The organism is Leptospira idonii (genome assembly GCF_004770995.1).
Lineage (GTDB): Bacteria > Spirochaetota > Leptospiria > Leptospirales > Leptospiraceae > Leptospira_A > Leptospira_A idonii.
In genome coordinates this window covers 518,687-576,357 of sequence record NZ_RQHW01000047.1, presented here as the reverse complement: position 1 = coordinate 576,357, position 57,671 = coordinate 518,687, and the positions used below count along the sequence as shown (strand labels likewise).

General features: G+C 41.0%; 49 protein-coding genes (2 of these 49 running past the window's edge). 30 read left to right on the top strand and 19 right to left on the bottom strand.

The genetic code is table 11. The features are described 5' to 3' along the window. Together EHS15_RS14720 and EHS15_RS14715 are read right to left on the bottom strand one after the other, a co-directional pair. Positions 1-1,722, bottom strand: the 5' portion of a protein-coding gene (locus EHS15_RS14720) for an alpha/beta hydrolase family protein (protein WP_135761308.1). The gene continues 90 nt to the left of window position 1, outside the view; only the first 1,722 of its 1,812 coding nucleotides appear in the window; it begins with the start codon at positions 1,720-1,722; its stop codon lies beyond the left edge, outside the window. 8 nt (positions 1,723-1,730) lie between these two features. Continuing rightward, positions 1,731-3,452: a GMC oxidoreductase gene (locus EHS15_RS14715; RefSeq protein ID WP_135761307.1), complete on the bottom strand. Its 1,722-nt coding sequence runs from the start codon at positions 3,450-3,452 to the stop codon at positions 1,731-1,733. A 112-nt stretch (positions 3,453-3,564) separates the two neighbouring features. Between EHS15_RS14715 and EHS15_RS14710 the strand changes: the two genes are divergently transcribed. After that, a complete protein-coding gene (locus EHS15_RS14710; RefSeq protein ID WP_135761306.1) occupies positions 3,565-5,001 on the top strand; it encodes a metallophosphoesterase in 1,437 nt (478 codons plus the stop codon). A 53-nt stretch (positions 5,002-5,054) separates the two neighbouring features. On the opposite strand, the gene EHS15_RS14705 is transcribed toward EHS15_RS14710, so the two are convergent. Further along, positions 5,055-6,500 (bottom strand): AsmA family protein, encoded by a 1,446-nt coding sequence (locus EHS15_RS14705; protein WP_135761305.1) that lies wholly within the window; start codon positions 6,498-6,500, stop codon positions 5,055-5,057. Between the two features lie 73 nt (positions 6,501-6,573). Continuing rightward, positions 6,574-7,050, bottom strand: a complete 477-nt coding sequence (locus EHS15_RS14700) for a hypothetical protein (protein WP_425460648.1) — start codon at positions 7,048-7,050, stop codon at positions 6,574-6,576. Positions 7,051-7,059: 9 nt separating this feature from the next. Here EHS15_RS14700 and EHS15_RS14695 point away from each other — a divergent pair, with 9 nt between their 5' ends. The 4 genes from EHS15_RS14695 (at position 7,060) to EHS15_RS14680 (ending at position 12,238) form a co-directional block, all read left to right on the top strand. Beyond that, complete coding sequence (locus EHS15_RS14695; protein WP_135761304.1) at positions 7,060-8,127, top strand: hypothetical protein; 1,068 nt, start codon at positions 7,060-7,062, stop codon at positions 8,125-8,127. A 146-nt stretch (positions 8,128-8,273) separates the two neighbouring features. Then, positions 8,274-10,094, top strand: coding sequence for a GAF domain-containing SpoIIE family protein phosphatase (locus EHS15_RS14690; protein WP_135761303.1), 1,821 nt, complete (start codon positions 8,274-8,276; stop codon positions 10,092-10,094). A gap of 17 nt (positions 10,095-10,111) precedes the next feature. Next, positions 10,112-11,554, top strand: coding sequence for an ammonium transporter (locus EHS15_RS14685; protein WP_135761302.1), 1,443 nt, complete (start codon positions 10,112-10,114; stop codon positions 11,552-11,554). 39 nt (positions 11,555-11,593) lie between these two features. Then, a complete protein-coding gene (locus EHS15_RS14680) occupies positions 11,594-12,238 on the top strand; it encodes an LIC11874 family lipoprotein (RefSeq protein ID WP_135761301.1) in 645 nt (214 codons plus the stop codon). Positions 12,239-12,256: 18 nt separating this feature from the next. On the opposite strand, the gene EHS15_RS14675 is transcribed toward EHS15_RS14680, so the two are convergent. Beyond that, positions 12,257-13,006 carry a menaquinone biosynthetic enzyme MqnA/MqnD family protein gene (locus EHS15_RS14675; protein ID WP_135761300.1) on the bottom strand — a complete coding sequence of 250 codons (750 nt, stop codon included), beginning with the start codon at positions 13,004-13,006 and terminating at the stop codon, positions 12,257-12,259. A 69-nt stretch (positions 13,007-13,075) separates the two neighbouring features. Between EHS15_RS14675 and EHS15_RS14670 the strand changes: the two genes are divergently transcribed. After that, positions 13,076-13,933 carry a CheR family methyltransferase gene (locus EHS15_RS14670; RefSeq protein ID WP_135761299.1) on the top strand — a complete coding sequence of 286 codons (858 nt, stop codon included), beginning with the start codon at positions 13,076-13,078 and terminating at the stop codon, positions 13,931-13,933. Between the two features lie 22 nt (positions 13,934-13,955). On the opposite strand, the gene EHS15_RS14665 is transcribed toward EHS15_RS14670, so the two are convergent. Then, entirely contained in the window at positions 13,956-14,468 is a 513-nt protein-coding gene (locus tag EHS15_RS14665; RefSeq protein ID WP_135761298.1) for an HIT family protein, read from the bottom strand. Positions 14,469-14,541: 73 nt separating this feature from the next. Here EHS15_RS14665 and rsmH point away from each other — a divergent pair, with 73 nt between their 5' ends. The 7 genes from rsmH to murC are packed head-to-tail and all read left to right on the top strand — an operon-like array spanning position 14,542 to position 22,164. Beyond that, a complete protein-coding gene (gene rsmH, locus EHS15_RS14660; protein ID WP_135761297.1) occupies positions 14,542-15,456 on the top strand; it encodes a 16S rRNA (cytosine(1402)-N(4))-methyltransferase RsmH in 915 nt (304 codons plus the stop codon). A 16-nt stretch (positions 15,457-15,472) separates the two neighbouring features. After that, positions 15,473-15,832, top strand: coding sequence for a hypothetical protein (locus EHS15_RS14655; protein ID WP_135761296.1), 360 nt, complete (start codon positions 15,473-15,475; stop codon positions 15,830-15,832). Then, positions 15,829-17,355: a UDP-N-acetylmuramoyl-L-alanyl-D-glutamate--2,6-diaminopimelate ligase gene (locus EHS15_RS14650; RefSeq protein ID WP_135761295.1), complete on the top strand. Its 1,527-nt coding sequence runs from the start codon at positions 15,829-15,831 to the stop codon at positions 17,353-17,355. The genes EHS15_RS14655 and EHS15_RS14650 overlap by 4 nt, the downstream gene beginning before the upstream one ends. 12 nt (positions 17,356-17,367) lie before the next feature. Next, the gene (gene mraY / locus EHS15_RS14645; protein WP_135761294.1) at positions 17,368-18,480 is read left to right on the top strand and encodes a phospho-N-acetylmuramoyl-pentapeptide-transferase; all 1,113 of its coding nucleotides are present in this window, start codon (positions 17,368-17,370) and stop codon (positions 18,478-18,480) included. A gap of 4 nt (positions 18,481-18,484) precedes the next feature. Then, on the top strand, positions 18,485-19,627 hold the full coding sequence (locus EHS15_RS14640; protein WP_135761293.1) for an FtsW/RodA/SpoVE family cell cycle protein: 1,143 nt from the start codon (positions 18,485-18,487) through the stop codon (positions 19,625-19,627). Then, complete coding sequence (locus EHS15_RS14635; RefSeq protein ID WP_135761292.1) at positions 19,624-20,709, top strand: UDP-N-acetylglucosamine--N-acetylmuramyl-(pentapeptide) pyrophosphoryl-undecaprenol N-acetylglucosamine transferase; 1,086 nt, start codon at positions 19,624-19,626, stop codon at positions 20,707-20,709. Before EHS15_RS14640 ends, EHS15_RS14635 begins: the two co-directional genes overlap by 4 nt. Before the next feature lie 6 nt (positions 20,710-20,715). Next, on the top strand, positions 20,716-22,164 hold the full coding sequence (gene murC, locus EHS15_RS14630) for a UDP-N-acetylmuramate--L-alanine ligase (RefSeq protein WP_135761291.1): 1,449 nt from the start codon (positions 20,716-20,718) through the stop codon (positions 22,162-22,164). Here murC and EHS15_RS14625 read toward each other — a convergent pair. Genes EHS15_RS14625 through EHS15_RS14615 form a run of 3 tightly spaced genes read right to left on the bottom strand, consistent with a single transcriptional unit; the run spans position 22,161 to position 25,207 of the window. Beyond that, positions 22,161-23,276 carry a 5-(carboxyamino)imidazole ribonucleotide synthase gene (locus EHS15_RS14625; RefSeq protein ID WP_246052174.1) on the bottom strand — a complete coding sequence of 372 codons (1,116 nt, stop codon included), beginning with the start codon at positions 23,274-23,276 and terminating at the stop codon, positions 22,161-22,163. The genes murC and EHS15_RS14625 overlap by 4 nt on opposite strands. Before the next feature lie 14 nt (positions 23,277-23,290). Further along, positions 23,291-23,791 (bottom strand): 5-(carboxyamino)imidazole ribonucleotide mutase, encoded by a 501-nt coding sequence (gene purE, locus EHS15_RS14620; protein WP_425460647.1) that lies wholly within the window; start codon positions 23,789-23,791, stop codon positions 23,291-23,293. Positions 23,792-23,821: 30 nt separating this feature from the next. After that, the gene (locus EHS15_RS14615) at positions 23,822-25,207 is read right to left on the bottom strand and encodes a UDP-N-acetylmuramoyl-tripeptide--D-alanyl-D-alanine ligase (RefSeq protein ID WP_135761290.1); all 1,386 of its coding nucleotides are present in this window, start codon (positions 25,205-25,207) and stop codon (positions 23,822-23,824) included. 52 nt (positions 25,208-25,259) lie between these two features. Between EHS15_RS14615 and EHS15_RS14610 the strand changes: the two genes are divergently transcribed. The 3 genes from EHS15_RS14610 to EHS15_RS14600 are packed head-to-tail and all read left to right on the top strand — an operon-like array spanning position 25,260 to position 28,562. Continuing rightward, the gene (locus EHS15_RS14610; RefSeq protein WP_135761289.1) at positions 25,260-26,330 is read left to right on the top strand and encodes a Gfo/Idh/MocA family protein; all 1,071 of its coding nucleotides are present in this window, start codon (positions 25,260-25,262) and stop codon (positions 26,328-26,330) included. Continuing rightward, the gene (locus EHS15_RS14605) at positions 26,330-27,982 is read left to right on the top strand and encodes an ABC1 kinase family protein (protein ID WP_135761288.1); all 1,653 of its coding nucleotides are present in this window, start codon (positions 26,330-26,332) and stop codon (positions 27,980-27,982) included. The genes EHS15_RS14610 and EHS15_RS14605 overlap by 1 nt, the downstream gene beginning before the upstream one ends. 19 nt (positions 27,983-28,001) lie before the next feature. Next, positions 28,002-28,562 carry a lipoprotein signal peptidase gene (locus EHS15_RS14600; protein WP_135761499.1) on the top strand — a complete coding sequence of 187 codons (561 nt, stop codon included), beginning with the start codon at positions 28,002-28,004 and terminating at the stop codon, positions 28,560-28,562. Between the two features lie 17 nt (positions 28,563-28,579). Here EHS15_RS14600 and EHS15_RS14595 read toward each other — a convergent pair whose 3' ends face one another. Further along, positions 28,580-29,281: a carbon-nitrogen hydrolase family protein gene (locus tag EHS15_RS14595; protein WP_135761287.1), complete on the bottom strand. Its 702-nt coding sequence runs from the start codon at positions 29,279-29,281 to the stop codon at positions 28,580-28,582. Next, the gene (locus tag EHS15_RS14590) at positions 29,281-31,209 is read right to left on the bottom strand and encodes a hypothetical protein (protein WP_135761286.1); all 1,929 of its coding nucleotides are present in this window, start codon (positions 31,207-31,209) and stop codon (positions 29,281-29,283) included. The genes EHS15_RS14595 and EHS15_RS14590 overlap by 1 nt, the downstream gene beginning before the upstream one ends. A gap of 139 nt (positions 31,210-31,348) precedes the next feature. On the opposite strand from EHS15_RS14590, the gene EHS15_RS14585 reads away from it, so the two are divergent. The 3 genes from EHS15_RS14585 (at position 31,349) to EHS15_RS14575 (ending at position 34,795) form a co-directional block, all read left to right on the top strand. Next, on the top strand, positions 31,349-32,137 hold the full coding sequence (locus EHS15_RS14585) for an AAA family ATPase (RefSeq protein WP_135761498.1): 789 nt from the start codon (positions 31,349-31,351) through the stop codon (positions 32,135-32,137). 3 nt (positions 32,138-32,140) lie between these two features. Next, on the top strand, positions 32,141-33,346 hold the full coding sequence (locus EHS15_RS14580) for a VWA domain-containing protein (protein WP_135761285.1): 1,206 nt from the start codon (positions 32,141-32,143) through the stop codon (positions 33,344-33,346). Between the two features lie 102 nt (positions 33,347-33,448). Continuing rightward, positions 33,449-34,795 (top strand): PrsW family glutamic-type intramembrane protease, encoded by a 1,347-nt coding sequence (locus EHS15_RS14575; protein ID WP_135761284.1) that lies wholly within the window; start codon positions 33,449-33,451, stop codon positions 34,793-34,795. Here EHS15_RS14575 and EHS15_RS14570 read toward each other — a convergent pair. After that, complete coding sequence (locus tag EHS15_RS14570) at positions 34,792-35,865, bottom strand: LB_137 family protein (protein WP_246052171.1); 1,074 nt, start codon at positions 35,863-35,865, stop codon at positions 34,792-34,794. The genes EHS15_RS14575 and EHS15_RS14570 overlap by 4 nt on opposite strands. 65 nt (positions 35,866-35,930) lie before the next feature. Between EHS15_RS14570 and EHS15_RS14565 the strand changes: the two genes are divergently transcribed. Then, the gene (locus tag EHS15_RS14565) at positions 35,931-37,457 is read left to right on the top strand and encodes a PP2C family protein-serine/threonine phosphatase (protein WP_135761283.1); all 1,527 of its coding nucleotides are present in this window, start codon (positions 35,931-35,933) and stop codon (positions 37,455-37,457) included. Further along, positions 37,454-39,046, top strand: a complete 1,593-nt coding sequence (locus EHS15_RS14560; RefSeq protein WP_135761282.1) for a tetratricopeptide repeat protein — start codon at positions 37,454-37,456, stop codon at positions 39,044-39,046. The genes EHS15_RS14565 and EHS15_RS14560 overlap by 4 nt, the downstream gene beginning before the upstream one ends. A 17-nt stretch (positions 39,047-39,063) precedes the next feature. On the opposite strand, the gene EHS15_RS14555 is transcribed toward EHS15_RS14560, so the two are convergent. Both EHS15_RS14555 and EHS15_RS14550 read right to left on the bottom strand, forming a co-directional pair. Then, positions 39,064-39,387: an STAS domain-containing protein gene (locus tag EHS15_RS14555; protein WP_135761281.1), complete on the bottom strand. Its 324-nt coding sequence runs from the start codon at positions 39,385-39,387 to the stop codon at positions 39,064-39,066. Positions 39,388-39,498: 111 nt separating this feature from the next. Continuing rightward, on the bottom strand, positions 39,499-39,678 hold the full coding sequence (locus tag EHS15_RS14550; protein ID WP_135761496.1) for a hypothetical protein: 180 nt from the start codon (positions 39,676-39,678) through the stop codon (positions 39,499-39,501). 112 nt (positions 39,679-39,790) lie between these two features. On the opposite strand from EHS15_RS14550, the gene EHS15_RS14545 reads away from it, so the two are divergent. Both EHS15_RS14545 and EHS15_RS14540 read left to right on the top strand, forming a co-directional pair. Next, positions 39,791-41,896, top strand: a complete 2,106-nt coding sequence (locus tag EHS15_RS14545) for a bifunctional diguanylate cyclase/phosphodiesterase (RefSeq protein ID WP_135761280.1) — start codon at positions 39,791-39,793, stop codon at positions 41,894-41,896. A gap of 48 nt (positions 41,897-41,944) precedes the next feature. Further along, on the top strand, positions 41,945-42,727 hold the full coding sequence (locus EHS15_RS14540) for a M48 family metallopeptidase (protein WP_135761279.1): 783 nt from the start codon (positions 41,945-41,947) through the stop codon (positions 42,725-42,727). Between the two features lie 94 nt (positions 42,728-42,821). Here EHS15_RS14540 and EHS15_RS14535 read toward each other — a convergent pair whose 3' ends face one another. Further along, entirely contained in the window at positions 42,822-43,388 is a 567-nt protein-coding gene (locus EHS15_RS14535; protein WP_135761278.1) for an MORN repeat-containing protein, read from the bottom strand. Positions 43,389-43,437: 49 nt separating this feature from the next. Then, positions 43,438-45,459: an ATP-dependent helicase gene (locus EHS15_RS14530; RefSeq protein WP_246052170.1), complete on the bottom strand. Its 2,022-nt coding sequence runs from the start codon at positions 45,457-45,459 to the stop codon at positions 43,438-43,440. A gap of 82 nt (positions 45,460-45,541) precedes the next feature. On the opposite strand from EHS15_RS14530, the gene EHS15_RS14525 reads away from it, so the two are divergent. Next, positions 45,542-46,636, top strand: a complete 1,095-nt coding sequence (locus tag EHS15_RS14525) for a response regulator (RefSeq protein WP_135761277.1) — start codon at positions 45,542-45,544, stop codon at positions 46,634-46,636. Here EHS15_RS14525 and EHS15_RS14520 read toward each other — a convergent pair. Next, positions 46,633-47,019 carry an LIC_14007 family protein gene (locus EHS15_RS14520; RefSeq protein WP_135761276.1) on the bottom strand — a complete coding sequence of 129 codons (387 nt, stop codon included), beginning with the start codon at positions 47,017-47,019 and terminating at the stop codon, positions 46,633-46,635. The genes EHS15_RS14525 and EHS15_RS14520 overlap by 4 nt on opposite strands. 218 nt (positions 47,020-47,237) lie before the next feature. Here EHS15_RS14520 and EHS15_RS14515 point away from each other — a divergent pair, with 218 nt between their 5' ends. From EHS15_RS14515 to EHS15_RS14490, 6 genes are read left to right on the top strand one after another with little or no spacing between them, the layout of a single operon-like run. Next, positions 47,238-50,195 (top strand): LPS-assembly protein LptD, encoded by a 2,958-nt coding sequence (locus tag EHS15_RS14515; protein WP_425460649.1) that lies wholly within the window; start codon positions 47,238-47,240, stop codon positions 50,193-50,195. Positions 50,196-50,201: 6 nt separating this feature from the next. After that, complete coding sequence (locus tag EHS15_RS14510; RefSeq protein WP_135761274.1) at positions 50,202-51,611, top strand: undecaprenyl-phosphate glucose phosphotransferase; 1,410 nt, start codon at positions 50,202-50,204, stop codon at positions 51,609-51,611. Positions 51,612-51,623: 12 nt separating this feature from the next. After that, a complete protein-coding gene (gene gatC, locus EHS15_RS14505) occupies positions 51,624-51,908 on the top strand; it encodes an Asp-tRNA(Asn)/Glu-tRNA(Gln) amidotransferase subunit GatC (protein WP_135761273.1) in 285 nt (94 codons plus the stop codon). Further along, positions 51,905-53,371, top strand: a complete 1,467-nt coding sequence (gene gatA / locus EHS15_RS14500; RefSeq protein WP_135761272.1) for an Asp-tRNA(Asn)/Glu-tRNA(Gln) amidotransferase subunit GatA — start codon at positions 51,905-51,907, stop codon at positions 53,369-53,371. The genes gatC and gatA overlap by 4 nt, the downstream gene beginning before the upstream one ends. A 10-nt stretch (positions 53,372-53,381) precedes the next feature. Further along, positions 53,382-54,149: an imidazole glycerol phosphate synthase subunit HisF gene (gene hisF, locus EHS15_RS14495; protein WP_135761271.1), complete on the top strand. Its 768-nt coding sequence runs from the start codon at positions 53,382-53,384 to the stop codon at positions 54,147-54,149. Beyond that, positions 54,146-55,894: a sodium:solute symporter family protein gene (locus tag EHS15_RS14490; protein WP_135761270.1), complete on the top strand. Its 1,749-nt coding sequence runs from the start codon at positions 54,146-54,148 to the stop codon at positions 55,892-55,894. Before hisF ends, EHS15_RS14490 begins: the two co-directional genes overlap by 4 nt. Positions 55,895-55,947: 53 nt before the next feature. Here EHS15_RS14490 and EHS15_RS14485 read toward each other — a convergent pair whose 3' ends face one another. Together EHS15_RS14485 and rlmB are read right to left on the bottom strand one after the other, a co-directional pair. Continuing rightward, positions 55,948-57,045, bottom strand: a complete 1,098-nt coding sequence (locus EHS15_RS14485) for a lipase family alpha/beta hydrolase (protein WP_135761269.1) — start codon at positions 57,043-57,045, stop codon at positions 55,948-55,950. 5 nt (positions 57,046-57,050) lie between these two features. Then, positions 57,051-57,671, bottom strand: partial view of a 23S rRNA (guanosine(2251)-2'-O)-methyltransferase RlmB gene (gene rlmB, locus EHS15_RS14480; RefSeq protein WP_135761268.1) — the 3' portion only. 153 nt of this gene lie beyond the right edge of the window; the window shows 621 of its 774 coding nt (coding positions 154-774); the start codon falls outside the window, past its right edge; its stop codon occupies positions 57,051-57,053.

Genomic DNA, 57,671 nt, shown 5'->3' with positions numbered 1-57,671 from the left:
GCCGTATCCTTTTGCGATAAAAAGTTCGTTTTTATTCCCAGGATTCAGTCGGTTCAAAGTTTCGAATGTTGTGATGTTCGAATTTCCGAAAATTTTGTTTTTATCTCCCGTTAGAAATAGGATAGGAGTTTGGATTTCCGATGCGTATTCCAAATATTGGTTCGGAAGGGAATTGTATTTTTCATCCTTCACTTCGTATTTCACCATAGATTTTTTAGAAACCGCTTTGCGAATATGCCTATAGTAATGTAAGGAAGTCGCTCCGAATAGATCTCCCAATCTTCTATGAGTGATTTCGGAAAGATTTTTATGTTCGTAACAAGCGGGCCAACCGGTTCCCCACATAAGGCTCAGCATATGACAAGCAGGGTTGTTGCATTCCGGATGGAATAAATCCACCACTTTGGAAAGTAATTTCCCTTGTGCGATTCCGGGAAGGTATTGCCAGCGAGGGTTTACATTCGGATAACGAAGCACATTTTCGATCAGAAAAGGAGCGAACCAAAGTTTGATCTTAGACCAGGTAGCTACGTTAGGTGTTAAAGAAACACTGTTGGATACTACGCTCGTAATGCCTGTGATCTTTTTGGCAAACAAACTCATAAAAAAGCTGATGGAGCCTACGCAATGTACTACGAAGTGGATTCTTTTGTCTTTTCCTACAACCTTTCTGACTTCCTCCAATGCCTTGGGAACATCGTAAAGAGCGATATCATCCAAGTTGTAACGATGAGGAAATAAATTATAGGGGTGTCTGAAACTTCCTCTCCAGTCGAAACTCCATACATCCGTATATCCGCTTTCATGCAGATAGGTGACCAGGTTTTTATGTTCCGGCATGATGTACATATCCGTGGAAGTGGTGAGTCCGTGCATCAAGACAACCACATCTTTTGTTTCCTTTTTCAGGAAACGGATGAGGCTGAGAGAGATTTTATCTTCCGTAACGAAAGGATAAGTAGTGATTTGGGAATGTTTTACTCCTTCCAAAGTATAAAGAGCGATGTCTCTTTCTTTCCAAAGTTCCGGTTCTGAACTTCTCAGATGTGGCCCATATACATCCCAAAGATTTCCTAAAAACAATTCTCCGAACCTGAGCATTGCATCTTTTCGTTCCGAAAAATTGCGACCGTTCGATTGGAACGTTGTCATCTGTTTGAGAAAATCTTTCTCTAGGATTCTAAGAATTCCCTTGGCAACTATGACAGCTTTTTTCTCTTCTTTTTCCTCCACAAAACCGTCGTAAATGGTTGTGTAAAGAGTGGAAGTATCCGTCCAAATTCGCAGGATCCCGTCGTTTTTTACCGCTTTGAATCCGCTCAATGTCAATTTTTTGCCGCTTGCATTTTCGATGAAAAGACGGTATTTCATGTGTTTTTGATTTTGATCCGGATCTCCGAAATCGGTGAAACAATTGAAAACACCTTTTACTACCGGGAACTTTCCACCTAATGCGTCTGATTCGACCCATCCTGCAGCTTCTCCCGTTTCCTGAGGATCGTACACAAAAAACTCAGTGTCCGGAATTTTAATCGTTAGGTGAAACATCAGATAATTGTTTTCTTCTTTGCCCAGCTCGTAAGATTCCTCAAAACTTTCTTTTTGAGAGAAATGAACATTTCCTTTCATTTCTTCCGTAAAGGATAGGGAAACGGGATGTTTTCCGAAAACGGAAGGGATCGAAGGAGTTTTCTTTTTTGCAGGAGAGAGTGTTTTTGCCATATTGAACCTTATACTAGTTTTGCGTTTGGTTTGATTCCGGTGATTGCTTCCGCCACTCTTTCGGAAAGTGCGGCGATGGTCATGGAAGGATTCGCTCCGACTGCTGTCGGCAAAAGACTTCCGTCTGCCACAAATAGATTCGTGTATCCGAAAACTTGCCCGAACGATTTGGGATCGGAAGAACAAACTCCATTGGAAGAAGCGGTTCCCAACACACAACCGCCTAATGGATGCACTGTGACATTGTTTCGAATGGGCCAAGAATAGGTAGGCATAGGGAAGTCGAATTTTGCATCCGTATATTTGGAAAATTGATCCGTAGTTTCCAGAATGGAATCGTACAGAGGTAAATTTTCTTTCTGAGGCCATTTGATTTGCAGATCGTTGTCTTTGTCCAAATACATTTTACCGTTGGAGGAATCGATTCCCATACAAAGTAGAACCGCAGATGTGTAAGAGATATCTCCTTTTAGGATTTCGCTCAATAGAAAACCGATGCTTCCGAAGATTTTTCCATCCAGAATTCTTTTAAATATCTCTTTGATTTTGGTCCAAATGTATTTGAGCCGGAAAATAAGAGGGATCGCACCTTCCACAAGATAGGAAGCAAATACAGGATAACTTGCATCTTCCAAAACATATGCTTTTTTAGGATCGAAATTTTCGAAGAGGTTGTGATCCGTATATTGAGTGATCACCGGTCCGTAATTGGGATCGGCAGGTTTGTTTCCTCTCGCAACGAAAGAAAGAAAGTCTCCGTTTCCTGAAAATTGTTCTCCCAGGCGGTCTGAAATTTTACTGAGTGTTTTGTATTCCAGTTTGGATTTTAAGAGAAGTTCCGTTGTCCCTAAAGTTCCTGCAGATACGACAACTCTTTTGGTGTCCACGAATCCGAACTGAGGGATGGGGGTAGAGAAATTTGCATACTGAACTCGATACCCGTATGTACCCGTTTCGGAAACATCTTCTTCTCCGAATTCATTCAAAGGAATGATTTTGCTTACCAAATGTTCCGTTCTCACTTGAAGTTTGTGTTTTTTTTCCGCAACGAACAGATAGTTCAGATCCAAAGTGTTTTTGGAGTGTGTGTTGCAGCCGATGTCGCATTCCGCACAATATGTACAGGAAGTTTGTACTGCACCGTATTTATTCTTTTCTTGGACGCCTATGTCCGTAGGTTTTTTTAGATTGTTTCCGAAGAAAACATTGATGTTGGCTCTTTTCGAAACTTTATGTTGAGATTTCGCAAAGGATTCATAAAGTTCCGTACGAACGACTCTTCTTCTCGGATCGTTTTCGAAGGAAGGGATGGGACGAGAACCCATCACTTCTTTTACAATTTTATAATAGGGAGTTAGGGTTTCCTTTTTGCAGGAAGTTGGCCATCTTTTGTCAAAGATATGTTCGGGAGGTTCCAAAAAGACATTGGCATAGATGAGAGAGCCCCCTCCGAAACCTGCAGAAAGCACCACATCTAGCTTAGGATAGTTGCGGATATCGAAAAGTCCTGTTCCTTTGTCTCCTTCCTTTTTAGGAAAACGAAAATGACCCTTAGGAATGGAGGCGGTCCAAAAGTTTTTGGCCATATCGTGAGGGCTTCTGGCAAAAGATCCCATCGGATAACGTTTTCCTCTTTCGAAAATAAGAACTTTATTTTTCCATTTTTTAGAAAGTCTGCATGCAGTGATGGCGCCGCCGAATCCACTGCCGATTATAACTGCTTCTAACATTAGCTCCCCTGAACTGAAACTTACCGAATCATCATTTTAATTCTTTGGTTTGCAATAATTAATTGTATGTTATATGAATTTTTTTGAAATGCGTTAGGTTGAGGAGTTTTGAATGACAAAGATACGTTACATGGTTCTATCCGACATCCATCTGGGTGCATATAACAGCTTACTTACTTATATAGAAGAAAATCAGAATCATTCTCCCCGTTATCGAGTGAATGCGGAAAAAACATCTCCCGTTTTAAAAGATCTTTTCCCTGTTCTAGAAACAATTGTACAAAAAATCAACGGAACTTCCTCTCCTAAAGTGGAATTCATCCTTCTGGGAGACGTATTTGAATTGGCTTTGGGGAGCATCAGTGACGCCTCCATGAGCTTCGAGAGATTTTTGGAATGTTGTTTTTCCAAAGGCACTCGTTTTTCAGATCACATGATTTACATTCCGGGGAACCATGACCATCATCTTTGGGAAACAGCTCGCGAAAAACAATACACCGATTACATTGCAAGTCTCAAACCCAAAGAAAAAATCCAAGATGCTTGGCACACAACCAAAATGATCTCTCCCGATTTCGTCACATCTGATCTGTTAACCGAAATCATGAGAAGAAACAAAGGACTCAAACGAGGGATCGTAAAAATCGCTTATCCGAATTTGGAAATTTCTAATTCGAAACAAACCAAAACGATCTTTCTCACTCACGGTCATTTTTTAGAGAACATTTATGAATTGATGAGCAGCTTGCAATCGATCATCTTCCCCGAGAAACAGAATAAAAAAACAATTTATGATTTAGAAAGAGAGAACTTCGCTTGGATCGATTTTTTCTGGTCCACATTGGGAAGATCCGGATCGGTCGGGGAAGGGATCGGACTCATTTATGACAAACTACAAAGTGAAAAGGCGATTCAAAAATTAGCAACGAATGTGGCAGGTTATCTCGTCGGTCTTTTGAAGATCGGACCCATCTTACGTTTTTTTCTCAAATACGGACTTGGATTTTTTCTGGGAAAATGGATCTCTAAAATCGGGCAGTCTGAAAGGGGAATGTCTGATGGAGTGTTAGGGGAAGAGATCACCACGAACTTGGATCGTTATTTTCAGGAACTGCTCCCCGGGCAATGGGAAATGGAAACGGATCGAAAGTTTCCGAACGAATTCGAATTTATCTTCGGACACACTCATAAACCTTTCAGTTCCGATGCGAAAGACTTAGGTTTGAAAACTGAGAATGTTTCCTTATTCAATACGGGGGGATGGGTTGTGGATACTGTGGAACCGACACCCGCACACGGAGGAGCTGTGATTTTGATCGATGACGATGCGAATGCAGTTTCGTTCCGAATCTACAAGGAACAAGATCAAACTCCTTTTTTCGAAGTTCCTTCCGGAAAATCGAATCCTCTTTATGAATCTTTATCTAAAAAAATAGATTTGGATGCGGCGGTATTTCTCAAATTGAAAGCAACCATTCATTCCGAAATCGAATTGAGAAGGAAGGTGATCGAAGCCCGCATTAAGGAACAGGCACCGAGCGAGAAGTGAAGGAAGAGGAGAAGATATTTCTTTTGTAAAAATATCTTCTCCTGGAAAAGAAATTAGAATCCCAATCCTTTCAGAGCATTTCCTGCTCCGGGGATATTTTTCAAAGCATCCGTTGCTTTTCCCTTGATGAGTTCTTTCACGGCTCCTCCGATCAAACTGGAGATAGAACCGATATCGACCCCCAATTGTACGCTGGGATTTCTCAAATCACCGTACGTTTTGAACGGAATATTGATTCGATCTCCTTTGATGATATTTCCTAGGAGTTTGTTGCGGAGTTCTTTCGGATCTCCTTGTCCTTTGGTGGCTTCCTTGATTTTTGCATCCACACCCGCGATTGATTTTTTGGATTCTTCTTCATCGTAAAGAAGGCCCATTTTCAATTCGTGGGAATTGTTCGTGATCACCAAATAAGAACCCTTGTTGATCTGAAGATCGTAATTTTTGGTAGGGAAGGTTGGTTCGTCCAGGAAAGTAATTTTTCCGTTGTTATACGAAACTTTGAAACTTACGTCTTTTTTCAAAACCGCTTTCTCTTTCAGTTTGTCCAGTTTCAATCCCGCTTGGTTGAGAAGAGGAAGTTCTCCCGCCAAAGCATCGAAAGCGGCAAATCCGGAAACGAATGAATCTTCAACCATTGTTACATTATATGTTACCGTTGGATTCACAAGACCGGATTCTACTACAAACGGCTGTAAATCGCCTTTGGTTTCTAAAATGAATTTTGCAGCTTCGTTTTTGCTTCTTCCTATGACGAAAACATCCGCATCTAAGTTGATTCCTATATGGTTGTGTTCTTTTAAGTCGCTTCCATCAATATCGATATCTTTCAGTTCGAAATCCAAGGCTTGGATTTTTATGACCTGCCCCGTTTTTTTCATTGTGACTTGGACATCGCCTTTTTTCACTCCGACTAACCCCATTTCAATGGCAATAGGGATGTCTTTGATGCTGAAAGGTTGGGAAGGTTCGTTTAGTGCTGCAGCACGAGCTTCTTCTTCCTCTTTTTTACGTTCTGCGATTGCCTCCGGGCTGAGTGCTGGGTTCGGTTCTCCGTTCACCGTAGCAGGAGCCTTAAAGAGAGGAGTGAGATTGTTTCCTCCCGATTCGAACATAACGAAGGATACTTTCGGTTCTTCGATCACCAATTTCTTCAGTTCGAATTTTTTCATTAAGATCCCTAGAAGAGAGAGTTTGATATCCGCTTTTCCGATGGAAATGACTGCCGATTGGATCGGTTTTCTTTCCGAAAGAGGAGTTCCCTGATTGGCTACGTTGTCGCGATAGGCCAATTGGATCCCTTCTACTTCTACGCTGGAAAGAGCGCTGAATAAATTTATATTCACTTTGTCTACGTTCGCACGAACATTGATTGCGGATTCAATTTGTTTCACAAGAAATTCGTTGGTTAAAAAACTTCCCGCAAAAACCAAAGCAAGAATCAATACGGCAATCAGTAAGCCGAAGAGGCCGCCGACTGCGTAGATGATTTTTTTCATGAGAGACTCCTAGGTGGTTGGATCAAAACCCCAATAGAATCTCTTTGAAAAAGAGGATTGTAAAGTAAAAAAATTAAATAAACCGAACGGAACTGATGATGTTGGAAAGATCTTGGAAAAGTTCGTCTTCGATTTCTTCATCCGTATTGTAAGTCGCAAGAAGCATTTTCGTTTGATTTGCGATCACATACACCATCCAGATGCGGTCTTCTTTCTGGAATTCACAGGCACGAATCGAGGAACCTTCGTTATTTTCGAAATGAGCCACTTTGTCTTCGTCATAATCGATTTCGTGAATTTTCAGATAATTCTCCAACTCTTGACTGACATCGAAGTGGTCTTGTTTGGATTCGAATGCATAAAATTGCAAAGCGCCGCCGCCTTCCGGTTGAAAGAAGGCAGGGATTTCTTCCACCACCATCTGTTCCCAAGAAGCAGGATACAAAAGAGAATACCATCCTTGCGGAGAACGAAATTGTTTAAACATGGGTCTAGTCATAAAAGAAAACTCAAGAAATCCCTTTTCTTTCCAGGAAATACTCCGTTTCATGACGGTAAAATGATTTTCCTTTTTTTAAGGAGAGGTTTCTTTTCTCTGTTTTGTCTGGGACTTGTATCTCTCTGTTTTTCCAGTCCTGTTTTTGCTCAATTTGCAGGGTATCAGCCTGCAGAATCGTCCGCTTATAATTCCGGTTTATTTTCACAAGGTGCAGGGCTTCGCCATGAAATGTCCAATCTCAGTGGAAATCATTCCTTTCTGATCAGTCATAAAACCAATTCTGTGGAAGCAGGTTTCGGACTTAGCAGTTCAGGCAAAACCACTTCCGCTATCCTCCTGAACGGAGGAGGTTTTTATAAATTCAGTGAAAATTGGGGAGTGGGAGTTCGTTTTAAGCCGGTCTACAATCGTTTTTTTCCAGGAGAGGAACGACTCATCAACTATGCGATGAACGGAATCCTCAGTTATAAGGTTTCTGAAAATATATATCTGGGGCTCGGTGTGGGTCCTGCCGTTTCAAATCGACCGGGAGGATTCAGTTCCTATTCTTGGAATGTTTCCGGATCCGTAGGAATCATATTAGGAAACTTAAACATAGGTTTGGTGGCAGAATCTCCGGGAGTCTATCGTTTTGAAAATTATTTAGGAAGCGAAAAATTAAAGGAAAGGCTTCCCGAAAAAGCAGTATTAGGTGCTCAGTATCGCATCCATCCTGCCTTTTTTCTTTATGGAGAGTTCGGCCGTGTCTTTTGGGAAAGGGCTATGTTCAGCCAGAATGGATTGGAAGAAAGACCTGGCTTTCGAGTGAGAGCATCTTACACGGGAAGCATTGGAGCCGGTTTTTCTCCATGGAACAATAATGTGCAGATCTTAGCGGGAATTGGAACTTTTGCGAACCCTACTAGTATTGGAATTTTGGATCCTGTGTATGGCGCCTCACTGGGAATCAACGGAGAAGTCCTTCCTTCCATTTTGGGAAAAGGGTATTTTGCAGGAGTGTATTTGCAGAGAACCGGAATCAACCAACCGAAGGAATATTACGAAAGGGAGACCAGGGTCGGATTTCAATTTTACTCTCGTTGGGGGGACGAGGCTTCGGAAGAAACATCCCCATTGCCCAAAAATTAAACTTCTTGCTTATTTTTTAAAATCCCCTAAAAATCATTGTTCAATAAATAGACAGTCTGTATAAAAAACTGCGATAAATTGGCTTTTTTCATCGTCTTGCTTAGTCGGTACGATTTTTGCATCGCAATATACAAAAGGTACCATCTATGGTTGATTTCAAAGTATCTAAGCGTATGCTCGTTAACTTCCGTGGCCAAAATAAGGTCGTCGGGGGATTAACCGATAAAGATAAAATCGCGATTCTACTCTATATCTCTAAAGAATTTGCAAACTTGGACAGGGAAGATCAACTTTTTTCCAAAGTCATTTTGATCTGTCAGGAGATTTTTGAATCCGATAATACAACTCTCCGTCTTTGGGACGGAGAATTTTTAGTTCCGGTTAAATTCGTCAGTGAAACAGAACCTCCTCGCAGAAACTTAAAATCGGGAGAAGGGTATTCCGGTACGGTTTTCGAATCCAGAAAACCGATCTTAGTGAACGATTTGTCCAGGTCTCCCGACTTCATCGATGAAGGCGAAAAAACAAGATCCGTTATGTGTGTTCCCATCATCCAAAAAGATGAGACATTGGGAACCTTAGCTGTGGAAAGCAATAGGGAAAACTTTTATATCCAGGATGATTTGGAAATTTTGGAAGCTTTGACATCCCAATTGGCTTTAGCTTTATCGAGCGTTAGGCTAATTGAAGGACTTGTAACCGCAAGAGCCAGAGAGGCCGCCATTCTCAATCAGTTGGAATGGGACTTGAAGATGGGAAGGAATGTACAAAGTCAAATTCTTCCTCAGGATTTAAGTGCTTGGAACGGGGTCTATTTTGCGACTCATTACGAACCGATGGCGGAAGTGAGCGGCGATTTGGTCGATATCGTAAGGCAAGGTCATTCTTTAACAGCGATTAATATCGATGTTTCCGGCCATGGGATTCCTGCCGCTCTGGTAACTATGGCGATCCATCACCAATTCCGTCGTTCCGTAATGGCCGGTTTGGGTTTGACGGAGATCATGGAAGAGTTAGGCGAGAATCTTAGGGAACAATTGCCTGAGTCCACTTATTTCACCGCATTTATGGTGAGAATCTTCAGCGATTATACTTTCGGTTATGTGAATGCCGGCCACCAAAGAATGCTTCATTACAAAGCGGCAGACGATGCGTTTCAATCTTACGATACCAAAGGAGTTCCTTTGGGAATCCTTCCTGTCCGCAAGACGGATTATGAAGAAAAACAAGGCAGATTAGAGCCCGGTGATTTTCTTCTTCTGATTTCGGATGGTTTCAGCGAACAAAGAAATGCGGAGAAGGAAGAAGTGGGAGTGGAGAGAATCCAAGCTTGGCTTCAGGACGAAAGAGAAGAGCTTCTGATCGAAGGAAAGGGAAAGTTCGAATTAAAAACTCTTTCTCAACGTTTTTTGAAACGTTTCCGGAGTTACCAAGGGGATGTTCCTAACGGAGACGACTTATCTTATCTGTTCCTTCACTGCAACGACTCTCTTCCCGAGGCATCTCATTACATGCAGATGGCAAAACAGGCAAATGCGAAACAAAAAACGGAAGATTCCTATGCGCTTGCTTCCAAGGCATTTGCGATCGATCCTTCCTTAAAAGAAACACTTATGTTTTTGGGCAAAATGTATTATAGGGACGGAAACTATGTGGAGTCGATCCGTTACTTGGAAGAGTATCTGAAAACATCAGGCGATAATACGGCAAGTTCTCATTTTATGATGGGGAGAGCCTATTACAAGGCGAACCGAATTTCAGAAGCGAAGAGGGCTCTAAAAATGGCTCTTTCTTCCGATCACTCTTTTGCGAAAGCAAGCATACTTCTTGCACAATGTTATTTAAAAGAAAATGCGAAACCAAAAGCGATCAAAGTATTGCAACAAGGCGTGAAGAACACGCCACAAAACAGTGAGTTAAAAGCCTCTTTGGTCAAACTAGAGGGTATCTCACAAAGGGCTAGTTAGGGAAAAAAAATATGAGAATGAGAAATAAACTCGTTACATTTCTGTTATGCGGTGCTGTTTGTGTTTCTACGGGAATTTTTGCGGAATCCGCTTCCAAAGAAACCAAATCAGTGAGTGTGGAAAGTTTACTGGAAAAAATAGATAGTTTGGAAGCGAAAGTCGCACAAACCCAAGCTGCTGCGGAAACCACCAAACAAGAAACCAATTGGGTTTGGACCTGTCTTGCAGCCTTCTTGGTATTTTTTATGCAGGCAGGCTTCGCTTATGTAGAAGCGGGATTCACTCGTGCCAAGAACGCTGTGAACATTTTGATGAAAAACTTCTCCGATTTAACGGTGGGTGCAATCGCATATTGGCTTATCGGTTTTTCTTTTATGTTCGGTCCTCATCTCATTGCCGGTTTGGGGATCGGAATGCCAGCGATTGCGGATTCTCTTCTGAACGATTCGGATGGAAAAATGGATCCAGGCAATTATACTTTTTTTATGTTTCAAATCGTATTTGCTGCCACAGCTGCGACGATCGTGTCGGGAGCAATGGCGGAAAGAACCAAATTCGGAGCTTACCTAATATTCTCTTTTGCCATCACAGCTTTGATTTATCCTTTTTTCGGATCTCTTGCTTGGGCAGGGCTTTTGGGTAAATCGACAGGCTTTTTGGAATCCTTAAATATAGGCGGATCAGAAGGAGTGGAAGGAGCCAACTTCTTAGATTTTGCAGGTTCTACAGTAGTACACAGTGTGGGTGCTTGGGCGGGACTTGCAGGTGCTATTTTAGTAGGCCCTAGACTGGGAAAATTCCAATCGGACGGAAGAGTATATCCAATCTTAGGTCATAATATGTCTATGGCGGCTTTGGGTGTGTTCATTCTTTGGTTCGGCTGGTTCGGATTTAACCCTGGTTCTACGACCTCCATCGAAGGAGGAGCCTTCGCTTCTATTGCGGTAGTCACTCATATGGCTGCATGTGCGGGTGCAATCAGTGCTATGGTTCTTACTTGGATTCTATTTAAAAAGCCGGAGATCGGCCTTACTCTCAACGGGGGACTGGCCGGGCTTGTTGCCATCACTGCTCCTTGCGATAACGTAAGCATTACGGGAGCCATCTGTATCGGGTTAGTCGCAGGTATTTTGGTGGTTTTGGCGGTTTTGTTTTTCGATAAAATCAAAATTGATGATCCTGTCGGAGCGGTTTCCGTTCATGGGGTTTGCGGGGCTTGGGGAACTCTTTCCGTAGGTCTTTTCAATCTGGATACAGGACTTTTTTACGGTGGTGGATTCAACCAGTTGATTGCGCAATCCATTGGAGTAGGAATTGCGTTTATTTGGGCCTTCGGAACCAGCTTTTTGGTATTCCTTGCCATTAAATACACAATAGGACTGAGAGTTTCCGAAGAGGAAGAACTCTTAGGATTGGATATTTTAGAACATGGAAACGAGGCATACCCCGTTTCCAAATAATTCCTTGACCAGGGCTTCCCGACGAGGGAAGCCTAATTTGTGAGAAGGTTTCTATCATTCCCCTTTCTGTTATTATTCTGCATCGGCTGTTTTGAGTATGAAGAAACCATTCTGTTTCGTAAGGCAAATTCCGGAACGGTAGAACTGGCTTACATTGTTCCCTTAAAAAAAGATTCCACGGAATCTCTTATCAAATTCCTCCCTACAGATAGAGTTACCATCGAAAACAAAATCAAATCCAAATCGAATGTGATTTTGGTATTGAAAGACTTTACTTTTCGAGAGTTGGAAAAAACCGAAATTTTCGATCCTTTTTTCAAAAGAAAGGGAAAGGTAACTTATAAAATCGATTTCGAAGATCCTTCCCATTTGGAAGGAATTTTATTGGGAAATTTCGCTGCCAAATCGAAAGGGAAATCCATTTCCGTCAAAAGAGAATTTCCCAACCTAACAGATGCCATCATTCAAGAATCGAGTGTAGGTGAAAAAAAGATCATCACGGAAACTTCCCGTCTTCTCAAAGAAGGAAAAATCCAATTCAGGGTTTTGTTTCCTAAAGATTCGGAATGCACTTCTACAAGAGGATTTATCGGTTTGGGAAATGTTTTGTATACATTCCCTTTGCAAGATACTCTTGAAAACCCGGAAACAAAATCCTGGGAATATAAAATCCGCTTCTTCTAAGTTCTTAATTTTCGATTTTTAATCCAAAATTCCGATCGTTCTGCAGATCCGAATGTATTCCCGAAACCCTTCTAAGTTCTTTTCCTCCGGAAAATAATGAAGTTCTTTCTTTAAATAACGGTCTACGATCGCAGTGGGAAGGCGGGTTTCGTTTTGGATGATCTCTGGCAGGTGGTTCAATCCGAATTTCAAAGCTTCGATAAAGAAAGCATCCTGGATTTGTTTTCCTTTAGGAAACGCCCAGAAGGCAAAACAAAAATATTTCCCGGTTAGCTGGTTCCACCATGTGGCCAGATCGAAAATTTCGTAATCGGGAGGAGCCGTATGCAAAAGCGCATGATCTCCGAAAAGCAGATGGGATTTTTTTGTCTCTTCCATCATTTGGCTGATTTCCACCGCCTTTGTGGGGATTACATTAGGAACTCTCCCATGTGCCAGATAGAACAAACATTGCAAAAGAGCCACACTGGCTCTGGAGCCGCTGTCCGTGCGCACCTCGAAAGGAGGAGTTTTTTCCGTCTTATTCTGAAAGTAAAGAACGGAACGAACCAAATCCTTCGCGCAAACTCCCACAGATTGGGAGTAATCCAAGGTTTTGGAATTTCTTTCACATTCTATGGAAGAAATCAAAGCGCAGTCCAATTTTCCTTGTTTGAGTTCTTCCACAAGGACACTTGGATTTTCCGAAAATACTTCGAACCCCGGTTCCTTTTCGAAAAAGTAGGTAAGGGGGCGAGCGTTTAGATGTTTTACGATTCCTATTTTCATAATCCTGACAGGCTCTAAAAAACAGCTTGTCAGAGGCTAGTCAACTTGTCGAATGATTGAGAGGCGAACTTGGACTTTAGAACAGTTTTAAATACGATTGGCGATCCTGAGTTCGAGTACATCAAGGATTTGATCTATAAACAGGCGGGCATTTTTTTAGCGCCTCATAAAAAAATCATGGTGCAGTCCAGGCTGAATGTTCGTCTCCGAACATTGAACATTCCTTCTTACGAAGAGTATGTGAGCCGATTAAAAAAAGATCCTAAGTTTGCCAGCGAAGAGATGCAGGAACTCATCAATCGCATTACAACAAACAAAACCGATTTTTTCCGAGAAAACCACCACTTCGAATTTTTAAAAAATAATTATTTCCCGCATATGGAAGAGGAAGCAAAATCTTCCGGCAACAAAACGCTTCGCATTTGGTGTTCTGCCGCATCCACAGGTGAAGAACCTTATTCCATTGCGATCACTGTTTACGAATACTTTCAAAACAAACCCGGTTGGAATGTGAAAATCTATGCATCGGACATAGACACTCAGGTTCTTTCCACCGCCAAAACAGGAATTTATAAATCGGACAGATTGGATCCTGTAAGTGCGGAAATGAAAGCAAAACATTTCACAAAACAAGTCAAAGGCGATCAAATCTATTATGAAGCAAAAGCTCATTTGAAAAATTTGATCGAGTTCAAACAAATCAATTTACTCCATCATCCTTTCCCGATCAAAGAGAAAGTGGATTTGGTTTTTTGCAGAAATGTTGTGATTTACTTCGACAAACCTACGCAAAAAACTCTATTCGCTCAATTCGACGATTTATTGAAGCCTTTCGGATTTTTGGTTTTAGGTCACTCCGAAACCATGTTCGGAATCTCCGACAGGTTCAAGTTTTTGGGGCACACTGTTTATCAGAAGAAAAACTGAATAAAGGCGCCGAAGCGAGTTCTTACTCGAACTCGTTCCAAAGTTTTTTCAAATCTTCCAACATTTTATAAGGTTCGTAAATAACGACTCTGGTATTTGCGAACACATCCAAAAACCCCGCCTCATTGGGAAATCTAGGTACGATGTGTTCGTGGATATGCGGGATAGATCCTCCGCTGTTTTTCCCTAAATTATAGCCTAAATTAAATCCTTGCACTCTCCAATGAGATTCCAAAATTCTCATCGTCTTTTGTGTTAGGCGGTGAATATCGGATGCTTCCTCTTCCGTAAGTTCCAGATAAGTGGTGATATGCCTTTTGGGGAAAATGATGATATGGCCGGGATTATAAGGAAATAAATTTACAGATACGATGGAAAGATCTGTGGATGCGATGGTTAGATTCGGAACGATCTCCAGTTTGTCTCTCACTCCGCAAAGAATGCAATCGACTGCGGGTCTGTCTCCCTTGGCATAACCCAGTTTCCCCACACTGAAAAGATTCTTTCTGTGGGAATGCTCTTCGTAAGAACTCATAGATACTTTCCATCTGGGTCGATCATTAAAGGATTGCAAGGATTTTGAAAGAATCCGAAAAAGAAAGTCAGACGTGACCCTTTCTCCTCATATTCCCGTACTTCCCCAGGAAGTTCTCTCTCTTCTTTCCCAAACGACTTCGTCTTCCCCCGGCTGGTTTTTAGATGGAACCGCAGGAGAAGGAGGCCATTCCCGGTTGATTTTGGAACAATTCCCCCAGGCCAAACTCATTTTGGTAGACCGTGACTCAGTCATGCTGGCAAGAGCTCTCCAGAATCTGGAATCCCATAGATCCAGAGTTTTCCCTTTCCAGATGAACTTTTCCGAAATCGATAGATCCATTTTAGAAGAAGCGGGATGTCCAGGTCTGGATGGTGTTTTGGTAGATCTGGGAGTTTCCTTATTTCATTTTCTGCATTCGGGAAGAGGATTCACCTTCAAGCAGGAAGAACCTCTCGATATGAGATTAGAACCTCAGTTCGGAAATAAAACGGCAGCGGATGTAGTGAATTACAGCAGCGTGATCCAGCTCAAAAAAATCTTCTGGGACTACGGAGAGGAAAGATGGGCGCTAAAAATCGCAAATAACATCGTACAAGTGCGTCATAAGAATAAATTCGAAACCAATCTTGATTTGGCCAAATTAGTGGAAGCTTCCATCCCTCGTAAGTTTTGGCCGAAAGAGGCTCATCCCGCTACAAGAATCTTCCAAGCACTCAGGATCGAAGTAAACCAAGAATTGGAACATGCAGACAAAGGAATTCGTTCTTTGGCATCCTTGCTTCTTCCGGGAGGAGTGATTGCATGCATCTCCTTTCATTCTTTGGAAGATAGAATCGTGAAGTGGGCATTTCGAGATTTGCAGGCAAATGAAGATTTCAGCATATTAACGAAAAAGCCGATCCTTCCTACAGATGAAGAAATTCGTTCCAATCGCGCTTCCAGATCCGCGAAGCTGAGAGGACTTTCTAAAATTCTTCCGATATAAATAGTAAGGTCTAGTGATGAAGTTCTCCTTTTCAATTCCTGCAAAAAATCTGCCTCAGTTTTTTTTGGAATTCATCACTCCTTTGCAACCGATTCTATTCCTATTTCCTCTTTATGTTCTTTTTTACTTTTTGGTTTGGCAGGGAATCGAAACCGCAAAATGGAAAAGAATGATCCATCAGAAAAATGCGGAAAAAGAAGATCTAGTTCGTAAAAACGACGAGTTAAAAATCGGAATTGTCTCCTATACCTCTGCAGAAAGAATAGAAGCATTGTATCGCAAAACATATCAATACCTTCCTATCAGTTTGGGAAATCGAACCGTAACCATTGAGCTGCCTCCCGTGCCGACACCGCCAAACAAGGATTCAAATTGAAAATAGCAGAACTGATTAAAAAAGTCCCCGAGTTGAAAGTAAGAAAAGGAGACGCCTTTACGGATGTGGAATACATTTGGGCCGATTCCAGAAAACTTTCTTCGAACGATATTTTCGTTCTTCCGGAAGGACAGACAGAAAAACTGACATCGTTTTTGGAAGAAGCAAAGAATCGAGGAGTGAAAACGGTTTTCGGCTCTGCTTCTCAATTGAAAACGAAAGGAATCGAAGAATTTCCCAATGTTCTGGAGTCGGAAGGATATGTAGGAGACATTCACGGCAAAATCGCATCGATTCTCGCAGGAAGTCCCAGCAAACGTTTGAAGGTAGTGGGAATTACAGGAACCAACGGAAAAACTTCTCTCACTTTTATCCTATTTCATATCGCAACTCGTTTGGGAAAAAAATGCGGACTTATAGGAACCGTTCATATCCGAATTCTAAATGAGATCCGTGACACCGGTTATACGACACCGGATGCTTCTTCTTTGAATTTGATCTTGAAAGAGATGGAAGAAAGAGGTGTGGAGTATGTATTTATAGAGATGAGTTCCCACGGTTTGAAATTGGGCAGAACCTCAGGAATGGAATTGCAAGGGGCTGCGTTTACAAACCTAACACAAGACCATTTGGACTTTCATCCTGATATGGAAGATTATCTTTCCAGCAAATACAAAATTTTCCAACTTTTGGAATCTTCCTCTTTGAAAAACAAGTTCGGAATCGTTGCTTCCGATTCTCCCGGCGGAGAAGCACTTGTCGAAAAAATCATGGAAGCAAAACTTTCTTCTCCCGTTTATCTTATGGGGAAAGCTGGAGAATTCAATTTCACTCATGTCAAACTTTCCTTAACAGGAAGCGAGTTCAGGCTTCATAAAAAGGAAAAAAATCTTCCCTTTATTGAAGTTAGGCGAGTAAAAACGAACCTTCTGGGAAACTTCAACGTATTTAATGTCAGTTTGGCGGCTTTTATTTCCTTCGAGTTGGGATTTCCTTGGGAATCCATCCTGGAAGCCATCGAAAACATTCCTACAGTCCCCGGAAGATTCCAAGTAATCCCTTCCGGAGACAAAACAAGAATCGCAGTCATAGACTATGCACACACTCCGGATGCACTGGATAATATTCTAAGAAGCTGTGTGGAGATTCGTCCCAAACAGTTGATTTGTATTTTCGGATGCGGGGGAGACAGGGACAGAACCAAACGTCCCCTTATGGCCAAACTTGCGGAAGAACATTCCGACTATGTAATCATCACTTCCGACAATCCCAGGACGGAAGACCCTGGTTCTATCATTGACCAGATAGAAGCGGGGTTTTCCAGAGGATTCAAAAGATACGAAACCATTTTGGACAGAAGAGAGGCGATTCAAAGAGGAATCGAGCTTCTGGAAAAAGACGGGATTCTGGTCGTGGCAGGAAAAGGCCATGAAACTTATCAAATCATCGGAAAGGAAAAAACCCATTTCGTAGATTATGAAGAAGTAGAGAAAGCTTTTCAAAAAATAGAATCGGACCGATAGAGAATAGTAACTATGTTTCATTGGATTTATGAGACCTTTGGCAATGATTTGGGATTCCTGAGAATCTTTCACTACGTGACCTTACGCGCTATGATGGCGGGTTTGACTGCGATGTTTTTTACCTTCCTCTATGGTAAATCCATGATCGGATTTCTACAATCCTTGAAATTCAAGGAATCCGTGCGAAACGACGGTCCTGAGTCCCATGCTGCAAAATCGGGAACTCCTACGATGGGCGGACTGATGATGATCGTCTCCCTCACAATCTCCACCTTGCTTTGGGGAAATCTGACCAATCCAAATATACTTCTACTTCTTGGTTCCGCAATCGCCTTCTGTATGTTAGGATTTAGCGACGATTACATGAAGTCCGTGAAAAAGATCAAAGGAGGGATGAGAGCAAGAACCAAATTTTTAGTTACCATCCTCATCGCAGTCACGGTCACTTATATCTTCTATTATATCTCAGGAAGACCAAACACAGTCGCAAGCAAAGGGATTTTGTTCGAGATCACCGACTTATTCCTTCCTTTTTTCAAAGGTCCTGTTCTCACATTGGGAGTGTTAGCTGTTCCTTTTGCGATCATCGTCCTGATCGGCAGTTCTCACGCTGTCAATTTGACGGATGGTTTGGACGGACTTGCTTCCGGAACGGTCGTTATTGCCACTGCGACCATGGCACTTCTTGCCTATGTTTCAGGAACTCCTGTCGCGGCAAATTATTTGAACATCCCTTATCTTCCCGGAGCGCACGAATATTCCGTCTTTCTAGCAGGACTATCCGGAGCCTTACTGGGATTTTTATGGTTCAACTGTCATCCTGCACAAGTATTTATGGGAGACACTGGTTCCTTGTTTTTGGGTTCCACTTTGGGACTAACTGCAATTATGCTAAAAAAAGAGATACTTCTTGTGATTTTGGGAGGTATCTTCGTTGCGGAAGCCCTCAGCGTAATGTTGCAAGTAGGTTCTTTTAAATTAAGAGGAAAAAGAATTTTCAAGATGGCGCCTCTGCATCACCACTTCGAACTTTTGGGATGGTCCGAAGAAAAAGTGGTGATTCGATTTTGGATCATAGGGATCATACTTGCGATCATTTCCCTTTCCACCTTGAAGATCCAGTAACCTTATGTTCAGGTCTATTTCGGAAGTTTTTGCAATCGGCAAAAGACGGTTTGACCTGCCGCTGTTATTCTCACTGTTTTTTCTTTTCGGATTCGGAATCATTGTTATGTTCAGTGCTTCCGTAATTCCTGCGGAAAGGGAATTTGCGGATCCTTATTACTATCTCAACAAACAGTTGCTATGGGGTGGAGCTGGGATTTTTTTATTTCTGGTTTTTGCGCAGATTCCTTATCCTTGGCTCGTTAAGTTTTCCTTTCCGTTTTGCCTTCTCAGTGTTTTTCTTTTGGTTTCCGTATTTATTCCAGGATTGGGAAAATCGGTCAGTACATCTTATGGAAGAAGTTTCAACAGATGGATTCAAATAGGAGGATTTCAAATCCAACCCTCCGAATTCAGTAAAATCAGCCTTTTGCTTTTTCTTTCCCTGTTCTTTCAAACCTTTGATCCCAAAAAAATCAAATGGGATCGAAAAAACTTAGTCTCCGTTTTTACGATTCTTCTGATATTGTTTTTAATCATCATTGAACCTGCGTTTGGTACTACCGTAGAGATTCTAGTAGTCATTTTCTTTTTTGTGATCATGGCGGGTTTTCCCTTCAAAAGAATTTTGATCCTTGCCGTTTCCATTCTTCCGTTGCTTCTCATTTTGGTCACACAGGTAGGATATAGAAAAAAGAGATTGGATATTTGGCTCGATCCATACAAATACAGGTTTGACGAAGGGCATCAATTGGTAACATCGTTTCGCGCATTTTTCGACGGAGCCAGTTTCGGAAAACCGATCGGGTCGGGGTATTCCCATCGTTATCTGGCATACAGCCATACCGATTTTGTTCTGGCAGCCTTCGTAGAAGATTTCGGATTTTTAGGTTTTTTAATTTTCTTCTTTATGGTTCTTTTTCTTTTGCATAGAACCTTTCAGTTGGTTGTCAAAGTGAAAGATAAGTTGGGATTTTATCTGGGCACTGGAATTTTACTTCTACTTGCCATTCAAATTCTGATCAATCTGTACGTAGTGACCGGTCTCGTTCCTGTAACCGGAATATCACTTCCTTTTCTAAGTTATGGTGGGTCTTCTCTGATCACTGTCTTTATACTTATGGGAATCCTTGCCAATATAACCAGAAAGGAGAATTTGGCCTTATGAAGGAATCGATCGTAATCGCCGCAGGCGGGACCGGAGGGCATATCTCTCCCGGAGTCGCATTGGCGGAAGTTCTAACGGAGAAGAAAGAAGTTTTTTCCGTTTCCGAAGTCTATATACATTCCTTACTTCGAAACAAAGACAATCCGGATCTCCAGTCTCCTCCTTGCGAAGTGATTTGGCATAATTCCCCTCAATTCAGGGGAATGCGCGCATTGATTTATCCTTTTTTATTTTTACTTCAATTTACCAAGACATGCATTGCTTTCCAAAAAAGAAAAGTAACAGCTGTTATTGGAATGGGAGGTTATTCCAGTCTTCCTGCCATTCTATATGCGATCCTTTTTAGGAAAAAATTATTTCTATGCGAACAAAACTGCGTTCCGGGTAAAATCACAAGATACTTCCAAAGATTTGCAGTAAAGTTAGCTCTTAGTTTTCCTACTAGAGATCCGATTTCTTCCAAAATTCCTTACAAAGTCATCGGAAACCCGATTCGAAAAAAAATCATCCCTCAGACGATGGGAATCCGCCAGAATGAAAATCTTCATGAAGGCAGAAAAAACATAGTCAATGTACTTGTATTAGGTGGCTCTCAGGGAGCAAGACAACTCAATAATATGATTTTGAAAACGACTGAAAATCCGGACGTGTTTCAAAAATTCAGATTTCGGGTTTTAACGGGAACTTCTCTTTACGATGAAACTTTGAGTAAATCAAAAGGAAGCACGGAAATCATATCTTATGCGAACGATATGAAGCCTAATTACGAATGGGCCAATCTTGTGGTCGCAAGATCCGGAGCAGGAGTGATTGCGGAATGTTTGGTTTTCGGACTTCCGATGGTTCTCATTCCTTATCCTTATGCTGCGGACAATCATCAAAAGGAAAATGCGGATTATATCGAAAAGGAAGGAGCGGCTCTCACCATCCATTCCACTTCGGACGATCCTAGTCTTCTTGTGAAATACCTTCTCACTTGGAAAACGAATCCGGACGAATTGAAAGAAATGGGTCACAATTCTCTTCGTCTCTCCAATGTGAATGCCGCATACCAAACCATATCTTATTTTTTTCCTCACTGAAGATCTATGCCTTTGATTGATTCTCTTCCCGGAGATAGGGTTTTATTTTTAGGAATCGGAGGAAGCGGGATGTCCAGTCTCGCCCATATTCTTTTGGATCTGGGTTTTGGCGTTTTAGGTTACGATAAAAAGTCTTCCGATATCACCGATTTTCTTTCCGAAAGAGGAGCTAAAATAAGAAACGATCTTTCCGGAATCGAAACGAAAGATTTTGATTTCATCGTCTACAGTTCCGCAGTGAATGATAAAAATCATTCCGTTTACAAAGAAGTGCAGGCTTTCGCCAAACCTATGTTTCATAGATCGGATGTACTTCATAGGGTTTTTGAAAGAGGTAAATCTATTTCTGTGGCGGGCTCTCACGGAAAAACTTCCACAACTGCAATGGTTTCTCAAATTTTGGAAACGGAAAAAAAAGATCCCACGATTATGATCGGAGGCGATACCGCCCTTTTAGGCAAAAGAGGGGGAAAGGCAGGGAAAGGAGAGTGGGGCGTTTATGAGTCGGACGAATCGGACGGAACCTTTCTCAAACATTCGGCAAACATCCGTATTGCGACAAACGTAGATAACGACCATCTGGATCATTACGGTGACAGGCAAAAATTAGAAGTCGCTTTTCAATCCTATCTTGGACCACTTCTTCCCGGACATGCAATCGTACAAGGGCAAGATCCTGGAATTCAATCCGTTCTGGCAAGAATCGCCACGGAACCCACTTTTTCTAAAAATTTTCATCTTTGGATTTTACTTCCTTCCTTCTGGGATGTTTCCGACTCCCTTTTGAAAGAACTAAAACTCAAATTAGGCGATAGACTTCACTTGATCCATTTTCAATTCGAGGAAGATCGATTGAATGTAAAAGTTTCAGAAGTTCGTTTTCAACTCAATCTGCCTTTCTCTGGAACACACTATTTGCTGAACGGACTTTGCGCTGCCACAGCTGCATTCATCGCAGGAATCGAATGGGAAAAATCGGCATCCATCCTTTCCGAATATGTAGGAGTCAAAAGAAGACAAGAAGTGTTAGGCGTAAAAGATGGAATCACTGTGATGGACGACTATGGACATCATCCTACGGAAATCAAAACAGTGATTGAATCGATTCAAAATTCCAAAAAAGGAAACGGGAAATTAGTCGTTTTATTCCAACCTCATAGATACACTAGAACAGACCTTTTGCAAAAAGAACTGGCAGAAGCACTTTCTTCAAGTGAAGTATTGTATTTGCTTCCTATTTATACTGCAGGAGAAAAGGAAATTCCAGGCGTATCCACTTCTACAATCGCCAAACATATCATAGCCTTAGAACCGAAAGTTCTTTCCGGAAATATAGAAGAGGATCTAACGTTGATTCGGAAGTCTATAGCGCATGGAGACATTCTATTGTGTTTGGGAGCAGGGAATGTTCGTTCTTGGGGAGAAGCGTTTTTAGAAGAAAAGAAAGCCGGTTAAATTTGAAAGAATCTAGGATCTAAATCCTTAAACTCTCCTTTAAAATTAAGATGCCCCATCTTTCTTCCTGCTCGGGGTTCTTCTTTCCCATACAAATGCAAGGAATAACGATCATCTTTGATCAATTGATAACATAGATCCAAAGAATGTCTATAATCGTTTCCTAATATGTTTTTCATCACTGCGGGCTTAGGAGAAAAAGAATTCGGTTTTCCTAGTCCGGAAACAGCATATAGATGAAGCAAAAATTGAGAACATGACTCCGCATTTTGGCTGAAATGACCGGAGTTATGCGGTCTAGGAGCAAATTCATTCAGGTAAATTTGATTCTCTCTGATGAAAAATTCCACTCCCATAATCCCTACATAATTCAGAGAGTCTGCTAGTGAAGACGCGATTTGAACCGCTTTTTCGGATAATGTCGGTTCAATGCGGGCAGGAAAAATGGAAACATCCAAAATGTGATTTTTATGAATGTTTTCAATCGTTCCGTAAGATAAAATGTTTCCGTCTTGAAAACGACAGAGAATCACACTGACTTCCAAATCGAAGGAAATGACTTCCTCGATTAAATATTCTTCCTTTCCCGTAGGAAAGGATTGGGATAAAAATGCCTGATAGTCGGATTCGTTTGTTACCTTAGTTTGCCCTTTTCCGTCATAACCGAATCGAAGTGTTTTTACGATCCAAGGAAAGGGGATAGATACTTTGTCATTTGCATTATCTTTTGTTAGATGGTGATTTTTAGGAGTGTTTAGTCCCAATTTAGAGAAATGGGATTTTTCTAAAAATCGATCCTGTGCGATTCGAAGAGAGTTGGGATTCGGAAAAATCTCCAATCCTTTCTTTTGGGAATAATCTTCCAAAAATAGAAGAGTGTCTCCCGGAATGTTTTCGAATTCGAAACTTAAAATGTCTATTTTCTCAAGAAATTTACCAAGTGAATCATAATCGGTATATTCTCCCACAAAATCGGTGACTCCCGCTTTTTTTGCAGGAGAAACCGGATCTGGAGAGTAACAATAAAAATCGAAACCGAGAGGGAGGGCCTCCAAAGCCATCATCTGTCCTAATTGTCCCGATCCGAGCACTCCTATTTTTTTGGATTTCACTGGAGATTCCGATTTTAAAGATTCAAATCTTTGTTTAAAGAGAGAGCTTCTTTCTTTTGTCTTTCTGCATAAGCGGAAAGTTTGTCTGTTAAAGAAGGATTGGATATGGATAAGATACGAATGGCAAGTAGAGCTGCGTTGGCGGCACCGCTGGTTCCTATAGCCAAAGTTCCAACGGGAACACCTTTCGGCATTTGAACGATGGAGAGTAGGCTGTCTTGTCCGGAAAGTGCTTTGGATTGTACGGGAACACCTAGCACAGGCAATGTGGTGAGTGCAGCTGTCATACCTGGAAGATGAGCTGCTCCACCTGCACCTGCAATGATCACCGAATAGCCGTTTGCATGAGCTGCTTTGGCGAAATCGTACATTAGATCGGGAGATCTATGTGCGGAAACGATTTCTTTATGGTAAGGAACGGAAAACTCCTCCAATAATTTACAAGCTTCCTTCATGGTTTCCCAATCGGAATGAGATCCCATAATTACGGCGACTTTTCCTTTGATTTCGGACATATTCCTATTTCTTTCCGTAGGCGGAAGGATTCAAGCCTTAAATTCGGAAAGGGATTTCACAAGATTTTCCATCTTCATGGAACGGGAACCCTTGCATAGAATGACGGATCCTTTCGGGATTCTATCTTGAACCCAACGAATCAAATTTTCTTCTTCTCCTTCGTCGAAAGAAACTCCCGCTTTTCGAGCCTTTACAATTTCGCGTGCATCTTTTCCATAAGTGACAAGAATCCCTTCCGGATGTTCCCATAAAAATTCTCCCACCTTTCTATGGTAGTGGGAAGAAAACTTTCCCAATTCTTTCATGGTTCCCAAGATCCAAACCAATTCTTTTCCTTTTGCAATTTGTACGCTTGCGTCTACGGAAGAAAGCATAGATTCAGGATTCGCATTATAAGTATCGTCGATTAAAGTGAAGTATCCTTTTCTGAGATTCAATCTTTTGTCGGGAGCTTTGAAAGAGGAAATTGCCTTGAGGATATGGGAAGTTTCCAGCTTTAGATATTCAGCAACTTCTATCATTCCCCTAACATTACTTAGAAGGGTTGTTCCTGGCAGTTTCCATTCCACTTTGTTTCCTAAGTAAGAAAGTAAAAAGCCGCTTTTTTTCGTTTCCAGAATCTTCAGTCGAGAGGATTGCGATTGTTTCCAAAAAACGAGCTTTCTTTTTTCTGCCTTCAATTTCTTTTCTATGATTTTTCTAAATTCCACATTCTCAGGTACAAATAAAACTCCTCCGTCAGAGAGACCCAAAGAAATATCCGCTTTTTCCAAAGCGATCTCTTCCGGTTTTTTCAAATATTCTATATGTGCCGATCCCACATTTGTGATAAGAGCGATCTGAGGAGTGGCGATTCTAGAAAGTCTTTCTATTTCCCCTCTGTGGTTCATTCCCATCTCGCAGATGACCACCCTTGTCTTTTCATTGATTCGGAACAAAGTGAACGGAACTCCGATCTCATTATTATAATTTTTTTCTGTAATGACTACTTCCGATTTTGGCAGGAATTGAAATAAATTGCCGAGCAGATCTTTGGTGGATGTCTTCCCGGAAGAACCAGTGACTGCGATTACTAGTGGAAAAAATCTATTTCTATGAAAACGAGCCAGTTTACCTAAAGCTTCCAATGTATGGGAAACTAAAATCGCCTTTGCTTTGTCTTTTTCGGATAATGTTCGTAATATGGGATGGTTTTTTTCACAAAGGAAAAAGGAAGCTCCTCTGGAAATCGCATCGGGAATGAATTCATGACCGTCTCTTTTGTCCTTTAAGGGAACAAAGAGGGAACCGGTTTTGCATTCCATAGAAGAAGTCGCAATGGTTCGGACAAAAGGATTTTCGGAAGATTCGAAACTCACATTCTGATTCAGTACTTTTTGAATGGTTGACAGAGAATAAGAAAAAGATGTTATCATATTACCCTTGACCATTATGAAAGGAAAGGGGGTATTTGGAAGAAAAACTTAAATGCGAAATCGCAAAATCAATACGATTCTCATCGGTTTAGGAAGGATCGCCACCCGCCTGGAAGCGGATCCCTTTCGAAACAAACCCTGCACTCATGCGGGCGTTTTGTTCTCTTCCTGGGGTAAATCCCGCTTTTCCTTCAATGCCGCCTTCGAGAAAGAAATTTCCAGAAGGGAAGAGTTTCAAAAACAATGGTCTTTGCCTTCCCGTATTTTCTTTTCCGAGAAAGATCTATCCGTTACTTCCCTTACTTCTTCCGAAAAACAACTGCTTGCTTCGCAAGATTTAGCGATCATCGCGACTCCCAGCTCTTCTCATTTTCCTTTGGCGAAGGAACTGATCTCCTTGGGCATTCCCCATCTTTTGATCGAAAAGCCTGTCTCTTTAGAGGCGAAAGAGGCAAAAATCCTCAAAAGACTTTCTGACAAAAAGGGAACAAAAATTTGGATCAATCACGAAAGAAGATACCATCCTCAATATCAATTCGTTCGAGACCATCTGCAAAGGAAACAATGGGGTGAGGTAAAATCGGTAAGAGCCTCAGTGTTCACTTCCGCCAAAAATCCGGGGCTTGCGTTTTCTAGTTTAGGAGGAGGGCCGCTTCTTCATGACGGAACCCATGCTCTGGATCTCATCCATTGGCTTTTCGGAAAACCTAAACTAAATTATGCGAAAGTCATCTTCCCCAAACTAGGAACCATCGAAGACCGTGCCACTGCTTGGTTCTCTTTACCTTCCGGAGGAGAAATTCTCTTGGATGTATCCGGAGGTAGGAAATACTTTCAGTTCGAATTGGACATTCTCACAGAAGAATACAGAGTCGTTCTTTCAAACGACGGGTTTCAATTTTTCCGAGCGCAACCATCTAAGTTGTATTCCGGTTTTCACAGCCTGGTTCCTATCCTGCCGAAACGGTTCCCTAAAAAGGAAAAATCGAACGCATTTTTGGGAATCTACAGGGAAATTTACGAAGTGATTTCCGGAAAAAAGAAAAGCCAAGAAGCCTATATAGGCGACAACATTGAAATATTAGAAAGCATAGAATCGATTTATCAGTTTAGGCGAAAATAATGACTCAGAGAAAAAACAAAGCCCGTTCCAGAACTATCTATTCCTTTGTAATTAAAACCTGGCTTCATTATTATCTGAAATCCAAATTACAAAAACCTTTTTTATCCTCGGAAAAATGGGAAGCGAACAAAAAGTCCTTTTTGCAGAATCGGGGAAACAAAGCGAAAGAGATTTTTTTCTCGTTAGGCGGAGTGTATATCAAGATAGGTCAGTTCGTCAGCAATTTGTTTCATATCCTGCCGGAAGAATTTTTATGGGAACTGCAAGACCTCCAAGATAAAGTTCCTCCCAGGGACTTTTCGGAGATCGAAGCCAGATGGGCCGCTAATTTTTCCACCCCTATGAGCGCATTATTTACGGATCTAAATTCAAATGCTCATGCAAGTGCCTCCACAGCACAAGTCCATACCGGTTACTATAACGGAAGAAAGGTTGCCATCAAAGTATTGTACTACGGGATCGAAGAGGAAGCGAGAGGCGACTTAAAAACAATCAAAAGAATTCTATGGATTGTGGATCGTTTTTTCATTAAAATTTCAGGCAAAGAAGTGGCAAGTCAGTTGGAAGAGATGATTCGTAAAGAACTGGATCTGAGAAACGAACTGCATTATCTGAAAAAAACAAGACAAAGCTTTCAAAACGAAAAGGATTTTTATTTCCCTGAGCCGATCGTTGAATTCTGTACAAAATCGATTTTAGTGACAGAGTTCGTAGAAGGGAAAAAAATTTATGACTTCCAGCCTGAAGAACTGGCGGGAAGAAAAAATCCATATCTGGAAAAACTCATCCGCGCCTATATGCTGATGATCTTCGAGTTTCGATTCTTTCATGCGGACCCTCATCCTGGAAATCTGATCTTTATGGAAACGGGACAATTGTGTTTTATCGATTTCGGTGCCGTCCAAGAAATCGGAGAAGAAGAATCCAGGCTTCTCGAAAAACTATTAATCGCTGCTATGCGAAAAGATTATCATGCAATGGCGGAATCTTTGATGGAGCTGGGGGCGGTAGGTGAGAATCTTAAAAAAGACGAACTTTGCCAAATCCTAAAATATTCCCTTTCCAAATTGAATCGAATCTTATCTTCCACAAAAAACTTTCGAAACCTGGGATTTGATACTCTTAAACCTGGGGAAGATCTGAAATTCTTAAAAGAAATACAAGTCAGCTTAAAACGTCTTTTTTCCTCTCTCAAACTTCCTCCTAATTTCCTTAGCCTGCATCGTGTTTTAGCACTTCTTTTGGGAAATTTTTCCTATCTGGATCCGGCCCGATCCCTCTTCGAATATGCGGAAAAACCGTTTTCTATGGTGGTTTTAAAAGGAGGTTCTCTCCGAAAAAGATGGAGGGAAGAAGGAGAGGAAATCATCGCCAGCACTTTGGCTCTTCCCAGGGAATTGAACGATTTTTTATATAAATTGAATCGAGGAGAATTCAAATTCGAATGGAAAGAGGAGGAATCGCTTTCTGTCAGAAGGTTTTTATTGAAAGAACAACTGACTTTTGGCACTCTCGGCTCTCTTTTTTTCTATTTCGGAATTTACTATGCCGAAAAATCCTGGAAAGAACCAAGTTTGCTCTTTTATATATTAGCAGGCCTTTCTTTTTGGGCTTTGGCGCGTTCCGCTTGGTCGTATCAAAATCGAAAATGATTCAAAGAGTGTATAGATGATTAAATTTCCAGAAAAACCTTTTTTCTCCGTCTACAAGCCGCATTATCTGGCTTTTGTTATGTTCGGCTTCTTAATCGATTTGGTAACGAAATACATCATCATCAAAAACATGCAGGCTTATGAAAGTATTCCGGTGATCGGTGATTTTTTCAGACTGTCTTTAACATTTAACACAGGTTTCGTATTCGGGATCCTGCAAGATAATTCTCTTCCTTCCTTATTTGCCACCGCTTTTGCTATTGTTTTTCTTTTCTTTTACAGATGGAACAACTCGGAACTAGGAAATCCTTGGGGCTGGAACTTGGTGATGGCGGGCGCCTTCGGAAATTTTCTGGATAAGTTTTTCGTTAAAATTCCCGGAGAAGGATTTCGTTTGGGATTTGCTGCAGATAAAACCAAACTAGAGTTTATCGGTGTGGTGGATTTCCTAGACTTTGAATGGCCCGATTTTCTATTGTTCGACAGATGGCCGGCTTTCAACGCTGCCGACTCATTCGTCTCAGTTGGTATTGTGATTTTACTTCTAACTATGAATTGGAAAGAAGAATTGAAGAAATAATGAAAAACGGGAAACGACTATAAAAAGAAGTTTCCCGTTACAGTTACGGACAATGTCTTCAACACATCCTTATCTTCTTCCACTTTTCCTACTTTCCAATTGATTCCGGAAGGCGATGCATACAAACTTCTCCCTTTCTGAGTTTCCGAAATTCCGCAGACCCGAATGATATGAGTTTTCGTTTCGCGGGATAATTTACCGAAGTATTCCAAATCTTCTTCGTAGGTTCTGGAATTTTTTTCAGAGGAAAGATGAAAGATCACTTCGATTCCTTCTCTTTTGAATTCATCCCAAATAGAGGATTGTTCAATATCTTCTCCGAGCAAAATTCCGAAACGTAAACCACCCATAATGAATATGGATTCCGTTTCTCCTTTTGAAACTTGTTTTTCAACAGGAGACTTTTTTTCGTAAAAGTCAACTAACACAAGTGATTGGACAATGGGGGATGCGGAAACCAACTTTTTTTCGTCGTTATAACGATAGTGGCTTCCTCCCATGATCACACCTTGATAAGATTCTGAAATTTCCAAAAGATGATCTTGGTATTGTTTTTCGTGAGATGTTGCATCCTCAGGAGAAGATGCTTGGAAAAAATGAGGAAACCCTTCCGGGAGAAGTAGAAAGTTCGCCTTTTGAGAGGCGATTTTAGTGATTTCTTCTTTCGAAAGGCGTTTGTGAAGGTTCTTTTGATAGATGGAAATTTTGATCGTAGGCATTAAAATGGATTTCCTTCAGGAAGGATATCGTCATCATCATGATCCACATGTTCTAAGTCTTCTAAATCCTCATTTCCTTCCGAAGAAACTTCCACAGAACTAGGCGCGCTTTTTTTCTCTTCCAATGCAGAGGTTTGCGGTTCTAGTCCGCTTTCTTCCACACTTATGTTTTCCCCACTTTCTACAGGAGCTTCCACTCCGAAAGATTCTTTCAATTGTTCCGGAGTGAGTTCCACAAGACCACCGTACAAATCGCCCGATTCCACTCGATCATGTAAGGCGAGAGTATAACAGTAAGCTTCCATAATACATTGTTTAATCGGCTTTTTGTTGAGCCTCTTGCGGGATTCCATCGCATCCAAAGTGATCAGATCGTTCATATTTCCCACGATCTCTTTTTTGGACTTCATATCCTTGATAAGTTCCAGAAGAATGTCTCTTGATTTAAGTGCGAAATCCTTAACTGCTAGTCGAACGGTTCTCGATTGACCGGTTCTTTTTTGTTCGATGGAAGTCAATTTTTTGGAAGCTTCGATGTAATTGGCTCCCGGATTTGCTTTATGTTTCTGCAATTCCTTCATTACATCCAGATAGATTTTAAACTGATCCGTTATGGTTCTTGTGGATTCGTAAATATCCAACATCTTCTGTCTGTAATCCACCTTCACTCCGTTCAACTGAACCGGCTTGAGATCGATTTTTTTGGTGGTCATTACGAAAGAATATTCATCGTCAAATTCCTTGAAATAAAACAAAGAAAGCATGGCCTTATCGGTATCCGGAATGAAATTATATTCGTTGCGAGGATCGAATTTCTTCCTGAGTTTAGGAATGGAATACATCTGCATCAAACGAAGTCCGTACGCTTCTTCTTTGGATAAGGAAACCGGCTCTTTTTCTTCGTTCTTTTTCTCTTCTTCGGCTTCCTTTTTTGCTTCCTCTGCCTTTGCTTTAGGATCTACACCGCCTGGAACATTTTCTCCCACTTTTCTTTGTCCTGGTCTATCCTCCGGTTTGATATCCAAAAGAGATTCCATATAACGGGAAATAAGCGGAATATTTTTGTTTTCCGCACGAATAACAACTAAGTAGAGTTTTTCGAAGAAGGTATCGAAGAGGGTATCGATTTCGCTCGTAATTTTTTTCTTCTTGGTCGCATAAATCAATGCAGGTTTGTTTTCTAGTTTTTGAAGTTCATCGTATGCCTGAAGAAATGATTTTTTCAGAGTTTCTTGGTAAGGATACAAAACGTACATTCTTTTGAATAAGGAATAAATTTGCGGTTTGATTCTTTCTATTCCCACGGGAGAATTCGGTGCGGCAAGAATCGGTTCCGTGATGTCGGTAATTTCTGGACCGTTGTAAAGTTTTTGAGTCATCGCGATGAGCTCAACTAACAACGGATTGATTTTATCCAGATTCGCGGAAAGCGTAGGGGAATGCGTAGGGTTTCCTAGAATTTCGTTTCCGCTATAATGACATTCAATTAATGCTTGTTTTGCTTTCGTGCTGAGCTCGTGCATGAAACCGGGATTCAAGTCACTGGATCCGAAAGGAGTCACTCGTCCCATCCAACATTTGAGTTTCACAGAAAAACGGGCCATAAAATTGGAGATTTCTTTTTCGTATTCCGCTTTCAAATCGACATTCGATTTAGAATCGGATCCGGCCTTGGAATCTCTTTCTCTGGAAGAGGATCCGGAACCTTGTCCTCTGGAACGGCCGTCATTCCCTCCGCCTCGTGAAACTGTGCTTTGGCGAATTTTCGGGTCGGGGCGATTCTTTTTACTTTCGTCCTCTTTAGGTTCCGGTTTTTCTTTTATCACTTCTCCGCCGGCGCTGACAAATTTATTAAACATGTCTTTCCGTGCGGAGTCGTCTAGTTTGCCGACGCCGATTGCGCGTTTGGTATTATCAAATTCAGCCATATTTTTATATTCGATCCGTTTACAAGTTTAGAGAATTCAATTTCTTTCAAAAAGCAATTTTTAATGGATTCCTATGCAAATTCTGTCTAAATGGGACTGGAAACGGGGAGTGAAATCCCATACTTTAGGCGTATCAAATATGGCAGAATACATTCTTTCGGAAGAACTACGGGAAGCGGTCCATGTAGCGGAAATCACAAAAAGACCTCTTTTACTCAAAGGAGAGCCGGGGACGGGGAAGACACTTTTGGCCACTTATGTAGCGGAATCAAAACAACTTCCTTTTTACAGATGGCACATTAAATCCACAAGTTTGGCAAGAGAAGGTCTTTATTTTTATGATGCGGTTGCCCGTCTGAACGACTCCCGTTTCCCGGAAGAAGAAGCGATGATTCGAGTGAGAGATGTAAAAAATTACATTCGACTAGGAGCCTTGGGAGAAGCTTTTTCCTTCCCCAAACGATCCGTTGTTCTCATCGATGAAATCGACAAAGCAGATATCGAATTTCCGAACGATTTACTTTTGGAATTGGATAAAATGGAGTTCTTTATCCCTGAAACCAAAGAACATATCGTTGCTCAGGAAAGACCCCTTGTCATCATCACTTCCAACAACGAAAAAGAACTGCCGGATGCCTTCCTAAGACGATGCATATTTCATTATATCGAGTTTCCCAAAAGAGAAACGATGAAAGCAATCCTACTCTCTCATTTTCCGAAAATCGAATCCGAATTTATGGAAAAGGCATTGGCCATGTTTTATTCCATTCGCAAAATAGAAAGTCTTCGTAAAAAACCATCCACCAGTGAACTTTTGGATTGGATCCAAGTGCTTCTTCATTCCGGAGAAAAACTGGAATCTAATTCCATTCCTTTTGCGGGAACCTTATTCAAATCGGAAGAGGACTACAGGGTTCATCTCAACTAACTTATGTTCTTGGACTTTTTTTACAATCTGAGAAGGGAATCCGTTCCTTGTTCCACGGGAGAACTTTTGGCATTTTTGCAGTCTCTCCGGGTTCTTACTGATCCTTCCGGGTACATTTCAATCGATCGTTTGTACCGGGTAGGCAGATTGAATTTTGCCAAAGATATAAAACATTATGACGGTTACGATCTTGCCTTCGCTAAAACCTATGGAAAGTTAAACGAAACAGGAATTCAAATCAAAGAACTTTTGAGAGAATGGCTGGAAGAAAAGGCGGATAAAATTCTTTCCCAAGAACAAAAAGACAACGCACCTCATTTTTCATTCGAAGAACTTTGGGAAGAGCTGAAAAAAAGACTGGAAGAACAAAAAGAAAGGCATGACGGGGGAAACAAATGGATCGGGACTTCCGGCACATCCCCTTTCGGAAATTCAGGTTTTAACCCGAACGGATTCCAAATGGGAGGAGAAGAAGGAGGGGGAGCTAAAACAGGAATTAGTTTGTGGACGGAAAGAAATTATAAAGCCTATAGAGAAGATGAAATTTTAGATACACGTTCCATTCAAGTCGCACTCAAAGAACTTCGTATTCTGAAAAAAGAAGGAAGAAAGGAAATCGATCTGGATAAAACAATCGATCGTACTTGTGAGAATGCGGGAGCGATCGAAATCATTGAGGAAAGATCCAGAAAAAACTCCCTTCGTTTGGTACTGATTATGGATATAGGAGGAAGCATGACCCCTCATTCGGAAAGAGTCAGCAAACTTTTCAGTGCAAGCAGAAGCATCTATCACTTCAAAGAAGTTCATAATTATTTTTTTCATAATATCTTTCATGATGTTTTATACAAAACCAGTAATTTCGACGAAAGAATCACTCTCCAACATTTCGAAGACAAATTCCGCAAAAACACAAAATTGATATTCGTAGGAGATGCATACATGGCTCCTTATGAACTCTTCAGTGCACCTTATAATCCATACTCCTATCACAGGGATTCGGACGGAGAAAAAGAAAGAAAGAGGAAGAGTGGAATCGATTCCCTAAAAGAATTGGTTCAAAAATTCCCTGACTCCGTTTGGTTGAACCCGGAACCGAAACGTTTTTGGGGAGCTCCCACCATCCAAGCGATAGAAAGCGTTTTGGATATGTATCCTTTGACTGTGGAAGGAATTCGATCTTCCGTAAAGAGCCTCTTAGGCAAATAGTCTTTTCCCTTGCATTTTCTAGGCATTTTACGTAGAATATATACGACATTCTCCTGTGCTTCGTCAATTTCGCCGGATCGTTTGTCGTTAATAGAAGGGTAGATGGCCGGTTTTTTATCATTTTCCAATTTCATCATTGTGATGATCAATCTGACCACTTTGGGCTTTTATTATTCTTTCTATCGTTTCCATTTTTACAGACACACGGAAAGTTTTTTACAATATACCGCAATCGCCTTTTCTTTGTTTTGTGCAGGAGTGACCCTTCTTCTCCAGGCAAGTATCCTCAGTTTTAATCCTTATCCTTCTCATGAATTTAAGGCATTCGTTTTGTCAGGGGCTGTGGAAGAATTTTCCAAACTTTTGGGCATCTATCTTTTTTTCAGAAAAAATCAGGATGAGTTTACCGTTACGGATGGAATTTTCTACGGATTGGTTTTGGGAGGAGGATTCGGATTAATTGAAAATATTTTATATTTTATAGATTCCGGACTTTGGTCCCAGGTGCTTCGATCGATCACCGCACTTCCCATCCATTTGATCAACGGGGGACTCATCGGTTGTTTTGTGATGATCTTTCTTTTTTCGGGAACCAATCGAGTGAAATGGTTCCGTCTTTTTGCAGGTCTTCTTTTCTGCATCAGTTTGCATGCGCTTTATAATTATTCCTTATTCTTAGATACAGGCGTACTTTTCGTACTCCCTTTCTGTATCCTAAGTTTGTTCTTCGCTTTGGAAATTACGATCGCAAAGTCCAGAATTTTGCTTCCGGGTTATGTATTGAAGCTCATGAAAATCACTGTGGAAGAATATGAAATCCTAAGCCGCCACAACAGGCACGAAGGATGGATACAAAACGTTCAAAAACATATTTCCACAAATAAGATCAATCTCTTTCAACTCCCGAAACCGAGGCATGTATTTATCACCGCTTTTTTCATTCTACCTTCTTTGATTTCCTTATTCACTTTACTGTATTCGCCGGAACTCATTACCAGAACTTTTTCCGAATTGGAAATCAAAGATTACTTCGCCTTATTCGTGATCTATCCTGCCATCATCGGCTTTATGTTCTTTTTCGGAGGAGTATTGAATCCTTATTTTTTCAGGGATCGAATGCTTGCCGTCCCTCTCTTCGGTTCCGTCGATTTAAAAACGGAAACGGATGAAGAAAACACAGCTTTATTTTATATTTATCTCAATCAATTTTACATTCCCGTTTCCAAACTTTATCCGGAGAACACGGAAGCAGAATTCGATCTTTGGGTGGGGATCAAATGTTACGGAAACCTAAAGGGAAAAATCACTTGGTCGAAAGAGAATGAAGAGGGAAGCTGCGGTGCGTTATGTACTTTGGATCAAATTCCTGTTATGTTTTTAATTCATTGGAACTTAGTTCGGTTCAAACAGAATTTTAAAAACTTGTTTATCCGCAAAACCGCATACTAAAAGCGAGTTTCGATTTCCAATCCGTAATTCATATTCATGGAATCTGAGTTTACGTTTCCTTGTCCCTGTCTTCCTGGAAGAGAAGCATAAGAGCGAATGTTCGGTTTGATCCGGACGGAACCTGTGTTTCCGTTTTTGGATTCCACTTGCCCCAAATAAAAACTATCGAACAAGGAATAGGCGATGATAGCGGTAAAGACACCCGTATAGATTTGAAATCTTTGGTTGTGGAAATCGTAACGATCCGTAGAGAGAACATTGCTTACGATGTATATCCTTCCGTCGGGACCGGGAATGAATTCCTGATCGTTATTGATCGCTTGCACGGATTGATTGTATTCGTAAGCCATCCCTAAGGCAGAAAGAAAGGCGCCACCGAACAAAAGTGTTGCTTTTAGATATTTTTTCTCTTGGATGGGCGCATAACCGGGAATCAGTCGAGGGGATTCTGTGATCAAAGTTTGAGTTAATTTCGGTTTTGCTTTGATTTCAAAATGTTGGATTTGAGAAAGTGAAAGTGAGATTTCCTTTTTTTCTCCTTCTTCCGTTTGCAATATCCAAACATCATTTTCATTGGATTTTAAGATCGCATTTCCCGTATAAATTTCGGTCTTCCAAAACCCTTTTGTGCCAGGCTGTACAAACCGTTTCAATTCCGTTTGGGAAGCATCCCATTCGATTCGTAGAGTATTGATTTTAGAAATAGGAACCACTTCCAATTCCAAAGGAGAGTCTTTTTTCACGAAAGAGGCGCTTGTTTTTGTGAGTCGAAAGAGGAGAAGATCACAGTTTTCCTTTCCAAAGGAAGAATAATCGGCACAAACGGGGATACCGTCGTATCCAACTTCTATACCCAAAATCTCATTCAATGGAATTTTCCTTGTTTTGCCTTCTTCTTGCCATTCCAAGTGAGTGGTTGTTACAGTAAGAGCTCGCCCGATTCTTTGTTCTCCCGATTTAAGTTTCAATCGGTCCGCATTTAATTCCATAGAAACATACAAAAATAGAAGTAAATAGAGGGATTCCCTCTGAAAGAAGCGGATAAACAATTTATATGCGATGCGAATCAATGCCAATTTTCTCTATTTTATGATAGATTTATCTCTATGAATTATCGACAATATCTATAGCGGCCGTGACGAAAAGTAAAATCAAAACAACGAATTCTCTCCGATTTAAAATCGGACTTTTTTATTCGCTTTTAGCACTCCTCAACATCATCTTTTTTACTGTGATGATTTTTGAGAACCAATCAGATCTACTTCTGAAAAATTTTCAGTTCCAATCGGAGAATCTGGCAAATACTATTTTGGCCGACTTACAAAATATAGGTCTTACTAAAGAAAGAGACGAAGCATTTGATGTTTTTCGTAAGACTCTGAAGTTGTACGACATCGGAAAGTTTGTCATTTTTCAAAATGACGGAGAAATTTGGGTTCGAGAGCCGCAAGATGGCCGGACGGAAACACATATTTCGGAACATCTTTTGAAAAAATCGAAGGATGTTTCCTCGGATAAAGAGGGAAGTTTATTTAAGTCCCGTTACAGTTTGGATCTCAATGAAGACGATTTCACAGTCGATTTTTTACTTCCCATCCGAGCTGCATCCGGGGAAGAAATTTTTCTATTCACTCACTTCAATATTGCCTCCATTCAAGAAAGGTTGAAGCAACTTTACATCCAAGTTGCCTACGCAGTGGTTTGGGGAGTGATCTTCCACTTAATCTTTGCTATTTTGGTGTACCGTGCGATCTTCAGAAGGGTAGGATTATTAGAATCCGCTTCCAAAGAAATGACGGATGGCAAACTAGGGGCTAGAGTCAGCTGGAATTTTAAGAATGAAGACGAATTGGATAATTTGGGTCGTTCCTTCAACAGCATGGCGGAACAGATCGAAAACAAAGTCGGTACAATCACTCGATTGAACGATGAAATCAATCAAGAACTTCAAATCGGAAAAGAAGTACAGGAACTATTCTTACCGCCTAACAAAAAATATAAAAAATTCAAAATCGGAAAAATCTATCGTCCGATGAGGGAAGTGTCCGGAGATATTTACCAATATTTCCATTTCGACGAAGGTGACGGAAAAGAGTTTTACGGTTTTTTCTTAGCGGATGCATCCGGCCACGGGGTTTCTGCGGCATTAGTAACCGTAGTTATGGCAATGTCGCTTCAGGCAATCATCCGAGAAAATCATGAACCGATTCATGCCATCAATAGTTTGGGAGAAGTGATCGCCAACAGGCTTCAGGCTTCCTTTTTCGCAACGGGAGTTTTCGTCATTCTGGACGAACCTGGCAAAGTGAAATTCGTAAATGCAGGTCATAATGCTCCTTTCATCGTTCGACCTTCTACGAAAGAAGTGATTTATGTGGAAAGTTCCGGTCCTCCTTTGGGTATGGGAGACGACATCCGTTATTCTTTGGATGAATTTCCTGTACAGCCGGGAGATAAAATCGTTCTATATACGGATGGAGTTGTGGAAACTCCTGTGAAAGAAGGAGGCCTTTTCGGATTGGACCGATTCAAAGACATCGTATTAAAATATATAGATGAACCGAATTCCGAAATCGTAGAAAAGGCGATGCAAGAATTGGATCTGGCACATGAAGAATACAAAGATGACGTGACCATGATCATCCTTGAAGTTCCGGAATGAGAAAAATACTTTTCTTCCTATTATTTTTTCTGTTATTCGGGTTTTTCGGACTCGCATCTCAGGCAATTGTAGGCGTTAAGCTGCAAGAGCTTAGATTCGGAATCCTGAGAGATCAGTTGATGAATTACGAACTTTCCTCTCAAACATTGAGAGAAAGGCTCAAACAAATGTTTTTATCAAAAGACGACTATCTTTTGGAAGTTAAGGTCAACGTTTTGGAATCGGGGATCATGAACTCAGAAACCAAAGGGCTAGAATTGGAGATGAGCTGGAAAGATAAGTTCGGGCTAGGTGTGATCAACGTGGTTCGCGCCTTGAATTTTAAACCGTTTTTGGAACTGGAAGAACAACAAAAAACGATCATCCGCCTTCAGTTCGCATTCTATATGGAAAGAACTAGAAAGTTCTCCATTGCCAGTAAAAAGTATGATGAACTGGAAACGATACTGGAAGATTCTCTTGCAGATGAACTTGCATTCACTCTTCTCCATAACGGTTATTGTTTGGTGATGATGGGAGAAAGGGAACATGCATACGTCAAACTCAGAAAAGCGGTAGACCTATTTCCGGGAACACATTACGCAGAGAATGCGGAACTACTGATAGGCTTTTTACAAGACGGAGATAAAAGGAAGGAAGACCTGAAAAACTCCAACAAAAAACCGGAAGAACTTGCTTACTCTCTCTTTCAATCGGGTGATTATGAAGAAACTCTGAAAACTTTGGAAGCTCTTCCCGAACTTACGAACGATCAATCCTATATCAAAGCGCGATCTATGGAAGAATTGGGAAAAACTTCCAATGCAGTAAAAGAATATATCCAGTTAGTAAAACAAAAAGAGAATAAGGAAGTTGCCATTCGCGCCAACAGAAGACTTCTTCTCATCGGTAATTTTTATCAAGAAAACAAATCCCTTGTCGAATTCTCCAAAACTGAAGCAACTAAGTTAGGCGATGAGAAGGCTGTCGCAAAAATAGAAGAGGGGAAAAGCCTGGTTCTTAAACCTGTTATCGTGGAAAAAATCCTGAAAGAGGAAACTTCCGTTGCCGCAAGTCCGGAAGAAGCGAAGGAACTTGCAGAAATCAAAAACAATCTAAAAGATTCTTTGGAAGAAGCAAAAACAGAAACCAAAAAACTTCTTACCGTCGTAGAAGAAGAAAAAATCCCCATCGTAAAAGAAGAGATCGCTTTAGTAGAAGAGAAAAAACCGGAACCGGTTCAAGAAGTTAAGGAAGAAAAGAAACAGGAAAAAACAATTCCTGCCGTGGTTGTCAAAAAAAACGAGCCGAACCAATTGCAAATTCATCTGAAAGACGGAAGGAAAGTCGTCTGCGAAGAATTCACTTCCAACGGCCGAATCGCAAAGTTAAAATTAGGTGATTTTGCTCTGGAACTTCCTTTGGAAATGATTGCATCCGTAAACACGATCGGATCTTCCGTAGATAAAATCTTCGCAGTAGGAAAAACGGACGGAACGAAATTGGAGATGAGTCAAATGAAGAGAAACGATGCGGGGGAGTGGTTCAGCCCAAAGAACTTGGAAGAAAAAATCCAAGACTCTGAGCTAAGAGAAGTGATCAGTCACTGAAAGGAAAAAGAAAACGATTAAGGAAGTTCTCCTTCTCCTGCTAAAATTGTAAAAAATTTATCTAAACTGGAAAGTTTGAGAATTACCATCACATCTTGACTTACATTGAGAAGAAAAAAAGTACCTTCTTCCGATTTCAGTTTCTTTTGTAGGTTGGCAAGTAGAGCGATTCCGGAAGAGTCTAAAAGTTTAATATTCACCATATCGATGGCTACGGATTCGGCTCCATCATCTATGATTTTATGGAGCTCTTTTTTGAGAGCGGGAGCAGAATAAATATCGAGAGAGCCTTCTAATGTAACTACTGTGTGATTTTTAACTTGTTTTGTTGTGAAATTCATTGAACTTCCTGCTAGCTTACTAAGTCTCCTAAGCAACCTCTATTTTGTAAAGACTTTTTGCACACAAAGAAGGAGGGAGGCGGGGAGTTCTCAAAATCCCTAGAAATTTCCCTAACTACAGAGCTTTCTCAGGATTTCCGTCACCGCTTGGTTGAATCCGTCAAAACCGCCTTTATCGTATTCATTCAGATCCCTATATTCTAAGTTCCCCATATCCAGGAGCATTTTTTTCAGTTCTTGTTCCAAAAACTCTTTTTTGATATATACTGTTTCAAACAATCTTGGGTGCACGGCTAGCGAATTAGACGACAGAACTTCTAAAAACAAAGCATTTTTATAAGAAGTTTTTGGTTGGAGAATCAATTGCTTGGATCATTCTGGATGAAAATGAACAAAGGAATTTATGGCAAGTCCTCTCAGCCTTTTGATCATAGAATCTGATTCCTCCGAAGTCTTTCGTTTGATTCGAGAGGTGAAGGCAAACGGTTTTTCTCCTTTGTACCAAGTGGTATCTAAGGCGGAAGAATGGGAGGAGAAGATAGAAGAAGAGGATTGGGACGTCATTCTTTGCGGGATGAATTGGCCCGATGAAAAGACCATCCACGATTTCCTTCGCTTTTTGAAAGATAGACAGATAGACATTCCTTTTTTACTGATCGCAGAAAAGTCCAAATACGAAACCGCCTTACAGATGATGAAAGAAGGGGCTGCGGATATCATCGATCATTCCACTTTGTTTCGGCTTCCCCATGTTTTGGAAAGAGAAAGAAGAGAACTCGTTTTCAGAAGGGAAAAGGAAATTACCGCCAATTATTTAGAACAGTCCTTAAAAGAAATTCAAGTCCAAAAATTCGCTTTGGACCAAGCCAACATAGTATCCACAACGGATGCGAACGGAATCATCACTTACGTAAATGACAAATTCATCCAAGCTTCCGGTTACAGCAAAGAAGAGTTAATCGGTCAGTCCCATCGAATTTTAAAATCACAAGACAGAACTAAAGAAGAATGGTACGATCTTTGGGAAACCATTCAAAATGGCAAGGTTTGGAAAGGGGAAATCAGAAACACAAAGAAGGATGGAACCAGTTTCTGGGTGGAAACGACGATCGTTCCCTTTTCCGCAGAAGACGGATCCATCTTTCAATACATCGCCATCCATAATGAAATTACGAATAGAAAGCTTGCGGAAGAACAACTGACCCATGATGCGTTTTACGACAGTTTGACGGAATTGCCCAATAGAGCCCTGTTTTTGGCAAGAGTAGAACAAAAGATATCCGAATACAATCTGTTCCAAAAAGGTTTTCCGATCGTATTTTCCATCAATATAGACAATTTCAAACGAATCAACCATTCCCTTGGAAACGAATCCGGAGATGAAATATTAGTAATTTATGCGAAACGCCTGCTTAAGTTATGTGATCCTTCCGCAATCGTTACCAGGCTTGGTGCGGATTCTTTCGCCGTTCTAGTTACGGATTGTTTCTCCATAGAAGAGGGAACTGAAATCGCAAACAAACTTTTGGAAAATCTGAAAGAGATTATACCTTTCCAAGGTTATGAGATATTTTTAACCGCTTCTTGCGGAATCGCATCTTACGGAATGGCGGGTAAAGACGGAGAAAACATATTAAAAAACGCTGAAATTGCGATGTTTCACTCCAAGTCCAGCAAAGTAGGAACCGTTTCAGTATTCAATCAAAGGATGCAGGAAAAAATCAACTACCAGTTGGAGATACAAAACGATCTTAAAAAAGCGATCGAAAAGAACGAATTCATTGTCTATTACCAACCTATCTTCGATTTGGCGGCAAACGAGATATGTCATTGGGAAGCGCTTATCCGCTGGAGACATCCAAAAAAGGGGATGGTATCACCTACGGATTTCATTCCCATGGCGGAAGATTCCGGTTTAATCGTTTCTCTCACAAAATTCGTTTTGGAAGAGTCCGCACTTTTCGCAAAAAAAATGAGAGAAGAATCCAATTACAAATTTTCAGTAGCGGTGAACCTTTCTCCTCAAGTATTTTTGGATCAAAACATATTCCATTGGGTGGTTGACATACAACAAAGATTAGGTGTTCCTTATGAATGCCTCCAAGTAGAGATTACGGAAAGTTTAGCTATGAAAAATCTTTCCGAAACCATTCCGATTCTTTCCAATCTGAAAGATATTGGAGTGAAAATCGCTTTGGACGATTTCGGAACCGGTTATTCTTCTTTAGCTTATTTGGAAAAACTTCCTCTTTCCACAGTGAAAATCGACAAATCCTTTCTCAATAATGTAATACCCGGTTCCAAAGAAGCGATCCTTCTGGTTTCCATCATACATATGGCGCACGGTTTGGGTTATAAGGTAGTTGCCGAAGGCGTGGAAGATATTTCCCAATTTCATTTATTGAGGGAATACGAATGCGATCTCATCCAAGGTTATCTTCTTTCCAAACCGCTTTCTCTGGAAGATGCGGTTTCATTTTTGGAAAATTTTACTGGAATTCAGGAATAAATTCCTATTTTCATTCTTTTAAGCACTATTTTTACGGAGATCCTTATTATGAATCGTTTCCTTTTACTATCGTTCCATTGTTTCGTTTTGCTACTCATCAGCTGTCAAACTTCTCCTACAGGAAGAAGACAACTTCTTCTAGTGAAAGACCCTGAAATGAACGAGATGGGTACACAAGCGTTTGCTGAAATGAAAAAACAAACCCCCATCGAAAGAGGAGAAGCTGTCAATCGTTATGTGAACTGCATCGTACAAGCGGAACTGGCAGTTACGGAAGATTCCACAGGTGTGGCTTCTTGGGAAGTAGTCGTATTCAAAGACTCCACACCGAATGCTTTCGCTCTGCCCGGAGGAAAAATCGGGGTTCATACCGGAATTCTTCCTGTTGCCAAAACACCTGGGCAACTAGCTGCCGTTATTGGACATGAAATCGGTCATGTGATTGCAAGACATGGAAATGAAAGAGTTTCCCAAAACCAAATCACAAACGGAGGAATGGAAGCTCTCAAAACAATAGGCAAGGGAGATATGGCGGGTGTATTAGGAGCAGGTGCTAAGTTTGGGGTTCTTCTTCCTTATTCCAGAGCCCATGAATCGGAAGCAGATTACATCGGATTGGAAATTATGGCAAAGGCAGGTTTCAATCCGGAAGAAAGTGTAACTCTTTGGGAAAATATGAGTGCGCTAGGTGGAAGTAAATCAGCGGAAATTTTATCTACACATCCTTCCGATGAAACCAGAATGACACAGCTGAAAAGCAAAATGTCTGACGCATTACAATTGTTTAATTCTGCGAAATCCCAAGGAAAGGTTCCTGGCTGTAGATTGTAACTTAAATTAGGCACAAAAAAACCTTTCTCTCTTTGTTTTGAGAGAAAGGTTTCGATGCAGAAAACTTCCTAAAGAAAGTAAAAACAGGTTATAATTATTCGCAGAGCAGTTTTCTTGCTTGTATCTTACAGTTTCTAGGTTTGCCTTCTTCCAGCAAAGTTCCCGTACCTTCTGTTCCATCCGCAGTAAAATCGCCGTTCAAAGACTTGCCGTCTTTAAATGTATAAGTTCCTTTCCCGTTGATCTGACCGTCTTTGAATTCGCCTACATACTTATCGCCGTTTTTGAAATTGTATTCTCCTGCACCTTGTCGTTTGTCAGCAACATAGGAACCTGTGAATTTTTCTCCGTCCGTATATAGAAAATTTCCCTGACCTTCTCTTTGGTCGTTCTTAAAAGAACCTGTATAAATATCACCATTGTCGTAGATGTATTTTCCGATTCCGTTGACACAGTCTCCTTCCACACAGCCTTTTTTATCCGATTTATTCGGATCAGAAGCATCTACATTTTCAACGCTTCTTGAAGTGCTGGATTCTGCCGGTGCTGCAGATTGAGAAGACTCTCCTTCTTTAGGAGAAGAGGAAGAACATGCGATGAAGAAAAACAAAGACAGTAAAAGGAATAAATTCAATGCCCTCTTAAGAGAGAGTGATTTCATGAGAACCTCCGAAATGGTAAGCATAATTCCAAGGGAAAAGGAAAGAAAATCAATTCAAAAAGTAATTTTGAATCTGCTGAAACCTCTCTGTTTTCCCTAAATTTTCTCCCTTTTCGGAGGAAGAAACGTCCGGTTCCGAATGATATTCCTGCCAATCGAGTAATTCTTTGGAATTTTCCAATTCGGAAATGAACCTGCTGACTTCCTGAAGCTGGATCGATTTTTTCTCTTCTGCCAAAGGACATACCAAAAACAGATCCTCTTTTGCCCTGGTGATTCCTACATAAAACAGCCTTCTTTCTTCTTCCAATTCTTCCCAGGTTTTCACTCTAGAAGAAGGGAGTTGTCCTTGGATCGCCTGAATGAGAAATACTGTTTTCCATTCCAATCCTTTTGCGGAATGAATGGTGGAGAGTGTGACGTATCCTTCTTCTTCCGGATCGTCCGTACCCGTATAAGAAGATTCGATCGGTTCCAAACTAAGAGTCGCCAAAAATTCTCCCAAATCGGATGCGTCTTTCGTGATGAGTTTTAAGGAATCCAAATCGTTGGTTCTTTTTTCGGGATCGTCGTATTCTCTTTGTAAGATGGGAAGATAATGAGTCAGGAAGGATTCGAATGCAAACGTCACTTTTTTGTTTTCGGAAATCGAAACCTGTTTCAGTAAATTCAATAATTTTAGAATATTTTGTTTTGCTTCTTCCGTAAATCCGATCCAGAAAGAAATTTCATTTTCAAGATCGAAACTCACTTCCGCTTGGGGGAGTTTTTCCCATCTTTGCAGAAAAAGAGCAGACTGTTTCGGACCGACTCCCGCTTCCAAATGAAGGACTCTGTTCCAAGAAAGAGAGTCCGCAGGATTATGTAAAATACGGAGATAGGAGAGAACATCTTTGATATGAGCAAGTTCCAGAAATTTTTTCCCTCCGTATTTTTTATAAGGGATTTTTCTGGCATTGAATTCCAGTTCGATCAAGTTGCTATGCCATCCGGAACGGGAAAGAACCGCAATCTCTCGAAAAGGAATTCCGTTTTCATTTTGTTTTAAAACTTCTTCCGCAACGAAACTTGCTTCTTCCTCTTGGGATTTGAGTTGGATGAGTTTGGGAAGACGGTTCGGAGAAGTTTTTTGTGTGAATAAATTTTTATCGAATTTTTCCTTAAACTTAGATAAGGCGGAATTTGCCAAATTTAAGATCGGTTTCGAACTTCTGTAATTCTCTTCCAGAGTGATTTTGAGCGTGTTAGGGAAAATTTGAGGAAAATCCAAAATGTTTCTTACGTTGGCGCCTCTGAATCCGTAGATGCACTGTGCGTCGTCCCCTACAACCATAATATTCTCATGAATACTTGCCATTAAACAGGAGATATGCGCCTGGACTTTATTCGTATCTTGGTATTCATCAACTAATATATGTTTATAGGTTTTGGAAATTCTACTTCTTACGGTTTCGTTTTCCATCAGAATCTTTCTGGTACAATCCAGAAGATCGTCGAAATCGAAAGATTGATTGTTTTTCTTCAATATTTCGTATCTTTCCTTAACCGTCTGAATCTCTTTGATGTCGTTCAGAAACTGAGGGTATTCTTTCGTTAATATTTTTTCTATGGAAGTCTGCGTATTGAAAGAGGAGGAAAAAATTTCCCGTAAGGTTTCTCTTTTAGGAAATCTTTTTTTTGTTTTACTTCCCAAGACGTCTTCCCTTGCCATTCCTGTCAATTGAATGGAATCTTCTTCATCCAAAATGGAAAAATTAGAAGGGTATCCTAAGAGGGTGGAATATTTTCTTAGAAAAAAATTACAAAAGGAATGGAAGGTTCCTCCGCTGACCTGAGTCATTCTTTTATCCAAAAGACCGGATGCCCTGGACAACATCTCCTTAGCTGCTCGCCTAGTAAATGTTAGCAGAAGAAGGGAAGAGGGATCAATCCCTGAATTCACTAAAAAAAGAAGTCTGTGGACCAGAGTGTTTGTTTTTCCCGTTCCGGCACCTGCGATGACCAAAACCGGTTTTCCCAACGTCTCGGAGGCTGCCAATTGAGAGGGATTTAGGGAATTTTCTTTTTTCACTGAAGATCATTTTTTTAAATTTGATTCGATTGACAAACAGGAAAACTCACCCAGGATATAGAATGCCGAATTAGACCCCCAGATGACAACGAATCTAATCACTCCCAATTCGAATAAAAAAGTTCTGGTCGTAGAAGACGAAAGAATCATTGCCATCAATATTTGTTCCACACTCAAACAATACGGTTATATCTCCAACTACGTGTCCGAAGGGCAGGCAGCTTTGGAAAGCGTAGATACGGAAACTTACGATCTTGTTTTGATGGATATTATGTTAAACGGTGATTTGGATGGAATCGAAGTCGCTAAAATCATCAAACAAAGAAAAGATCTTCCCATCATTTATCTCACCGCTTATTCGGACGAATCCACTTTGGATCGAGCCAAAACTACGGAACCATTCGGTTATTTGATCAAACCATTCAACAGCAGAGATCTATACATTTCCGTAGAGATGGCGATTTATAAATCCCATATCCAAAAACAATTGAGAGACGTACAAAACAAACTCTCGGAAACCCAGAAATGGGAAACCATTGGGCTTGTGGCGACTGGGATTTCACATGAAGTCAATAATCCTCTCACTTCCATTCTCAATTTAGCGGAACTCATCGGCTTGGAAGCGGGAAAAGCAGGTCTTCCCCAAATCACTTCCTATTCCAAAAAGATTATGGAAGAGTCGGAAAGAATCGCGAAAATCATCAAAAACCTGGTCTCTTATTCGCAAACCACAACGAATCAATGGAGCTATTCCAATATTATGATCGTGATTGCGGACACTCGTTCCTTCCTACATCATTATTTCTTGAAAGAAGGAATTCAATGTGAGATACAATCGGACGATCTTCCTCTGGTTCCCTGCCAATCACAGAAAATCAAACAGGTATTTTTGAATCTATTGCAGGACGCTAGAAGCAGGGTGACTACCGCTCACGAAAACACCTTAAATCGTAAGATTCAAATCTTCCTTCATACATTGCTGATCGAAGAAAAAAATTATATACAAATTAGTATATTCGATAACGGGAAAGAAGACCTGTCCAGATCCCTTTCTCATTTCGAATCTCTAGAAATCACCAGAGCCATCATTCAAGAACACAAAGGGAATATTTTCCGAAAGGATTTAGAAGTAGGAGGAGAATGGGTGGTACAACTTCCCGTCTCCCCTCCGATTTAAATCACTGCAGAACCGGAAGAATTCACTCCACTGAAAGAAGAATAATCCACCAAACTTTCTTCTTCATCGTTTTGATTCAGAAACACTTCGATGCGAGCCGAATGGATCAGCCATTGGTCTTCCGAAATGAGCCTTTCTATATTTTTTTTGAAATCCCGAAAGTTGGATTCGGAAAGCTGCAGATCGCCGGTATAATCAAATAGTATGGCAAGAGAGATGCGATAAGCGACTTCGTTCCTAAGGCCTAAATCGGAATCAGGGAGAAAATTGTCCATTTTCCTTCTTTGGTCAAGAAGCAGTTCCCGTTTTGCCTTTCCTTCGTTTACAAAAACATGATAATTGACGGTCCCTGGGATTCTTTCCCCAGAATATGTTTTTGACATCAAAATCTCCTGGAAATATTTCCATTCTTAGACCAGAAAATTATGTCCTTTGCCTAAGTTTTGGCAAACTCTTTTCCTAAAATTTTGGGAATTTGGGAGGCGATTTTCGAGAGAAACAAAGGGGCAAAAAGAGTCTAAACCTCTTTTCCCATTGATTTTTTGGCAAGTCTTGAAATCTTCGTTCTATACTTTCAAAGCATCCTTTCCTCGTGCGTAAAATACTTCTTATCCCCATTTTGTATCTGGGAATCTTTCTCCCAAAATCGGTTCATTCTCAAGACACTGAGGGATTGAAGCTGATCTTCCCTGAATTTACAGGCACAAAATCAAATCCTCAAGAAGAAGAAAGAAAGGCAACGACTGTCAACGTACAAAGAAGTTTGGTGCAAAAATCAGTCGATGCCATGACGGACAGAGAGGTGGATGAGACTCTTAGAAATCTAGGGCTCAATCCTCAAGGAACGATTTACGTAAAAAGAGAAAGATTAAGAGAAGCTCTCGTTCCTCCTTTGGCTCAAGAAGTCACTCCCGAATCCATATTAGCGAATCAAAAAAAGAAAGAATCTCCCATCCAAATCCAAAATGCAGCGGAAGGACAATTACTCAACATCGATAAAACGCAAGGAGGAGTTCTTGTTTTAAGAGGAAAGGTTAGATTGAAAATCAAAGGCGGGGAACTGCAGGCGGATTCAGTTTCTATCGATTCTCAAAGACAAGAAATTTATGCGGAAGGCGGAGTCGAATACAGGGACGGTCAAGCAAAAGTAACCGGTGAACGCTTCTTATACGATCTCAAACTCAACCAAGGAGTGGTATATAACTCCAAATTGAGCGTGTACCCTTCTTTTTTCATAGGTCAAAAACTAAAACGTTTGGATGAAAAAAGATATTTGATGGAGATGGGATACTTTACCGCTTGTAATGCGGAACTCCCTCATGAATCTTTTCAAGCAAAGAAGATCGTTATCTATGACGACAAATCCGTCGTCGCTTTCCAAATCACTTATAAGGTCGGAGGAACTCCTCTTTTCTGGCTTCCCGTTCTTTACAACTCGGAATCAGGGAACGGATGGCTGGTTCAATCCGGTAAAAACAACACACAAGGCTGGTTTTTACAGAACTCTTATCAATGGTCGGATCCTTATCCGAACTCTTTGTTTTTAGCGAACGGATATAAATTCAGGTTCGATATGTATGAAAAAACGGGTCAGGCGGCTCAATTAGAAGCTTGGAAAGTATCCCCCAATTTAAACTACAACATCAACCTTGGTTACGCGAATCATAAAAAAACAAGTATCACTTCCGTTTATGAGGATCGATTCTCAAACATGGGAATCGGAAATGTGGCCGTCACAAATAATGTGGATCGGGGAGAACAGTTCCCTTATGCGGGACTTCCTTATAGAAACACAGGCGTGGATTATGATCCTTGGTGGAAAGCGGAAATCCGATTGAATGCGAAGTCGAACGATTTCAGCAAAGACACTACCCGCAACTTACAATTGCAATACGAGAATTTCAGCAATAGACAGTTTGATTATGAATACGGAAACAGATACGAACCTTCCAATTCGATCCAATCCATGTATACACAAAGGGATGTACGTTTCGGCCTCATTCGTAACCTTTTGAATTGGAACTTAAATTATACTGAGAACAGAGGGGATTTGAGTGTTGCTTTGGGTATGAGCAGAACCATGTTCTATCAAATCCAAGCGAATAAATATTTTGCTGCAGCGGACACTCTTCCTGCGATTACGATTCGTAACTCCAGCCAAGTAGGAACTTTGCCTTATGCGAACAGCCCGTTGTATTGGGATTTAAACGTTCAAACCAACGTGAACAGACTTTATGGAGCACCGACTCAGTCTACCATTCCAGGAACCAATCAGTATGATCCTTCGGGAAGATACAACGACTTCGTTTTAAGAACGCAAACAAACGTTATGGGAGAAACTGGTTTTCGTTCTCCTATGAGTTTGGGTGCCTATGCGTCCTTCACTCCTTCCGCTTATATGGGAGCAACAAAACAAACTGTGGAATATCCGGGAAGCGGCACTGCGGCCAACAGTCCTGATTTGGATTCCAATAAGGCATATGCAAACATTCTAAAGCAGCAGTCCTTTCAATACATCCGCCAATCCCACACGGCAAGATTCGGTGTTCCTGAACTATTTTTTACCACCACATATCGCAGACTGGAAGCTGAAAAGGCGGAAATGAAAGATCCTATTTTAGGAAATTTGCGCCAACACGAAGCAGAGTTTGCTTTGGAAAGTTACGCATTGAACGATTGGGATGTATCCGTAAGAACCATCAGAGACCTAAGGGTTCTTTCCCCCGGATACAACCCCAGTCTCACCAGCCAACAAAGATGGTATTATACGGTTGTGCGTGTGGGAGGATTCATCGACTTTGTGGATGGATTTCAAACCAGAAGACCGAGTCTTCTCGAAAGAAAAAGAAATTTCTATTCAGGGATTTTTATCAACAACGACTACGTTCATCATACTCCTCAAAACAGATCTTTATCGAATAACTTGACTATATCCTACAAAATGGGGGGCTTTTCCTGGCCCATCATTCGAGCCTTCCGCAGTTTGGAAATGGGTTCCACTTGGTATCATGTTTATAAAGATTCTTATCTGGACAGTTACCGATTTTTCTTCAAAACCGATACGAAAATCACCAGATATTCAGGCATCGAACTTGAGTTAGATTCCAGGGTGACGGAACCTTGGAGACTCACAGCACTTGCGCAAGGTCAATTTTATGCGATGAGCACCACCCCTGAATTGTACACTTCCCAAACAGGGGTCAATTATGATCAAACTACGATCTTTGAAGACGTAGCAGCAGGATCGGGAGCTTTAGGACAAGATAAACGTCAAAAAGCGGTATTCAACATCAACCGATTTATGATGACTTTCAAATTGGATCTGCATAACTGGGAGTACAGGCTGGGTTATAGTATGAATCTGAGAGCGTTTCCGGGCGGTGCTTCTGCGGACAATCAGCTTACTTTTTACGATCAATCCGTATTTTTTTCGGTCAACCTCACCAACTTCAGTTTCGGAGACTCTTCCAGTGCTCAAGCAACGAGAGTTAGGTTGTATCGTTTTAGGAAAAGACCTTTGGACGGTTTGACTTCCGGAGTCGCATCGGAATCGCAGTAGTTTTATATGTTAAAAGAAAGAAGCCAATCCTTTAAATTATTGTTCCTATTCACTGATCTTCTGATCGCTATGATCAGTTTTTCTTTGGCATTCGGAATCAGATATTTTTTGCAGGACGATTCCGATTTCCAAAGACAAGTAATCGATGTAAGAAGTTATTTTATTTTAGGAATCGTTTTAGGAATCTCCCAAACCATTTCTTTCCTTTCCATCGATCTCTATCATCCTAGAAGGGGGCTTTCCTTAACCGACGAACTTTTCGGAATCATTTCCGGAGTTCTTTTGAATTTAGTGATCGTACTTGCTCTTCTATTTTTCTTCAGAGGAGAAAGTTTTTCCCGATTGGTAGTAGGTTATTTCGCAATCACCACCATTCTATTGACTTGCGTCGCCCATTTGCTTCTTCGATCCCTTCTTCAGGTTCTCAGAAGCAAAGGATATAATTTGAGATCCGTTCTTATTTTAGGAACAGGGAAATCAGCACTTAACTTTGCGAAAACGATCCGTAGACATTCTATCTACGGTTATGTGGTAAGCGGTTTCGTATCCGGCGCGAAAACGATCGAGAATGAGGGAGAATCTCCTGCTCCGATCGTCACTCAGTTCAAAAATCTGGAAGACTATGTAAAAGAAAACGAAGTAGATCTAATCGTTTATGCACTTTCCCACGAAGAAGGCGACTTCTTAAAAGAAGCCATCGATATTTCAGATTACCATGGAATCGATTTGAAAGTAATCCCTAGTTACGAAGAAATCATCACTGCAAAAGGAAGAGTGGAGATATTGGACGGTTTTCCAGTCATTTCCATTCGCAACATTCCTTTGCGTTTAGGATACAACCGTGTTTTGAAACGAACCTTCGATATCCTTTTTTCACTCTTCTTTATCTTATTATTCAGCCCTTTTTATATCCTGATCGCTTTGCTTGTAAAACTTTCCAGTAAAGGTCCCGTTTTTTACAGGCAGGATCGAATCGGCTTGGACAATAAGGTTTTCGGAATGATGAAATTCAGATCGATGGTTGTACAAGAAAAACAACAATCAGATACAATCTGGACCACCAAAGACGATCCTAGAGTCACTAAAATCGGTTCCATTCTGAGAAAACTTTCCTTGGATGAAACTCCTCAGTTCTTCAATGTATTGTTAGGTGATATGTCCGTGGTAGGTCCCAGACCGGAAAGACCTTTTTATGTGGAAAAGTTCCAAACGGAACACCACCAATATATGCGCCGTCACGCTGCAAAAGCGGGAATCACAGGTTGGGCGCAGATTCAAGGATTTCGTGGAGATACTTCCATCGAAAAAAGAATCGAAGCTGATATTTATTACATAGAGAATTGGAGTCTGCTCTTTGATATCAAAATCATCTTACTCACTCCCTGGAAAACCCTTATGGATAGGAATGCATACTGAAGGAAAACTTATATGGACGAAAAAAACTTAAGAACGATCGCAAGCTTGGCTAAACTTTCCATCAACGACAACGAGATCGCAGGTATGTTGGACGACTTTTCAAGAATCGTACAATACGTAGACGATATCAAGAACCTGGATACTTCCTCCGTAGATGACGACGAAATCTATCAACTAACTATGAATACTCTTAGACCGGATGCGGCAAACGATTCCCTGAAAAGAGACGATTTATCTAAAATCGCACCCGCTTATGAGAACGGCTATGTAGTAGTGCCTAAGGTGATTGAAACATGAAAAACCTATACCAACTGACTTATTCCCAAATCAAATCGGGATTAAACAAATCAGAATTCACATCCGTCGATCTGGTAAATTCTTTGTACGATCGCATCGCTGCTTCCGAACCCAAAATCAACGCATTTTTGGAGATCAATAAAGATAAAGCGATTGAACAAGCGAAACAAAGCGACGAAAGAAGAAAAAACAAACAACAATTATCCGATTGTGACGGAATTCCTATCGCAATCAAAGACAATATCTGTGTCACAGGAGAGATCACTTCCTGCGGTTCCAAAATTCTAGAAAACTTTCGTTCTCCTTACGATGCTACAGTAATCACCAAGCTGAAAGAGAAAGGATTCGTTCTGATCCCTAGAGCAAATATGGACGAATTCGCAATGGGTTCCTCCACGGAAAACAGTGCCTACCAAACCACAAAAAACCCTTTCGATACTTCTAGAATCCCTGGAGGATCTAGCGGTGGTTCGGCGGCGGCGGTTTCGGCGGGAATGGCTCCTATCTCTTTAGGGTCTGATACAGGCGGATCCATCCGTCAACCTGCCTCTCTTTGTGGGATTTGGGGACTCAAGCCAACATACGGAAGAGTTTCCAGATACGGACTTGTGGCTTATGCATCCAGTTTGGATCAAATCGGTCCTTTTTCCAATGACTTGGAAGGGATTGCAGACATATTCGAAATTTTGCAAGGTGCCGACCCCAAAGACCAAACAACTGCTAGTGGTAAAACATTCGATTCCAAAAATGTAAAATCCAAAGATTGGAAAGGTGTCAAGGTAGGAGTGATGGCTTCCAAGGATACAGAATCCTCACCGGGAGTTTTGAAAAAATACGAAGATATCAAACAATATCTGAAAGACCAAGGCGCTATTTTAAAAGAGCTGGACTTTTCCCTTTTCAAACATTCCATTCCTGTCTACTATCTAATCGCAACTGCGGAATGTTCTTCCAACTTATCCAGGTTTGATGGAATTCGTTACGGACTTAGAAAGGGTGGAGAAGGAAAACTGGAAGACCTATATGTGGAATCCAGATCGGAAGGTTTCGGAAAAGAAGTAAAAAGAAGAATCCTTTTGGGAACATTCTCTTTGAGTTCCGGCTATTACGATGCTTATTACGGAAAAGCTCAGAAAGCAAGAATTCTCATCAAAAAGAAATACGATGAATTTTTTAAGGAAGTGGACTTCATCCTGCAGCCGACATCTCCTACGACAGCTTTCAAGATAGGGGAAAAAACGAAAGATCCGATCCAAATGTATCTGGCGGACATCTTAACGACAACGGTAAACTTGGCAGGAGTTCCCGCCATCAGCTGCCCTGCCGGTTTGGATGAAAACGGACTTCCAATAGGTGTCCAACTAACAACGGCACATTTTAAGGAAGAGGAACTTCTGTCTTACGCAAAATCGATTTCAGAGATTCCAGGGTGTAAAATCACACTTCCGGAAAACATCAACTAACGAAAATAATATGGATGAGTTAACCAAAAGAGTGATTCCCTGCCTTGACATCAAGGGGGGTAGAGTGGTGAAAGGGGTCAATTTCGTAAACCTGGTTGATGCAGGAGACCCGGTATCCTGCGCAATTGCGTACGAAGAGAACCAAGCAGACGAACTTTGTTTTTTAGACATCACCGCTTCCAGTGATAAACGGGACATTCTCATCCATTTGGTGGAAGAAGTAGCCAACAAAATCTTTATTCCTTTCACGGTAGGAGGAGGGATCCGTACCTTAGAGGACGTAAAATCGGTTCTCAATAAGGGAGCGGATAAAGTCTCCATCAATACAGCAGCTTTTCACCGTCCGGAACTTCTTACGGAATCCAGTGAAATCTACGGGTCTCAATGCATCGTATGCGCCATAGACTCCAAATTCAATCCGGAAAGAAAACGATTCGAAGTCTACTTGAACGGAGGACGTACTGAAACCGGCAGAGACGCATTGGATTGGGGAAAGGAAGCCACCGAACGAGGAGCAGGTGAAATCCTGCTTACATCGATGGACAAAGACGGAACCAAAGACGGCTTTGACATCAACGTATTGAAACAATTTACAAGCAATCTAAGTATCCCCGTCATCGCTTCCGGGGGAGCGGGAAATCCTGAGCATATGTCGGAAGCCATTTTAAGAGGGGGGGCGGATGCCGTTTTGGCAGCCTCCATCTTTCACTTCGGGGAATATTCGATCCAAGAAACAAAAAAAGCGATGAGAGAAATGGGAATCAAAGTTAGGTTATGATGACTTTCTCCCTTTTTGATCAATTTTTTTTCTTCACTCCCTTTTTCGTAATCTTAGGAATTCTTTTTTACTCCAATCGTTCCTCTAAAAAGAATCTAAAAAATTATTTCCAAGCGGAAGGAAACTTATCTTGGTTTGTGGCAGGCACTGCGATGGTCGCCACTACCTTTGCCGCAGACACTCCACTTGCAGTAACAGAAATTATCCGGTCCGGGGGAATCTCCGGCAATTGGATTTGGTGGTACATGGCAGTGGGAGGTTTTGCCACAGTTTTCTTCTTTTCGAAACTCTGGAAACGATCCGGCGCCACGACCGATTTGGAATTAATTCATATCCGCTATTCTGGAAAGGAGGCAGCTTTTCTTCGAGGTTTCAAGGCGATTTTTATCGGTTTTTTTCTCAACTTGGTGATTTTGGGTTGGGTGAATCTTGCCATGCTCAAGATTTTACAGGTATTTTTTCCGGAGTATAACAGTTCTTATCTTCTTTGTGTCCTTTTAGGTTTGGGGGTGATTTACACCGCCATAGCAGGCCTCAAAGGAATTTCCTATATAGATGTGTTTCAGTTCTTCCTAGCATGGGGAGGATGTCTCGTTTACGCATACTTTGTGTTAAATGCACCGGAAATAGGAGGGCTTGCAGGATTAAAATCAAAACTGCCTGCATCCAATTTTTCTTTTTTTCCATCTTTCTCCGAAGAGGGAAGCCTTCCTTGGGATCATTTTCTCATCATGATTACCGTGATTTGGTGGTCTAGTTGGTATCCTGGAGCGGAACCGGGAGGAGGAGGATACATTGCACAAAGGATATTGGCGACAAACGACGAAAAGTCTGCTTTCAAAAGTTCCTTATGGTTCGTGATCGCTCATTATTTTTTAAGACCCTGGCCTTGGATTTTGGTGGCACTTTGTTCTTTAGTCGTTTTTCCCTCTTTAAGTTCTGAAGAAAGCGGCAAAGGTTTTTTGATGCTTTTAAACGGGAATCTTCCTTCCGGAATCAAAGGTCTTCTTCTCAGTGCGTTTTTTGCAGCCTATCTTTCTACCTTAGCCACTCATCTCAATTGGGGGGCATCCTATCTGGTTTTCGATTTTTGGAAACCTATGATTCAAAAAGAAAAAACGGACGGATACTATCTAAAGTTATCTTACTTATTTCAAATACTTACAGGCATTTTTTCCTTATGGCTTGCCATGTACGGAATGGTGACTATCCAGGGAGCTTGGAAATTTTTATTGGAAGCATCTTCCGGAATCGGGTTCGTTTTGATCGCCAGATGGTACTATTGGAGAATTTCAGCATATACTGAAATTTTAGCGCTCATCGTATCTCCTCTTTTTTACGTTCTATATTCGATATTATTGGGCTTAAATTTCCCTTATTCCATTCTTTTCACTTCTTTTTCCAGTGTGATCGTTCTCATCCTCAGCACTTTGGTTCTGCCTCATAGTGACAAGGAAACACTGGTTCGGTTTTATCACAAAACGAAACCTCCTTATTTTTTTTGGAAGGGTCTTCACAAACAAATCGGAGAAAAAGGGGAGTTTGTTATTTATGGAAATAGAACACTCGATTCTTTTTTAGGAGTGGTTTCGGGAGTTCTCACTGTATTCAGCGGACTTTATCTTATTCAAAATATTCTTTGGCCTTCCGATCTTTTCTTAATACCAGCAGTTCTTTTCCTCTTAGGTCTTGCCGGATTAAAAATATCGATTCAAAGAATCAATTCGAACGAGACAATCAATTAACTTATATTAGGATACAAACGAATCGCTTCTCGGATTAATAACTTAAAAGTATTTTAAGGGGCGGAGCTTACAAGTTCATCGGCACTGTCTATCACTGCTTGGAATAGATTGATCGATTTAGCATCGTTCACGTTTATAGTTTGAAACGCCATCATGGAATGATCGTATCCAGTAAAAGTGAATCCTTTTTTGGAAAGACCGCCGAGTAGTGCACTGTTTTCCGGAACAACGCCGTCGTTTCGATTGAAACCTAAATTAGAACTTACTAAAGTATTACATGCGGTTTGATAATATATAGTTTCTTGTCCTGTGCAACCGGAAAGAATCCCGGAATAGGAAATAAAAATGGAATTTAAGCCGAACCCTTCGTTCACCAAATCGATGATTTGATTTTTAGCATCAGGAATTTGACTTTGACCTGCACCTACATTGGTATGACTCAGATCTTGTCCTCCTTGGGTGCTGATTAGATAGGACCCGAGTTCACTCACAGCAATGTTTCCGTAAGCGGATAAGAATGCGGAACTGGCAAAAGGAGAACCAAACTGAGGTGAGGCGAGAGTGACGACTCCATCAATAAGAAAAGGAAGGTATTCGGGAGAGATCATTCCTGAGCGGGTGACAAGTCCTCCCATAGAATGAGCGACTACAATGACTTTATCGCTCACTGAGAAAGTAGACTTCAGAGTTTTTACGAAATTTCTACCGTTTAGAAGGATTCCGTTCGAAGTGCGGTAAGTATAAAGGTAAAGATCGTATTTATCCTTCGCACCTTTTTGATTTTCCTGAAAATGAATGATCCCGTTTAAAAACGTACTTTTGATATTCGTTTTCTTTTTCGTATCTCCCGTAGTAGGATCCGCATCTCTTTCCGCAGGATTCCAGCCGTGAATGAAAACCAATTTCGGTTTGGAATTTTGAGGGGCAAAAGCGACATCCACAAATTGTTCGTCTGGAAGATTTCGATTGAAACCGGGAACGAAATAAAAGAGTTTTTGGTTCGGATTGGGAGCTAAATCGACCAAGCTAAGTAAAAGAACTTTATCCGACTCCTTTTTGTCGGATAAAAACTCTTTTCTATAAAAATCATAGATACACTGGTTTGTGGAAAAAAGAAGCAAAAGTAGAAAGAAAAAAAAACTAGGTTTCATCGTTGTCAACGATTCGCATTCACGACTCTATCTAATGTGATACCACAAGCCACTACCACGTTCAAGGAAGAAACTGATCCGAAAAGAGGAATTCGCCCAATATAATCCGCATTTTCCAGAAGGATTTTTTTGACTCCTTCCCCTTCGTTCCCCATAATCACCGCCATATTTTCCGTATCGGGAAGGGTTTCCCAAATCTCTTCCGAGCCTTCCTCATCCGTAGCAAGCACCCAATATTCCAATTTTTTCAAATGTTCCAATGCTTGGGATAAATTAGAAATTCTGAATATATTTAAATGGTGAATTGCCCCGGCGGATGCTTTTTCCACGACGGGAGAAATAGGGGAAGTGTCTCTGTCGGATAAGATGATGTGTTTTACTCCCAAACATTCCGCAGTTCTCATCAAATTTCCCAAATTGCCTGGATCTTGAATGCGGTCCAAAATAAGAATGGGACCTTCCCCAGGTTCCAAAGACTGTTTAAGCTGTTCCCAATTCCCCGCTTGAAACGCTTTTTGTTTGGTGCGAATGATCACATAACCTTGATGGTTCTTATCTCCCGCAACTCGGTCCAACTCTCTAGTGCTGACAGTCGTTATTTTGATATGACCGGGAAGGAAAGATTT

What these genes read in the sequence shown, in the direction of transcription:
- EHS15_RS14715 (WP_135761307.1), bottom strand. Translation starts at nt 3,452, where the DNA reads ATGTTAGAAGCAGTTATAATCGGCAGTGGATTCGGCGGCGCCATCACT.
- EHS15_RS14710 (WP_135761306.1), top strand. Translation starts at nt 3,565, where the DNA reads ATGACAAAGATACGTTACATGGTTCTATCCGACATCCATCTGGGTGCA.
- EHS15_RS14705 (WP_135761305.1), bottom strand. Translation starts at nt 6,500, where the DNA reads ATGAAAAAAATCATCTACGCAGTCGGCGGCCTCTTCGGCTTACTGATT.
- EHS15_RS14700 (WP_425460648.1), bottom strand. Translation starts at nt 7,050, where the DNA reads ATGAAACGGAGTATTTCCTGGAAAGAAAAGGGATTTCTTGAGTTTTCT.
- EHS15_RS14695 (WP_135761304.1), top strand. Translation starts at nt 7,060, where the DNA reads ATGATTTTCCTTTTTTTAAGGAGAGGTTTCTTTTCTCTGTTTTGTCTG.
- EHS15_RS14690 (WP_135761303.1), top strand. Translation starts at nt 8,274, where the DNA reads ATGGTTGATTTCAAAGTATCTAAGCGTATGCTCGTTAACTTCCGTGGC.
- EHS15_RS14685 (WP_135761302.1), top strand. Translation starts at nt 10,112, where the DNA reads ATGAGAAATAAACTCGTTACATTTCTGTTATGCGGTGCTGTTTGTGTT.
- EHS15_RS14675 (WP_135761300.1), bottom strand. Translation starts at nt 13,006, where the DNA reads ATGAAAATAGGAATCGTAAAACATCTAAACGCTCGCCCCCTTACCTAC.
- EHS15_RS14665 (WP_135761298.1), bottom strand. Translation starts at nt 14,468, where the DNA reads ATGAGTTCTTACGAAGAGCATTCCCACAGAAAGAATCTTTTCAGTGTG.
- EHS15_RS14655 (WP_135761296.1), top strand. Translation starts at nt 15,473, where the DNA reads ATGAAGTTCTCCTTTTCAATTCCTGCAAAAAATCTGCCTCAGTTTTTT.
- mraY (WP_135761294.1), top strand. Translation starts at nt 17,368, where the DNA reads ATGTTTCATTGGATTTATGAGACCTTTGGCAATGATTTGGGATTCCTG.
- EHS15_RS14640 (WP_135761293.1), top strand. Translation starts at nt 18,485, where the DNA reads ATGTTCAGGTCTATTTCGGAAGTTTTTGCAATCGGCAAAAGACGGTTT.
- EHS15_RS14635 (WP_135761292.1), top strand. Translation starts at nt 19,624, where the DNA reads ATGAAGGAATCGATCGTAATCGCCGCAGGCGGGACCGGAGGGCATATC.
- murC (WP_135761291.1), top strand. Translation starts at nt 20,716, where the DNA reads ATGCCTTTGATTGATTCTCTTCCCGGAGATAGGGTTTTATTTTTAGGA.
- purE (WP_425460647.1), bottom strand. Translation starts at nt 23,791, where the DNA reads ATGTCCGAAATCAAAGGAAAAGTCGCCGTAATTATGGGATCTCATTCC.
- EHS15_RS14615 (WP_135761290.1), bottom strand. Translation starts at nt 25,207, where the DNA reads ATGATAACATCTTTTTCTTATTCTCTGTCAACCATTCAAAAAGTACTG.
- EHS15_RS14610 (WP_135761289.1), top strand. Translation starts at nt 25,260, where the DNA reads ATGCGAAATCGCAAAATCAATACGATTCTCATCGGTTTAGGAAGGATC.
- EHS15_RS14605 (WP_135761288.1), top strand. Translation starts at nt 26,330, where the DNA reads ATGACTCAGAGAAAAAACAAAGCCCGTTCCAGAACTATCTATTCCTTT.
- EHS15_RS14595 (WP_135761287.1), bottom strand. Translation starts at nt 29,281, where the DNA reads ATGCCTACGATCAAAATTTCCATCTATCAAAAGAACCTTCACAAACGC.
- EHS15_RS14590 (WP_135761286.1), bottom strand. Translation starts at nt 31,209, where the DNA reads ATGGCTGAATTTGATAATACCAAACGCGCAATCGGCGTCGGCAAACTA.
- EHS15_RS14585 (WP_135761498.1), top strand. Translation starts at nt 31,349, where the DNA reads ATGGCAGAATACATTCTTTCGGAAGAACTACGGGAAGCGGTCCATGTA.
- EHS15_RS14580 (WP_135761285.1), top strand. Translation starts at nt 32,141, where the DNA reads ATGTTCTTGGACTTTTTTTACAATCTGAGAAGGGAATCCGTTCCTTGT.
- EHS15_RS14575 (WP_135761284.1), top strand. Translation starts at nt 33,449, where the DNA reads ATGGCCGGTTTTTTATCATTTTCCAATTTCATCATTGTGATGATCAAT.
- EHS15_RS14560 (WP_135761282.1), top strand. Translation starts at nt 37,454, where the DNA reads ATGAGAAAAATACTTTTCTTCCTATTATTTTTTCTGTTATTCGGGTTT.
- EHS15_RS14555 (WP_135761281.1), bottom strand. Translation starts at nt 39,387, where the DNA reads ATGAATTTCACAACAAAACAAGTTAAAAATCACACAGTAGTTACATTA.
- EHS15_RS14545 (WP_135761280.1), top strand. Translation starts at nt 39,791, where the DNA reads ATGGCAAGTCCTCTCAGCCTTTTGATCATAGAATCTGATTCCTCCGAA.
- EHS15_RS14540 (WP_135761279.1), top strand. Translation starts at nt 41,945, where the DNA reads ATGAATCGTTTCCTTTTACTATCGTTCCATTGTTTCGTTTTGCTACTC.
- EHS15_RS14535 (WP_135761278.1), bottom strand. Translation starts at nt 43,388, where the DNA reads ATGAAATCACTCTCTCTTAAGAGGGCATTGAATTTATTCCTTTTACTG.
- EHS15_RS14525 (WP_135761277.1), top strand. Translation starts at nt 45,542, where the DNA reads ATGACAACGAATCTAATCACTCCCAATTCGAATAAAAAAGTTCTGGTC.
- EHS15_RS14520 (WP_135761276.1), bottom strand. Translation starts at nt 47,019, where the DNA reads ATGTCAAAAACATATTCTGGGGAAAGAATCCCAGGGACCGTCAATTAT.
- EHS15_RS14510 (WP_135761274.1), top strand. Translation starts at nt 50,202, where the DNA reads ATGTTAAAAGAAAGAAGCCAATCCTTTAAATTATTGTTCCTATTCACT.
- gatC (WP_135761273.1), top strand. Translation starts at nt 51,624, where the DNA reads ATGGACGAAAAAAACTTAAGAACGATCGCAAGCTTGGCTAAACTTTCC.
- gatA (WP_135761272.1), top strand. Translation starts at nt 51,905, where the DNA reads ATGAAAAACCTATACCAACTGACTTATTCCCAAATCAAATCGGGATTA.
- hisF (WP_135761271.1), top strand. Translation starts at nt 53,382, where the DNA reads ATGGATGAGTTAACCAAAAGAGTGATTCCCTGCCTTGACATCAAGGGG.
- EHS15_RS14490 (WP_135761270.1), top strand. Translation starts at nt 54,146, where the DNA reads ATGATGACTTTCTCCCTTTTTGATCAATTTTTTTTCTTCACTCCCTTT.
- EHS15_RS14485 (WP_135761269.1), bottom strand. Translation starts at nt 57,045, where the DNA reads ATGAAACCTAGTTTTTTTTTCTTTCTACTTTTGCTTCTTTTTTCCACA.